Origin of the sequence: Lentisalinibacter orientalis (genome assembly GCF_040706535.1) — a bacterium.
GTDB lineage: Bacteria > Pseudomonadota > Gammaproteobacteria > Steroidobacterales > Woeseiaceae > Lentisalinibacter > Lentisalinibacter orientalis.
This window is the reverse complement of the sequence record NZ_JAPDRJ010000001.1, coordinates 850,547-906,815: the sequence shown is the minus strand read 5'-3', so window position 1 is coordinate 906,815 and position 56,269 is coordinate 850,547. Positions and strand designations below refer to the sequence as shown.

Genomic DNA, 56,269 nt, shown 5'->3' with positions numbered 1-56,269 from the left:
CGCGGGCTGTTCACGCGGCGGCTGACCGGCCAGGCGCGCAGCGCCACGCCCGGGTCGGCCAGAGAGCGGCCGTCGCCGGCCGGGTCTTCGCCCGCGAGCCACGCGGCCGAACGCTCGGGGCCCAGCACCAGCGGCATGCGGTCGTGCAGCCGGGCCATGAGGTCGGTGGGCGCGGTCGTCAGGATGGTGAAGGTCTCCAGCGGGCCCTCGGCTTTCGCGTCTGCACCTGCCTTCGGTTCCCAGTGCTCCCACAGCCCCGCCATGGCGAAAGGCTCGCCGGCGGCCGCCGACACGAACCAGGGCGTCTTGCCATCGGAGCCTGCGCGCCACTCGTAGAAGCCGTCGGCGGGCACGAGACAGCGGCGCCGGCTCCAGGCCGCGCGGAAGGCGGGCTTGTCGGCGGCGGTCTCTGCACGGGCGTTGATGAGCCGGTTGCCGATCTTCGTGTCCTTCGCCCAGAACGGCACCAGTCCCCAGCGCAGCATGGCGACGTAGCGCGCGCCGTCCTCGCCGGCGCGGATGACGGGCACGTGCTGGGTGGGCGCGATGTTGTAACGGGGCTCGATGGGCGGCGGATCGTCCACGCCGAACACCGCGGCCATGGCCTCGCGGGCGGAATAGAACGCGAATCGTCCGCACACGGCCCTACTCCCGGATGCCCACGCCCCGGTTCATCAGCACGAGGCTCACGGTGAACAGCAGCACGACGAAACCGCAGACGATGAGATACGCGATGCCGATGGGGATGTCCGAGGCGCCGAGCACCCCGTAGCGGAAGGCATTCACCATGTACAGGATGGGGTTGGCCAGCGAGACCTTCTGCCAGAACTCGGGCAGCAACGAGATGGAGTAGAACACGCCGCCGAGATAGGTGAGCGGCGTCAGCACGAAGGTGGGGATGATCGAGATGTCGTCGAACTTCTTCGCGAAGACGGCGTTGATGAAACCCGCCAGGGAGAACACCACCGAGGTGAGTATCACCATGGAGAAGGTGACGAACGGGTGCTGCACCGTCAGCCGCGTGAAGGCCAGCGCGATGACGGACACCAGCGCGCCCACCATGAGCCCGCGCACGACGCCGCCGGCCACGTGGCCCAGGATGATGGTGGCGTTCGACATGGGCGAGACCAGCATCTCCTCGATGTGGCGGCCGAACTTGGCGCCGAAGAACGAGGAGACCACGTTGCCGTAGGAGTTGGTGATCACCGACATCATGATCAGCCCCGGCGCGATGTACTGCATGTAGTTGTAGCCGTCCATCGCGCCGATGCGCTTGCCGATGAGCGTGCCGAAGATAATGAAGTACAGCGTCATCGTGATGGCCGGCGGCACGATGGTCTGCACCCAGATGCGGATCACCCGGGTGAATTCCTTGTACACGATGGTCTGCAGGCCGACCCAGTTGGCACGCAGGTCCATGCTCAGGCCTCCGCCGCCGCGGCCCGCGCCGCCGCTTTCATCTCGGCCGCCGCGCCCTTGTTCTCCACCAGCCCCATGAACAGCTCCTCCAGCCGGTTGGCCTTGTTGCGCATGCTGACCACGCGCACGCCCGCCTCCGACAGGGCGGCGAACACCTCGTTCAGGCTCTCGCGCTTCTCCAGCACCACCTCCAGGTCGCCGTCGGGGCGCAGCGTGAGCTCGAACGGCTCCAGCCCGGGCGCGGCATCCAGCGGCTCGGCGGGCGTCAGCACGAACACCTCCCGGTTCAGCTTGCGCAGCACGTCCGCCATGCTGGCATCCTCGATGATGCGGCCCTCGTCGATGATGGCCACGTGTCGGCACAGGCTCTCGGCCTCTTCCAGGTAATGGGTGGTGAGGATGATGGTCGTGCCCTCGGCGTTGATCTTCTGCAGGAAGTTCCACATCGAGCGGCGGATCTCGATGTCGACGCCGGCGGTGGGCTCGTCGAGGATCAGCAGCTTCGGCTCGTGGACCAGCGCACGGGCGATCATCAGCCGCCGTTTCATGCCGCCGGAGAGGTTGCGGGCGATGTCGTTGCGCCGGTCCCAGAGCTTCAGCTCGGTGAGATAGCGCTCCGCGCGCTCGTAGGCGAGCTTGCGCGGCAGCCCGTAGTAGCCGCCCTGGTTCGCCACCGTATTCAGGACCTTCTCGAACAGGTTCAGGTTGATCTCCTGGGGCACGAGCCCGAGGCAGGCCTTTGCCTGTTCCAGCTCGTCGTCGATACTGTGGCCGTAGATACGGACCTCGCCGCTGGTCTTGTTCACCAGCGAGGTGATGATGCCGATGGCCGTCGTTTTGCCGGCGCCGTTCGGCCCGAGGAGCGCATAGAAGTCGCCCTCCTCCACCTCGAAATTGATGCCCTTCAGCGCCTCCACGCCGTTGGGATAGACCTTCCTGAGGTCCCGGATACTGAGTGCACGCATAACGTGCCATTGTAGAACCTATGAGGGAGCGCCGCATGGACCAGCGCATCGACACGGCCGAATTCCCCCGGGAGGTGCGGGCGCTGGCCCGGGCCGCGCCGGAGTTCCGGCCCGTGGTACGGCGCCACGGCATCCCCGCCTTCTGGCGCCGGCCGGAGGGCATCGAGACGCTCGTGCGGATCATCCTGGAACAGCAGGTGTCGCTGGCCGCGGCGGCGACGCTGTACCGCCGTATCCGCAGCGAACTGGGCGGAATCTCCGCGCGGCGCCTGGTGGCGGCAGGGCCGGAGCGGCTGCATCGCCTGGGCATGACCCGGCAGAAGGCCCGCTACTGCCATGCGCTGGGCGACGCGGTGCAGAGCCGGCGGCTGTCCTTCGCCGCGCTGGCCCGGGCCGGGGACGAAGATGCCATCGCGACGCTGACCGCGCTGCCCGGCATCGGTCCCTGGACGGCCGGCGCCTACGTCATGGCGGCGATGCGCCGGCGCGACGTCTGGCCGCCCGGGGACCTCGCGCTGGAACGGGCCATCGAGCGGCTGCTGCCGGACGCGGATACGGCGGAACTCGCGGCCGGCGGCGAGCGCTGGCGGCCGCGCCGGGCGGTGGCCGCCCGGATGCTCTGGCACTATTACCGGGCCGAGATAGTCGGGCCGGGATAGTCGCCGGCCCGTCAGCCGGAGCGCCGGCGCGCTGCCTGCAGGCGCGAGGCCGCGGCCCTGAGCGGCAGCGTGGCAGGCAGGCGCTGCTGCAGCTGCAGCCCGGCCGCCCGCACTGCGCGGCGACGCAGCGGCACCAGCTCCGCGCAGCGCAGCAGCTCGGGCCAGAATCCGGCCACGGACGCATGCACCGGGCGCAGCCGGGCTGCCTGGGCATGGGCGACGGCCGCAAGCGCCGGTTCGTCCAGGCCGGCGAGCTCGTCGCACCAGGCCGCGTCCACCCCGCCGAGCAGACGCGCCGCGAAGGGCCGCCGCCAGGCGAGCCGCCGCAGCAGCGACAGGCTCATGTAGAGCACCAGCTCCACACTGGGCGCCGTGCCGCGGAACAGCTCGAAGGTGCCGGGATCCGCGCCGCCGCCGACGTCCACCGCGCGGACGCTGCACAGCAGGAACGGGCTGCTGGCGGCCTCGGCCCGGTGTTCCGGCGTGAGCCGCCGCACCATCTCCCGGGCCGCCGGCTCCAGGCGTTCCAGCTGTCGCGCGGCGTACCGGTCGTTGCTGCCGAGGAACTCGAGATAGCTGCGGTTAATGGCGGCGAGATGCCGCAGATCGTTGTCGTCCAGTGCCCTGTAAGCCATGCCCCACCCCCTGGTTGCCCTATCTATGACTTATTGACCATATTGGTCTATTTTTCTCATTTGTGATCCTAGCGGAAAAATGATGTCATATATGTTCTAAAAATTACATAAATGGAGGGCAAATGGATGGAGGCAACCCGGGACCGCTATGAAACCGAGCGGCTGCGCTTCGAGCTGGCGCTACGAATGATAGGCCACGAGGCCCGCACCCAGACCATCAGCCTGTGCACCGGGCTGTCCCACGACCGGATCCGCAAGATCTACAGCCGCTATTTCCCCGCCGGCCGGGGCGGCGTGCGGCGCAGGCGGGGCAAGTCGCCCCGCCAGACGGTGCCGTTCGTGCGCAACGCCGTCCACCAGCTGGAGGCGACCACGCTCACCTACCTGTTCGTGCAGGGCGGCCTGCTCCAGCTCGCCGGCGACGGCGTGTACGCCCGCTGGCAACGCCCCGACGTCGAGTACGGCCACCGGGCGTGCCGCTCCTACGAGACCTACCAGCTGCTGCATCCCCGCTGCCTGTTCAGCTTCGAGTGGGCCTGGAACCTGCTTCAGGCCCTGAGCGGTGACGGCGACCTGGGCCTCACGCGCTGCAACGACTGCGGCCTGGATTATCTGCACGACCGCTACGGCCTGAATTTCCACCAGTGCCCGGCCTGCGAGATCCGCACGGGGCGCAGCCGGCGGCCGGGGCACGGCACCTTCGTCCGCAGCTGACGCCGCTCTTCCTTCCGGGCGGGAGTAGAATGCCTCTGTGCCGGCATACACGGCACGACAGCAACGACACCGGCTGCCTCGTGCAGCATTAAGAGGGACACAATCGTGCTCGATGAATTCAAGAAATTCGCCATGCGTGGCAACGTGGTCGATATGGCCGTCGGCATCGTCATCGGTGCCGCCTTCGGCAAGATCGTCAGCTCTCTCGTCAACGACGTCATCATGCCTCCCATCGGTCTGCTGATGGGCGGTGTGGATTTCTCCAATCTCTACGTGAATCTCGGTCCGGGTAAGTTCGAGTCGCTGCTGGCGGCAGAAGCGGCCGGTGCGCCACTCATCAAGTACGGCGTATTCATCAACACGCTGCTCGATTTCGTCATCGTGGCGTTCGCCATCTTCATGGTGGTTCGTGCCATGAACCGTATGAAAAAGAAGGAAGAGGAAGCGCCGGCAGCTCCGCCGGAACCGCCCGCCCAGGAGAGGCTCCTCGCCGAGATCCGCGACCTCCTGCAGAAGCAGACCTGATAAAGTGAGCGGCCCGCCGGTTCCGGGGGACCGGCGGGCTCGTTGGACGAACGGCAGCCCGAGATGACGATCAAGACAGCAGACATTTGTGACGAGCACGCGGATCGCGTGCATATCGCCGACCCGATCTTCCGCGCCTACGGCGGCCGCCCCGCCTTCGGCGGCCCGATCACCACCCTGCGCGTCTTCGAGGACAACGTGCTGGTGCGCTCGGCCCTGGAGGAACCCGGCGACGGCCGGGTGCTGGTGGTGGACGGCGCCGCCTCGATGCGCTGCGCGCTGCTGGGCGACCAGCTGGCCGCGCTGGCGGCCGACAACGGCTGGGCCGGCGTGGTGGTGAACGGCTGCATCCGGGATTCCGCGGATATCGCCGGCATCGACATCGGCGTGCGCGCGCTCGCGACGATGCCGCTGAAGAGCCGCAAGCTCGGGCGGGGCGAGCGTGACGTGACCGTGGCCTTCGCCGGCGTCGCCTTCGAGCCCGGCCACCATCTCTATGCCGACGAGGACGGGCTCCTGGTCAGCGCCGACGCCCTCGTCTGAGGGCGCGCCGTGACGGCGACCCTGTCCCACAACACTTTCGCCGGCGCCTATGTCGACCGGGCCGGCGAGCGGCGGGTGGACAAGGACTGGCAGCGCGACGCGCTGACCCGGCCGGGCACCGTCTTCGTGCCGGTGTGGCAGGGCCGCTGCCCCGCGGCCGAGGCCGACGGCCGCGCCTGGCTGCTTCGCTATACGGACCTTCCCCTGGAGCCCCGGCTCGAGGACCTGGTGTTCCTGGGCGTGTTCCGCGACGCCCCGGCGTTCGCGCTGGAAGTGGACGAGCCGGTGCTGCCGACCGGCGGCGGCGTGGAGTACCGGGACCTGCGCACCCTCGGCGGCATCCTGCCTCCGGACGAGGCCAGCCTGATGGCCCACGCCCGCGCCATGATCCTCTGGCACCAGGCCCAGCGGCACTGCGGCCACTGCGGGGCGGCCACCGAGCCCGATGCCGGCGGCTACGCGCGGATCTGCACGGGTCCGGAATGCGGCCGGCGCATCTTCCCGCGGGTGGACCCCGCCATCATCGTGCTGGTGGAAGCCGGCGAGCGCTGCCTGCTGGGCCGCCAGCCCACCTGGCCGGAAGGCCGTTACTCGACCATCGCCGGCTTCGTCGAGCCCGGCGAGAGCCTGGAGGAGGCCGTGCGCCGGGAGGTCTTCGAGGAGACCAACGTGCGGCTGGCCAAGGTGCGCTACGAGTCTTCCCAGCCGTGGCCCTTCCCCTCCGCGCTGATGCTGGGTTTCCGCGCCGTCGCGGAATCCGGCGACATCGTGCTGAACGACGGGGAACTGGAGGACGCCCGCTGGTTTTCCCGTCACGAGATCCGGGCGGGCTGGCCGAAGCTGCCACCGCGACTCTCCATCGCCCGCCGGCTGGTCGACGACTGGCTCGAGGAGGACGGCGGCAGCAACGTCGCCTGACATGTGTCTCATCGTCGCCGCCTGGCGCATGCACCCGGAGCTGCCACTGATCCTGGCGGGCAACCGGGACGAGTTCCACGCCCGTCCCGCCGAACCCGCCGACTGGTGGCCGGAGCAACCCGGGCTGCTGGCCGGCCGCGATCTCGAGGCCGGGGGCACCTGGCTCGGCGTGACCCGCAGCGGCCGTTTCGGCGTCGTCACCAACTACCGTGAAGGCTCTCCCCGGGGCGGCGAGGTCTCCCGCGGCCTGCTGCTCACCGACTGGCTGTGCGGTGACGAGCCGGCCGACGGGTTCGCGTCCCGACTGGAGCGCGAGGAGCAGCGCTACGCCGGCTTCAATCTCCTGTTCGGCGATGCGGCGACGCTGCGCTACCACACCAACCGCGAGGCGGTCAGCCGCGACCTGGAGCCGGGCATCCACGGCGTGAGCAATGCGCTGCTCGACACCCCCTGGCCGAAGCTGGTGGTCACCCGCGACCGCCTGACCACCCGGCTCGAGGCGGGGCGCACCGAACCCGACGACATCCTGGAGATACTGGCCGACACCCGACCCGCCGGCGAGGACGGCGAGGCGGACCCCGGGCTGGATCCGGCCGTCCGCCGGGTACTGTCCGCGCCGTTCATCCTCACGCCGACCTACGGCACCCGCTGCTCCACGGTGCTCGTGTTCCGTGCGGACGGCAGCGCCGAGTTCGTCGAGCGGCGTTTCGACCCCGACGGCGAGGCCACCGGCGAAACCCGGGTCAGCTTCCGGCTTGCGTGAAGCGCTCCTGCAGCCACGCCGAGATATCCGCGATCTCGGCGGGACAGACGGCGTGGGGCATGTCGTAAGTGTGCCACGCCAGCGGGTAGCCGGCCGCGGCAAGCGCCTCCCGGGTCTGTTCGCCCAGGGCAACCGGCACCATCGGGTCCTGGCGCCCGTGCGCGAGGAATATCGGCAGATCGCGGTTCGCCGGGCTGGCTTCCTGCGCCAGCGTTCCGCCGAGCGACATCCAGGTGGACAGGGCGATGAGGCCGGCGAGGCGCTCCGGGTAGCGCAGCGCGGCGTGGATGGCGACGGCGCCGCCCTGGGAGAAACCCGCCAGCACGATGCGCCCGGCCGGTACGCCGCGCTCCTTCTCCCGCTCGATCAGCTCCACGGTGGCCACGGCGCTCGCGCGGATGCCCTCCTCGTCCTGCCGCGCCCGGCGGTCGATGGCGACGATGTCGTACCAGGCGCGCATGCGCATGCCGGCATTGATGGTCACGGGCCGGATCGGCGCATGGGGGAAGACGAAGCGCAGGGCGAGGTCGTCGGGCAACCGGAGTTCCGGCACCACCGGCTCGAAGTCGTGGCCGTCGGCGCCGAGACCGTGCAGCCAGATCACGGAGCCCGTCGGCTGATCGCCGGTGCTGATCTCTGCCGTCTCCAGCATGTTTCCTCCCGTGCTGCGTGTGTCCGGTATCGGAAGATCGCAATGATGGTAATTGCCGCGATACCCGAGCGCGCAGGTTACCCGGAAAATAGTCCGTCGGCAGCCTTGACCCTGTATGCGCATTACGGTTTTAATATGCGCAATTTTATTCAGTTGCCGCCCGCCATGCCTGCCAGTGCCGAACAACAGATCGAGCGTCGCCGCGCCATCGCGGCCATCCTCCGCGAGCGCCCCGTCGCCACCCAGGGCGAACTGGTGCGCGTGCTGCACGAGCTCGGCTTCGACGCCACCCAGTCCAGCGTCTCCCGCGACCTGCGCATCCTCGGCGCGGCCAAGGAGGCCGAGGGTTACCGGCTGCGCGCGGCCGACCCCGCCGCGGCCGGCTCCGCCACCACCGGCGACGCCTTCGCCGAGGTGGCCGGTTTCGTCCGCGCCGTGAAGCGGGCCGGCGCCAACCTGGTGGTGGTGCAGACCGGCATCGGCGCCGCCCAGCGGGTGGCGGTGGCGCTGGACCGCAGCCGCTGGCCGGAGATCGTCGGCACGCTGTCCGGCGACGACACCATCTTCGTGGCCACGCCCGGCGCGGCGGCGAGCGCGCGACTGGAATCCCGACTCAACGACATCTTCGCGGAGCGAACCCCATGAATGCCCAGCCCACCTCTTCCGGCCAGGACTCTCCCATCCTGCTCGCCTACTCCGGCGGGCTGGACACCTCCTTCTGCGTGCCCTGGCTGAAGGAGAACTACGGCCGCCCGGTGATCACCGTCACGGTGGATACCGGCGGCATCGACGAGGACGCGCGGCGGGAACTGGCGGCGCGCTCCGAGGCCCTCGGTGCCGCGGAGCACCTCCTGATCGACGCCCGCCAGGCCTTCTTCGACCAGGTGCTGCGCTGGCTCATCGCCGGCAACGTGCGCCGGGGCGGGCTCTATCCGCTGTGCGTGGGCGCCGAGCGCGGCATCCAGGCGGCCCGCATGGCCGCGGCCGCCGCCGAGCACGGCGCCGATACGGTGGCCCACGGCTGCACCGCGGCCGGCAACGACCAGGTGCGCTTCGAGGTGGCGCTGCGCACGCTGAATCCGTCGCTGGAGGTGCTCGCGCCGGTGCGCGACAACAGCTGGGCGCGGCAGGATCAGCTCGCCTACCTGGAAGACCACGGCATGCCGGTGCCGAAGTCCGGTTCGGCCTACTCCATCAACCGGGGCCTGTGGGGCGTGACCATCGGCGGCCGCGAAACGCTGGATTCCCGCGGCTCCATCCCGGAGGAGGCCTGGGTGCTGTCGGCGGGCGCACTGGCGTCGGCCCGGGAGCCGGAGAGCCACCGCATCGGCTTCGAGCAGGGCCGCCCCGTCGCCATCGACGGCGAGACGCTGGAGCCGGTGGCGCTGATCGAGCAGCTGGAGACCCTGGGCGGCAGCTTCGCCATCGGCCGCGGCATCCACCTGGGCGACACCATCCTGGGCACCAAGGGGCGGGTGGCCTTCGAGGCGCCGGCCGCGGAGATCCTGCTGACCGCCCACCGGGAGCTCGAGAAGCTGGTGCTGAGCGGGCCCCAGCAGCGCATCAAGGATACGGTGGCCGCCGCCTACGGCGACTTCGTGCACGAGGGCCGCCAGCTCGATCCGGTCTGCCGGGACATCGAGGCGCTGCTCGCCTCGTCCCAGGCGCGGGTGACCGGCGAGGTGACGGTCCAGCTGCGGCCCGGCAGCGTCTTCGTGGAGGGCGTCACCTCGCCATATTCACTGATGGCCGCCAGCAAGGGCGTCTACGGCGAGGCGGCCGGCGAGTGGACGCCGGCGGACGCGCTCGGCCACGCCCGCATCCTGTCGCTCACCGGCATGCTGCAGACCCGCGCCGCCCGCCAGGCGGAGGACGGATGATGCGCAGCGTCGTCGTCGACAAGATCGCCTCGGTGGCCCAGCACCACGAGCTGGGCCGCGAGCTGCGCCTGTCGGAGGAGATCCCCTGCGAGGAGGGCGTGCTCGTCGCCGTGGAGGTGCTGAACAACAAGACCCGCTACAACACCATGGAGCTCACCAGCGGGCGCATGGCCACGGTGAAGCGCGGCGACGTCATCGTCGGCGCGCTCGGCCACCGCAAGGCGCTCCGGGGCTATTCGGGCCACCTGCCGAAGACCCTGGCCGCCGGCGACACCGTGCAGCTGCTGAACATCGGCGGCGTGCTCGGCATCTGCGACTCCGCGAACCCGGACGTCGGCCCGCCGTTCGACTGCCGGGTGCTCGGCACCGTGCTCACGTTCCCCTATCTCGGCGAGCGCATCGGCGTGCCCGCCCGGGTGGGCGAGTTCCCGCTGGACTACGAGGCGGGGCTCGACGTCCGCGGCGTGCCCGTCATCGCCCTGGCCGGCACCTGCATGGACTCCGGCAAGACGGCGGCGGCCTGCGCCATCGTCAGCCGGCTGCGCCACAACCGCCACCGGGTGGCGGCGGGCAAGGCCACCGGCGTGTCGCTGCGCCGGGACGTGCTGGCCATGGAGGACGCCGGCGCGGATAACGGCCTGCTGTTCATGGACTTCGGCGTCGTCACCACCAGCGCATCGAACGGGCCGGCGCTCACCCGCTCGCTGCTGAACAAGCTCGCGGAGGAGCGGCCGGACGCCATCGTGATGGAACTCGGCGACGGCATCCTCGGGCCCTACGGCGTGTCGGCCATCCTGAACGACCCGGCCCTGAAAGACGCCTTCACGGCGGTGGTGCTTTGCGCCAACGACCCGGTGGCGGCCTGGGGCGGCGTGAAACTGCTGCGCGAGACCCACGGCATCGAGCCGGTGGTGGTCACGGGCCCGGCCACGGATAACGCGGTGGGCATCGACATGATCGTCGAGGATCTCGGCGTGCAGGCGATCAACGCCCTGACCGACGGCGTGCGCCTCGGCGACCTGGTGGCAGGCCACGTCGGCCTCGGCGGAGAACGCCGGTGAGCGCCCGGGCGGACATGACCATCCCGGCCGCGACCATCCCGACGCTGGTACTCGGCGGCACCGGCTACGTGGCGGGCGAGTTCCTGCGCCTGCTCACCGGCCACCCGAACCTGACGCTGGCCGCGGCCGTCTCCGGCAGCCGCGCGGGCGAGCCGGTGGCGGCCACGTTCCCCCAGCTCGGCGCCGCCTACGGGGATGCCGCATTCGTCGGCCCGGACGCAGTGCCGGCGCTGCTGGGGCGGCACGAAGAGCTGGCGGTGTTCTCCGCGGCGCCCCACGGCGCCTCGGCGCCCATGCTGGCGCGACTGCTCGCCGATGCCGGCAGCGCGGGCAGCCGCCTGCGCATCGTGGACGCGTCGGCGGATTTCCGGTTCCCCGCCCGGGAGGCCTTCGAGGCAGTGTACGGCCAGGACCACGGCGCGCCGGAACTCTTCGATTCATTCCGCTGCGCGGTGCCCGAGCACCTGGCCGCGACCGACACCGAGCATGCGGCGCATCCCGGCTGCTTCGCCACCTCGGTACTGCTGGGTGCGGTGCCGCTGCTCGCCGCGGGCCTGATCCACCCCACCGTGTTCGTGGCCGGCATCACCGGCAGCACCGGTTCGGGCCGCAGCCCCACGGCGACCACCCACCACCCGGAACGCCACAGCAACCTGTTCGCCTACAAGCCGCTGGCGCACCGGCACGCGCCGGAGATCGCCGCGCTGTCCGAGGCGGCCAGCGGGGTCGCCGCGAATTTCAGCTTCATCCCCCACTCCGGACCGTTCGCCCGCGGCATCCACTCCACGCTGCAGGCGCCGCTGGCCGCGGGCGCCGACCGGGACGCACTCGCCGCCGCGCTGACCGATTACTACCGGGACGCGCCCTTCGTGCGCATCGTGGACGGCACACCCCGGGTGAAGGATGTGGCCGGCAGCAACTACGCCCACATCGGCGTGGCCGCAGACGGCTCTACGGCCGCCGTGTTCGTCGTCATCGACAACCTGCTGAAAGGCGCCGCCGGCGGTGCCATGCAATGGATGAACCGGCTGTGGTCGCTGCCGGAGACCGCGGGTCTCACGCAGCCGGCCCCCGGCTGGATATGAGGGCGCCCATGCATACGAATACGGATACGAATACGGACACGAACCCGGGCGCGAACCGCAGCGCCGCAGCCGTCGAGGCCGCCTGCACGCTGCCGGTATATCCCCATCTGCCCATCGAGCCGGTCAGCGCCCATGGCGTCTACCTGCGGACCGCGGACGGCCGCGAGATCCTGGATTTCTACGGCGGCCATGCCGTGACCGCGCTCGGCTACGACCACCCGGCGCTGATCTCCGCCATCGAGCGGCAGATGAAGACACTGCTGTTCCAGAGCAATATGTCGCCGCTCGCCGTGCGCGCGCGTGCCGCCGAGAAGCTGACCGCCTTCGCGCCGGATCACCTCACCCGCGCGCTGTTCGTGAACAGCGGGGCCGAGGCCAACGAGAACGCGCTCAGGATCGCCTGTCTCGCCACCGGGCGGCGCAAGGTGGTGGCCGTGGAACACGCCTTCCACGGCCGCAGCACCGCGGCGGCCGCCGTGACCTGGGGCAGCCGCAAACGCTGGTATGCGTTCCCCAACCTGCCGTTCGAGGTGGTCTTCGTGCCCCGCGACGACGCGGAGGCGGCGCGTCACGCCGTGGACGACGGCACCGCCGCCGTCATCGTCGAGCCCGTGCAGGGCGTGGCCGGCGCCTTCGACCTGGCGCCGGAGTTCCTGCGCGCGCTGGGCGACGCGGCCAAAGCCCACGGCGCGGTCTTCATCGCCGACGAGGTGCAATGCGGCACGGGCCGCTCCGGCCTGCCATTCGCCATCCAGCACGCGGGCGTCGCGGCGGACATCGTCACGGCCGCCAAGTCGCTCGGCGGCGGCTTCCCCTGCGGCGCGCTGCTCACCACCGAGGCGCTGGCGGCGGAACTGCGTGCCGGCGACCTGGGCACCACCTTCGGCGGCGGGCCGGTCGCCTCAGCCGCCATCGAGGCAGTGGTGGACACCATCACCGGCGAGGGGCTGATGGACAACGTGCGCGAACGCGAGGCGCAGATCCGCTCGACCTGCGTGACGGGTCCGGTGGCCGGCATCCAGGGCAAGGGGCTGCTGCTCGGGTTGCGTTGCACGGTGCCCGCAGCCCGGGTGCGCGACGCGCTGCTCGAGCGTGACATACTCACGGGGACCAGCGGCGATCCCGCCGTGCTGCGGCTGCTGCCGCCCTACGTGATCGACACCGGTCATGTCGAGCGCCTGGCGCAGGCGCTCGCCGACATCCGGCTCTCCCACGAATGAACGACCACTCCGGAACGACAACATGAAGACATTCAACGACCTCGCAGACCTCGAGCGCGAAGAGATCGCCGAGCTGATCACGCTGGCCGGACGGCTGGACGAGAAACCCGAGCCCCGGGCGCTGGAGGGCAAGGTGCTGTCGCTGCTGTTCCTCTCCCCCAGCCTGCGCACGCTGGCCTCCTTCCAGGCCGCCATGGTGCGTCTCGGCGGCGGCTCGTTCGTGATCTCGCCGGACATGTCCATCCACGGCCTGGAGACCCGCCACGGCATCGTGATGGACGGCTCGGCCGCGGAGCACATCAGCGAGGCCGTCCCGGTGATCGCCTCCTACGGTGACGCCATCGGCATCCGCGTCTTCGCCGAGCGGCGCAACCTCGAGGAGGACCTGGCCGAGAAGCAGTACCGGGAGCTCGAAGCCCTGATCGACACGCCGCTGATCAACATGGAATCGGCGGTGAATCACCCCTGCCAGAGCCTCGCCGACTGGAAGACGATGGACGATCTCGCCATCCCCGCCCGGGGCGGCAGATTCGTGCTGTCCTGGGCCTACCATCCGAAGGCGCTGCCGCTGGCGGTGCCGGCGGCCACCGTGCACATGGCGGCCGCCCGGGGCATGGACGTGACCGTGCTGCGGCCGGAAGGCTTCGAACTGCCCGAGCCGATCATGACGAAAGCGAAGTCCGCGGCCGAGGCCAGCGGCGGCTCCCTGCGCGAGACCGACGACCGCGCCGAGGCCATGGAGGGCGCCCACGTCATCTACGCGAAGTCCTGGTCGTCCACCCGCCACTACGGCGACCGCGTGGAAGACGAGAAGCTGCGGCGTGAGCACGTGGACTGGTGCGTGGACGAGCCCTGGTTCGCGAACGCCGCTGCCGACTGCCGCTTCATGCACTGCCTGCCCGTACGCCGCGGCGTCGTGGTGGCCGACCGCATCCTGGACGGCCCCCGCAGCGTGGTGATACAGGAAGCGCGCAACCGCATGCTGGCCCAGATGGCCGTGCTGCACCGGATGCTGGGAGGCGGAGCATGATCGGCAAGCGCGAACGGGCCATCGTCGTCTCGGCGCTGAAACACGCAGCGCCCTACATCCGGCTGTTCAAGAAGAAGGTCTTCGTGCTGAAGGCCGGCGGCGACGTCTTCGTCGACCCGGCCTCCACCCGGGCGCTGATGGAGCAGGTGGGCATCCTCTACCAGGTGGGCATCCGGGTGGTGCTCGTCCACGGCGGCGGCCCGCAGTCCACCGAGCTCGCCAAGGCGCTCGGCTTCGATCCGAAGTTCGTCGCCGGGCGCCGTGTCACCGACGCCGACTCGCTGAACGTCGCGGCCATGGTGCTGAACGGCCAGATCAACACCCGCATCCTGGCCGCCTGCCGGGACCTGCAGATCCCGGCCGTGGGCATCAGTGGCGTGGACGCAGGATTGATCCGCGCCCACCGTCGCCCGCCGGTCCAGGAAGGCGAGGAGTCCATCGATTACGGCTTCGTCGGCGACATCGACAGCGTCGACGCCGAGGTGCTGTCCAAACAACTGGATAACGGCCTCATGCCGGTGGTGAGCCCGCTGTCCGCCGACGCCGACGGCACGCTGCTGAACATTAACGCCGACACGGTGGCCGCCGCGATCGCGGCGGCGCTGGATGCGGAGAAGCTGATCCTCGCCACCGGCGCCCCCGGCATCCTGGCGGATGCGTCCGATCCGGGCTCGCTCATCTCCTACCTGGACCGCAAGGGACTCGAGAAGCTGCGGGCCGACGGCGCCCTGGCCGACGGCATGCTGCCGAAGGCGGCCGCCATCACCCAGGCCCTGGAGCACGGCGTGCAGCGCGTGCACGTGATCTCTCACAAGGTGGAGGACAGCCTGCTGCTGGAGGTCTTCACCAACGAGGGCACCGGCACGCTGGTGGTGAACGACATCGGGGCACTGACGCCGGAGGAGCAGCACCCTTCCCATCATGCCGGGGGCGAGGCTTGAGACGGCTCTGGGACAAGGGCGCGCCGCTGGATGAGCGGGTGCTGCGCTACACCGCCGGCGAGGACCACCGGCTCGACGAGCGGCTGGTCGCCTACGACGTCCGCGCCTCCGTCGCCCACGCGGAGATGCTGAACGCCTGCGGTCTGCTCGGCGACGACGACCTCGCCGCCATCCGCGACGGCCTCACCCGCCTGGGCGAGTCCCACGCCGCCGGCGAATGGCACATCGGGCTGGCGGACGAGGACGCCCACACCGCGCTCGAGCGCCGGCTCACCGATGCCATCGGCGAGGCCGGCGGCCGTGTGCATCTCGGCCGCTCGCGCAACGACCAGGTGCTGGCGGCGCTCAGGCTGTACCTGAAGGACGCGGCCGCCACGCTGGCGGCCGGCGCCGGGTCGCTGGCGGCGGCACTCGATCGCCTCGCCGAACGCCAGGGCGACGTCGAGCTGCCCGGCTACACCCACCTGCAGCAGGCCATGCCCAGCTCCGTCGCCCTGTGGGCCGGCGGGTTCGCGGCGGCGCTCAGGGACGACGCGGAGGGGCTCCGCGCCGCCGGCCGGCGCATCGACAGGAACCCCCTCGGCAGCGCGGCCGGCTACGGCACGCCCGGACTGCCGCTGGACCGGCAGAAGACGGCGGACGCGCTCGGCTTCGCCGCGGTGGAAGAACCGGTGACAGCGGTGCAGCTGTCCCGGGGCAAGGCGGAGAGCGGGCTTCTGTTCGAGATCACCCTGACCCTGCAGGACACGGCGCGGCTCGCCGCCGACCTGCTGCTGTTCTACACCCAGGAATTCTCCTACGTGAGCCTGCCGGAGGCGTTCACGACGGGTTCCTCCATCATGCCGCAGAAGCGCAACCCGGACGTGCTGGAGCTCGCCCGCGCCGCGCCCGCCACCGCCCAGGCCTGCCTGGACGAGTGCCTGATGGTCACGGCCAAGCTCACTTCGGGTTACCATCGCGACCTGCAGCGCCTGAAGCCGCCGCTGTTCCGCGGCATCGATCTCGCCGACGACACGCTGGTGATCATGGCCGCGCTGCTCGACGGCGTGGGCTTCCGGCCGGAGAACGTCCGGCTGGACCCCGGCGTGCATGCGGCGGGCGAGGCGAACCGGCTGGTCACGGAGGAAGGCATCCCGTTCCGCGAGGCCTACCGGCGCGTCGCCCGGAAACTTTCAGAACACTGAGGACCTTCCGGTCAGTAACTCCGGGCCCGGCCCGGCAAGGGTAGCGACATGATCTGGTTCGGCGGACGCCGCCCTCCGCTGGAGGAAGTACAGAAACTCCAGCAAGGCACCATTAACGAACACATCGGCGTGCAGGTCTCCGAGATCGGCGACGATTACCTCTGCGGCACCATGCCCGTGGACGAGCGCACCCGCCAGCCCTACGGCGTACTGCACGGCGGCGCCACCGTGGTGCTCGCGGAGACCCTCGGCAGCATCTCGGCCGCGCTCAGCGTGGACCCGGCCCGCTACCGCTGCATGGGCCTGGAGGTGAACGCGAACCACCTGCGCGCCGTGCGCGAAGGCATCGTCACCGGCACGGCGCGCCCGTTCCACCAGGGCCGCACCACTCAGGTCTGGGGCATCGAGGTAACCGACGAGCAAGGCCGGCGCACGGCCGTGTGCCGCATCACCATGGCGGTGCTCGACCTGCAGGCACGGGCGGAGGCCCGGGGATGACGGGCGCGCGGCTGCGCCGGCCCGTCCGGCTCGCGGTGACCCTGGCCACGCTGGCCGCGGCGGGCGGCGGCTTCGTCGGCTGCGGACAGAAGGGTCCTCTCTACCTGCCGGGGGAGAGCCCGCAGCAGGTCGAACCGGGCATCCCCACGGGCGGGGCCGGCCCGGGCGCGACGGAAGAAGAACCGGAAGAAGACGCTGCCGCGGAACGATGAGAGGGCGACGATGACCGAACGCGAGAAGCTGGTGCTGGTCGACGGGTCCTCGTATCTCTATCGCGCCTTCCACGCCCTGCCACCGCTGACCACCGCCGCCGGCGAACCCACCGGCGCCGTGCTCGGCGTACTGAACATGCTGAACAAGCTGGTGCGCGAGGAAGAGCCCCAGCACATCGCCGTGGTATTCGACGCGCCGGGCAAGACCTTCCGCGACGAAATGTTCGAGGAGTACAAGGCCAACCGCCCGCCCATGCCCGACGAGCTGCGCTCCCAGGTGCTGCCCCTGCTGGAGGCCGTGGAGGCCATGGGCCTGCCGCTGCTGCGCATCGACGGCGTGGAGGCCGACGACGTCATCGGCACGCTCTCCCGGCGGGCGCTCGACCGCGGCATGGAGGTGCTGATCTCCACCGGCGACAAGGACATGGCCCAGCTCGTCAGCGAGGGCATCAGGCTGGTGAACACCATGACCGACACCCGGCTGGACCGGGACGGGGTCAAGGAAAAATACGATGTCTGGCCCGAGCAGATCGTCGACTGGATCGCGCTGGTGGGCGACACCTCGGACAACATTCCGGGGGTGCCCCGGGTGGGCGCCAAGACGGCCGCGAAGTGGCTGAACCAGTACGGCAGCGTCGACGAGATCGTCGCCGATGCGGACAGCATCAAGGGCAAGGTGGGCGAGAGCCTCCGCGAACACCTGGAGGAACTGGAACTCTCCCGCCGGCTGGCCACCATCCGCGACGATGTGGAACTGGACGTCGAGCCCGACGGACTGGCGCCGGGCGAGCCGGACGTGGAGCACCTGCGCGGTCTCTACCAGCGGCTCGAGCTGCGCACGCTGCTGCGCCAGCTGGACGAGGCCTTCGGCGCGCCGGCGCCGGCCGCCGACAAGCCGGGCACGGACTACGAGCTGGTCACCGACGAAGAGGCCCTCGAGCGCTGGCTGCAGCGCATCGACGCGGCGGAACTGACGGCACTCGACACCGAGACCGACAGCCTGAACTACATGGCCGCCCGGCTGGTCGGCATCTCGCTCTCCGTGGAGCCGGGCGCGGCCGCCTACATCCCGGTAGGTCACGACTACGCCGGCGCGCCGGAACAGCTGGACCGCGAACGGGTGCTGGAGCGCCTGCGTCCCTGGCTGGAGGACGACTCGAAGCCCAAGGTGGGCCACCACCTCAAGTACGACGCCCACGTCTTCCGCCGCTACGGCATCCGCCTGGCCGGCATGCGCTACGACTCCATGCTGGAGTCCTACGTGCTGAACAGCACTGCCACCCGCCACGACATGGGTTCCACCGCGCGCCACTACCTCGGCCTGGAGACCATCCCCTACGAGCAGGTGGCCGGCAAGGGCGCGAAGCAGATCACCTTCGACCAGGTCGCCCTGGAGGAGGCGCTGCCCTACGCGGCCGAGGACGCCGACGTCACCCTGCAGCTGCATCTGCGACTGTGGGGTGAGCTCGCCGAGACCGGCCGCCTGCGGGAGGTCTACGAGGAGATCGAGCAGCCGCTGGTGCCGGTGCTGACCGAGATGGAGGAGACCGGCGTGCTGCTCGACTGCGAGCTGCTCAGGACCCAGAGCCGGGAACTCGCGGCGAAGATGCGCGCCGCCGAGGAAAAGGCCCACGAGATTGCCGGCGGCCCGTTCAACCTGGGCTCGCCCAAGCAGCTGCAGGAGATCCTGTTCGAACGCCAGCAGCTGCCGGTGATCCGGAAGACGCCGAAGGGCCAGCCCTCCACCGCCGAGGACGTGCTGCAGGAGCTGGCCGCCGACTACGAGCTGCCGGAGGTGATCCTCGAATACCGCGGCCTGTCCAAGCTGAAGAGCACCTACACCGACAAGCTGCCGGAGCTGGTCGGCCGGGACGGGCGGATCCACACCTCCTATCACCAGGCGGTGGCGGCCACCGGCCGGCTGTCCTCCTCCGACCCGAACCTGCAGAACATCCCCATCCGCACGCCGGAGGGCCGGCGCATCCGCCAGGCCTTCGTGGCGCCGGACGGCTATCGCATCCTCGCCGCGGACTACTCCCAGATCGAGCTCAGAATCATGGCCCACCTCTCCGGCGACGAGGGCCTGCTCGCGGCCTTCGCCGACGACGAGGACATCCACCGGGCGACGGCGGCCGAGGTCTTCGATACGGCGCTCGACGCCGTCACCGGCGAGCAGCGCCGCTCCGCCAAGGCCATCAATTTCGGCCTCATCTACGGCATGTCGGCCTTCGGCCTCGCCCGCCAGCTCGGCATCCCCCGGGCCGACGCCCAGGCCTACGTGGACCGCTATTTCGAACGCTACCCCGGCGTGCGGGCCTACATGGACACGACCCGGGAACAGGCCCACGAGAAGGGCTACGTGGAGACGGTCATGGGCCGGCGCCTCTACCTTCCGGAGATCAACTCCCGCAACGTGCAGCGCCGCCAGTACGCGGAGAGGAGCGCCATCAACGCGCCGATGCAGGGCACGGCCGCCGACATCATCAAGCGCGCCATGATCGACGTGCACCACTGGCTCGCCGAGGAGGCCGTTGATGCCCGCGTCATCATGCAGGTGCACGACGAGCTGGTGCTGGAGGTGGCGGCAGCCGAGACCGACGCGGTGGCCGCCGGGCTGGTCGAGCGCATGAGCCGGGCGGCGGAACTCGCCGTGCCGCTGAAGGTGGACACCGGTGTCGGCGCCAACTGGGACGAGGCGCACTGACCGGACCGGCTGTCCGGCCGATTCCCGCATCCGGCCGGGAACTCACCCCGTCGATCCCCGTCAAACGATACCGAGTGGCCCCCAATCCACTCACCCGCTGACCTCCCTCGGCGGGACTGCAACACGGTCACCCCAAGCCTGTTGCACACGTGGCCCCGGCGCGTATCCCCTGTTTCAGACGCGCCGGGGCTTTTTTTATGGCGCTTCCGGCTCCGGCTGCGCCCCTTCCACCGCCTCCGGGCTCCGCGCCAGCATGGCTTCCAGACGCTGCCGCGCCTCCGCCACGCCTTCCCGCTTCAGCGCCGAGAAGAGCTGCGCCGTGGCGGCTCCGTCCAGTTCCTTGCGCACCTTCGCCAGCTCCGAGGCGGCCTGGCCGCGCTTTAGCTTGTCCGCCTTGGTCAGCAGCACGTGCACGGGCACCTCGATCCCCTCGGCGAGATCCAGCATCTGCCAGTCGAAGTCGGTGAGCCGCCGGCGGATGTCCACGATCAGGAACAGCCCGGTCAGGCTCCGGCGTCCGGCGAAATACGCACTCATCAGCCCGCGCCAGTGGCGCTGCATGGAGGCCGACACCCGGGCGAAACCGTAGCCGGGCAGGTCGACGAGGCGGGCCTCCTCCCACAGTTCGAAGAAGTTCACGAGCTGGGTGCGGCCGGGGGTCTTGCTGGTGTGCGCGAACTGCCGGCGGTTCACTATCGTGTTGATCGCGCTGGATTTCCCGGCGTTGGACCGGCCGGCAAAGGCCACCTCGCGGCCGCTGTCCGGCAGGAACTGGGAGGGGTTGTGGGCGCTGGCGAGAAAGCGGGCGGCAGGGTATTGCGACATGGGCGTACAGACCCTTCGGCAGGCGCCTTTTCATGTATAATTCGGGGTTTGCGCGAGTCTATCACGCTCCCTGTGCGGGCTGGGCCGGACCGGCCGCCGCCCCAAAGCTGAATTCGAGATCCGGATGCAGCCCGGCGTCCGGCCGAGACTGGATCACTGCAACGGTTGGAATGGTTGGAACTGAATGATGCCTGAGACTTTGCTGCCGACTTTTCTGCGGAATTTCCTGCGACCGGCCTGCCTCGCTACCCTCCTGCTGCTCGGCACCGGTGCCGCCGCCGAGAGCCTCATCGACGGGTCGGCCGAGGCCGGCAAATCCAAGTCCACCACCTGCGCCGCCTGCCACGGGGCCGACGGCGTCAGCGTGAACCCGGAATGGCCCAATCTGGCGGGGCAGAACGCGCGCTACGTCTACGAGCAGCTGCTGGCGTTCCAGAACGGCGACCGCCAGAACGTGCTCATGTCCAGCCAGGCCATGGGCCTGTCCGACCAGGACATGAAGGACCTGGGCGTGTACTTCGAGGCCCAGGACCTGCCGCCCCGCGCGATCGCGAATCCGGACCTCGTGACCATGGGCGAACGCCTGTACCGGGGCGGCGACCAGGAAGCCGGCATCTCGGCCTGCATCGCCTGTCACGGTCCACGGGGGTTCGGCAATCCGGCAGCCGCCTATCCCAAGCTCCGCGGCCAGCACGCCACCTACACCGCATCCACGCTCAAGGCCTACCGCTCGGGCGAGCGCAAATCGGGCATGAACAAGGTCATGAACAACATCGCCGAGCGTCTGAACGACGAGCAGATCGAGGCACTCGCCTCCTACGTCCAGGGCCTGAAGTAAGGCGCTGAACTCGGCCGGCGCGCGCCGGTCGAACAGCGGACGGACACCCCTAACAGACACGACCATTGCCCACGACCATGGCCAGAGACAGAAGGGACATCATGAAGCCGAGACTCCTCCTACTGCCCCTGACACTCGCCACGCTCGCCCTCGCCGCCTGCGGCCAGGACGGCGAGGCGCCCGCGCCGGACACGGCGGACACCCGCCCCGCGGCGGAAGAAACGGCTCCCGCCCCCGAGGCGGCCGTGGCCGAGTCCGCGCCCCAGGAAGAAGCGCAGCCGGTGCTGGAATCGGCCGGCGAAACCGCCGAGGAGGCGCCGGCGGACGACCGCGCGCTCCGGCTCGCCGGCAGCGGCGGCAACAAGGAACAGAGCGAGACCCGGTTCACCGAAGGCCGCCACTACACCCGTCTGATGCCCGCCCAGCCGACGGTGACCGGCGGCGACAAGATCGAGGTGGCCGAGGTGTTCTGGTACGGCTGCGGCCACTGCGCCACCTTCGACCCGATCATCGAGGGCTGGGCGGAGGACATCCCCGCCGACGTGGTCTTCGTGCGCATCCCGGCCGTCTGGAACCGCACGCTGCAGACCCACGCGCGCGCCTTCTACACCGCCGAGGTGCTCGCCCGCACCGGAGCGCTGGAAGACTGGACGGCCCTGCACAAGGCGTTCTTCACCGAGTATCACGGCAACGGCAACACGCTGGCCACCGAGGGTCGCCTCAAGGAGTTCTTCGCCCGCTTCGGCGTGGACGAGGAGAGCTTCGACAAGGCCTGGAACTCCTTCGAGGTGGATCAGAAGCTGCGCCGCGCCGCCGACCTGAACCGCCGCTACGGCATCACCGGGGTGCCGGCCATCGTGGTGAACGGCAAATACCGTACCGGCGGCCAGGAAGCCGGCGGCTACGACACGCTGCTGGACGTGATCGACGAGCTGGTGGCCACCGAGCGCACCTGATCGTCCAATTTGATCGCCCAGTCGCCCCGTCGTTGCGAAGCGTCGTCACGCGACATCATCACCGGGAATGCCCCGCCGGCCCTGCGCCGGGCCGGCGGGGATGAAGACCGCTGCCGCTCGGACCGAGTTGCAGCGGTTTTTTTGTTTTGAGAGTGTGCGGGAGGCCGACCGGCACAGAACGGGGCGCGCGACGCCCGCAGAAGGAGAGACTATGGACGCGCTTGCATTCAGCCTGAAGACCGCCGACGGCAAGGAACGGACCATCGAATTCCCGCTGCATCCCGAGACCGGCGACCCGGCAGCCGTCGGCGATATGCTGGAGGCGCTGCTCGAGACGCTCAGCGAATACGTGACCGCCGATACGCCGGTGAGCAACGGCGACGTGGTGCAGGCGCTGGCCATGGTCACCTCCATCCGCCTCGGCATGCTGCCGGTGCCGATGGAGAGCGCCCGGGCCCTGTTCGACAGCCTGCTGGAGCAGGCGTCCGCGGCGGAGCAGCAATGGCACGCCGGCGCCGGCGGCCGGGCCTGAACGCCTCCGGGGACCGCGGCGCGATGCCTGCCGGCCGCACGGCTCGCCGCCCGGCACCGGCCCCCGTCCGTGGCCGGGTGCTCGTCGCCTTCCTCGCTGTCCTGCTCGCCGCCGCGCTGGCCACTCCGACGGCCTCGGCGGAGACGGCGGAGGCCCGTTTCGAGGCCCTGGCCGCCCGCTATCTCGACGAGATGCCGGCGCTCTCGCCGGTCACGGCCACCCGTCTCGGCGATCATCGCTTCGACGGCGAGCTGGACCACATCACACCGGAGGCCCGCGCCGCCGAGGCCGCGTTCTATCGCGGCGTGCTGGAGGAACTGGCGGCCATCGACCGGGACGGACTCTCCCGGGCGGCACGGGTGGATGCCGGCCTGCTGGAGCACGAGGCCCGCTATGCGATCTGGCGGCTGGAGGAGCTCCGCGACTGGGCCTGGGATCCCCTCGTCTACACCGGGCTCGCGGGCAGTGCGATCTACGCCCTCATGGCGCGCGAGTTCGCGCCGCTCGAGGAGCGGCTGGCGGATGCCACCCGCCGGCTCGAGGCCATGCCCCGGTTCCTGGCCGAGGTGCGCGTCACGCTGGAGCCCTCCCGCGTGCCGCCCGTGCACGCCGAGACCGCCGTCGCCCAGAACCGGGGCGTGCTGACGGTCATCAACGCCATGGTGCTGCCGGCCGCCGACGCGCTGGACGCCGATGCGCGCCGGCGGCTGGAGGCGGCGGTGGACACCGCCCGGGCCGCCATCGGCGAACACCAGGTCTGGCTCGAGGAAACGCTGCTGCCGGCGGCCGCCGGCGACTTCCGGCTGGGCCGGGAGCTGTTCGAGCGCAAGCTCGCCTTCGCCCTGGATTCGCCTCTCGGCCGTGCCGAGGTCCGCGAACGGGCGGAGCGCGAATACCAGCGCGTGCGGGGCGAGATGTACGAGGTGGCCAGGACGGTCTACGCCGAGCGCTACCCCTACACCCAGTTCCCCGACGCGCCGACGGAGCACTTCAAGCAGGCCGTGATCCGCTCCGCCCTGGAGGTGGCCTACGACGCGCTGCCCGAACGGGGCGAGATCGTCGAGGTGGTGAAGCGCCAGCTCGCGCAGACCACCGCTTTCGTGCGCGAGAAGAACCTCGTGCGGGTGCCCGAGGAGCCCATCGAGATCATCGTCATGCCCGAGTTCCAGCGCGGCGTCGCCGTGGCCTACCTGGATCCGCCCGGGCCCCTCGACAAGGGCCAGAAGACCTTCTATGCCGTGGCGCCCCTGCCGGACGACTGGACGGAGGAACAGGTGGAGTCCTTCCTGCGGGAATACAACCTGTATTCGCTGCAGGACCTCACCATCCACGAGGCCATGCCCGGGCATTACCTGCAGCTGGCCCACGCCAACGAATACCCCTCCGTGCTGCGCTCCGTGCTCTCGTCGGGCCCGTTCATCGAGGGCTGGGCGGTGTATGCCGAGCGGCTGATGATCGAGGAGGGCTACCTCGACGGCGATCCGCTGATGCGGCTCATCAACCTGAAGTGGTATCTGCGGGCCGTGGTCAACGCCATCCTGGACCAGGCCATCCACGTGGACGGCATGACCCGGGACGAGGCCATGCGCCTGATGGTCGAGGGCGCCTTCCAGGAAGAGAGCGAGGCCGCCGGCAAGTGGACCCGGGCGCGGCTCACCTCCGCCCAGCTGTCCACTTATTTCGTGGGCTACCAGGAGCATGCCGACCTGCGCCGGGAGGTGGAGGCGCGCCAGGGCGAGGACTTCAGCCTGCGCCGCTACCACGACAGGCTGCTGTCGTTCGGCTCGCCGCCCGGACGCTACGTGCGGGCGCTGATGCTGGACGAGCCGATTCCCGCGCCGGTTGCGGGGCCCGTTGCCGGACCCATGCCGGGACCGCCGCCGGCCGGCACGCCCTGACGGCCCGGCCACCGCGCCGGCCGGACACGTTCACGCGAGCACGATCAGGAAGAAAGCGGCCAGGCAGAGCGTCTCGGCGACCACCAGGCCGATGGCCTTCGGGCCGACGGCGGCGAGGTCCTTCAGCGAGGTCTTCATGCCCAGCGCCGCGATGGCGGTGACCAGACAGCCCCGCGAAAGGCCGATGAGCCAGTCCCGCGCGCCCTCCGGCACCAGCCCGTAACTGCCGACGACCACCAGCACCACGAATACGATCAGGAACACCGGCAGGGTGGAGCGCAGCGTGCCGCCGGCGCTCCCGGTACGGCGGTGGGTCGCGGCCAGGATCAGGAATACCACCGGCACCAGCATGGAGACCCGCAGCAGCTTGGTGAAGGTGGCCACGTCGCCCGCCTCCTGGGACACCATGTAGCCCGCGCCCACCACCTGGGCCACGTCGTGGATGGTGCCACCCAGGAAGATGCCGGCGGCCGTATCGTCCATGGCGAAGGAGGAGACGATGATCGGATACACGATCATCGCGATGGTGCTGAGACCCGTGACGGCGACGACGGTGAACACGGTGTCCCGTTCCAGCCGGGCATGCTTCGGCAGCACGGCGGAGATGGCGAGCGCCGCCGAAGCCCCGCAGATGGCCGTCGCGCCCGCGGTCAGCATGCCGAAGGACCTGGGCATGCGCAGCAGCATCGCCAGCGCGAGTCCGATGCCGATCGTGCCGGCCACGCCGGCGACTACCAGCACCAGCGGCAGCGTGCCGAGCGCCGCGATGTCGTCGAAGGTGATGCGCAGCCCCAGCAGTGCCACGCCGATCCTGAGCACGCGTTTCGACGAGAACTCGATGCCCGCGGCCGTCCGCGTCCCCGGTTCGGAGAGGAAATTGAACGCGATCCCGAGCAGCAGCGCGAGCAGCATGACCGGTCCGCCGTAGTGCTCGGCGACGAACTGGGCCGCCATGGCGACGGTGACGGCGAGGGCCAGCCCGGGCAGGATGCCGCGGGCGGTGTCGACGAATCGCGAGGCGGTGGGCTCGGCCGGCATGGTGCCGGGGAGCCTACGGCCACCCGCGCGCGGAAGCAACCGATTGCGGTCGACCCCCTGCGCCATATTGAGTTTTCGCAATACCCGTCCCCCGCAGAGGGGCATAGAATGAAGTCGGGTGTGAGTACGGGCTGGCGCAGCTGCGGGGACGACGAACGCACCCGGCAGCCTCGACGCCGGCCGCGGAAAGCAGAATGCGGAAGGAACCGAAGAGGCAGAGAACAATGGCAAACACGAACACCGAGTTCGAGAAAGAACTGGACCAGCTACGTTCGGACATGGCCGACCTGCGCAAGGACATGGCAGCGCTGGTCAAGACCATGAAGGAGGCCGGCGTCAGCGAGGGCCAGCACCTCTACGAAGAGGCGGCCGAACGGGCAAAGCACGCCCGCGACGAGGCCCGCAAACGGGCCACGGACGCCTACGGCGCCATCGAGAAGGAGGTGGAGGAGCGCCCTTTGACGAGCGTCCTCACCGCTTTCGGCACCGGCTTCGTCATGGGGCTGATTCTGGACCGCAGACACTGAGCGGCGCCCTCGTGGAAGGACTCCACAGGCTGGCCGACCGCATCGCGGTGCGCTTCCAGACCTGGTGGCAGCACCAGGCCGTGGCCGCCGTGCTGCTGGTGGCCTGCGCCGTGATCGCGCTGGCCGCGATCGGCTTCGCCGTCATGTCCGGCTACCTGGCTCTGAGCGTCGCCATGCCCGCGTGGGCGGCGGCGCTGGTCACTGCCGGCAGCCTGCTGGTGCTGGCCCTGATCGCGGGACTGGTCGCGAACAGCTACGCGCGGCAGCCGCTGCGCCAGCGCGACGGTCCCCGGTCGCGGCAGTCCCATGGTCGACAGCCCGAGACCCCGCCGGTGGAACTCGCGACCCGCATGGGCCGCAGCCTCGGCGAGAATCTCAGCCGGCGCGGCGTGCGCTCCACCGATGTGGTGATCGCCGCCCTGGTGGCGGGCATCGCGCTGGGCGTGGCGCCTGCGCTGCGTGAGCGCTTCGGCAGCCCGGACGACGACGACGAGAGGCGGCCGGAACGGCGGCGGCGCTGACGGCCGCATGACCGGCGGCGCAACACAACCCGCGCGGTGGACGACCGTGTTCGGGGCCGTGTTGGTCGCGGCCCTGGCGGTGCTGCTCGTGTGGCCGGGCTCGCCGGTCTTCCTGGTCGCGTTCTCGGCCATCCTGGCGGCATTGCTGCTGGACGGGCTGGCCTACCTGCTGATGCGGCTCGTGCCGGTGCCCGCCACGCTCGCCCGGCTGATGGTGGTCGCACTGCTGGGGCTCGCCGTCCTGACCTTCTTCCTCCTCGCCGGTCCGCGCTTCAGCGAGCAGGCCTCCGAACTGGCCGACCGGCTGCCCGGCGCCATCGATCAGGTTCGCGATGCGGTCTCCCATCCGCCGCTGCAGACGCCGATCGAGAACCTCGATCCCGGCGCCCTCGCGCCCAGCGGCAAGGACATCGTGGCGGGCATCACCGGCGTCTTCTCCACCGTCTTCACCCTGGCCGCGAACATCGCCGCCATCCTGATCATCGGCCTGTACCTGGCCCTGCAGCCCCGCATCTACGTCCGCGGCGTGCTGCATCTCGTGCCGGAGGACAGCCGGGAGCGGGCGCGGGAGATCCTGTTCTCGCTGGGCCATGCCCTGCGCTGGTGGCTGGTGGGGCGGTTCGCCTCGATGGCAGGGGTGGGGCTGCTGACCACGCTGGGGCTGTGGCTCATCGACATGCCGCTGGCGCTGGTGCTCGGCGTCATCGCCGGGCTGTTCTCGTTCGTCCCCTACATCGGGCCCATCGCCTCCATCGTTCCCGCCCTCCTGATCGCACTCACCATCTCCCTGCCCATGGCGCTGTGGGTCACGCTGGTCTACATCGCCGTCCAGGTCATCGAGGGCAACTTCCTGACGCCGCTGATCCAGCGGCGCGCCGTCTCGCTGCCACCTGCGGTACTCTTGCTGGCACAGTTCGCGCTGGGGCTGTTCTACGGCCTGTTCGGGGTGCTGCTGGCCACGCCGCTCGCCATCGTGGTGATCGTGCTGGTGCAGATGCTCTGGGTGCAGGGCGTCGTCGGCGAGCCGATCCGGGTGCTCGGCGACCACAGCCCGCCCGCGCGCTGACGATATCGCAGCAAGAGGAAGACGTTCATGGGGAGACGCGCCGGGCTCCGCGCCGCACTCGCGCTCTGGCTGGCGGCGAGTGCCGCGCCCGCGGCCGAGGTCATGGGCATGGGCAACGGCAATGAGGACGGCGTGCCGCCGGTCACCACCTCGGACTGGCAGGAGGCCGTGGTCAGCGTCACCGACCTCGACCGCACCGCCCGCTTCTTCCTGGAGATCGGCGGCTACGAGGTGAAATGGCGCGGGGTCCTCGGCGCGGACGCCATCGCCGCCTGGGGCCTGCCGGAGACGGCGGCCGGGGAGGCGATGCTCATCGGGCCGCCGGGCTACGACAGCGGCCTCGTCCGGCTGGTGCGCTTCGACAACGCCGGGCCCGGGGTGCCGATGCGGCCCGGGTCCCGCGCCTGGGACACCGGCTGCTACTTCAGCCTCATGGTCCGCATGAAGGACATGGAGGCCGTCTACGCGGACGCCATCCGCCTCGGCTGGTGGACGGAAACCCCGATCACCTATCTCGAGTGGGGCGCGTCGAAACTGAACGTGGTCATCTATCGGGGTCCGGACGGGGTCCAGGTGCAGGGCTACGAGCGCCTGGCGCCGCCGCTGCCGGAGGCCATCCCGGAGTTCCGGCGCATGACCGGTCCGTTCAATATGATGCAGATGGTGCGCGACCGGGACGCCGCATACCGCTTCTTCACGGAGGTTCTCGGCTTCGCCACCTTCTTCAACGGGCCGCCCTACGTCGCCGAGGAGCCCACGCCGATGCCGCTGGGCATCCCGGTGAACCTGACGACGGAGATCTCCTACAGGGCCGCGATAGTCTTTCCCACGCCGGGCGAATTCGGCCGCATGGAGATGATCGAGATCATGGGGCTGGACGGCCGGGATTACGCCGACCGCTGCCATGCGCCCAACCTCGGCATCCTGGCCGTGCGCTTCCCGGTGGAGGACGTCGACTCGGCGCTGGCGACGATCGAGGCCCGGGGATGGACGATCGCCGCGCCGATCCGGAAACTAGCGCTGGAACCCCGGGGCGCCGTGCGTCTGTTCGACGTGAAGACGCCGGACGGCGCTATCGTCCAGTTCTTCGACAGGGCGCCGGAATAGCGGTCACGACGCCTCGGCGCGCACACCCGGGCAGTAGGAGGGAGACCGGACCATGACCCTGATACGAACCATCATCGCCACGCTGTTTCTGCTGCTGCTCGCCGACGCAGCCCTGGCCCACGAAGCGGAAGGCTTCGCGGGCGGCTTCGTCAGCGGCCTTCTGCATCCGCTGTTCGGCTGGGATCACGTCGTCGCCATGGTTGCCGTCGGCCTGTGGGGCGCGTTCCTGGGCGTGCCGGCCATCTGGCTGCTGCCGGTGGTATTCCCGCTGGTGATGGCCGTCGGCGGCGCGGGGGGCGTGGCGGGCATGCCCTTGCCCGCCGTGGAAGCGGGCATCGCGGCGTCGGCCCTCGTGCTGGGCGCCATGGTGGCCCTGGCCGCCCGGCCGCCGCTCTGGGCCGCCGCCGTCATCGTCGGCGTCTTCGCCGTATTCCACGGCCACGCCCACGGCACCGAGCTGCCGCACGCGGCCAGCCCGCTGGCCTACAGTGCCGGCTTCGTCATCTCGACCGGCCTGCTGCATCTCTCCGGCATCGCCCTCGGCCTCGCCGCGCGCTGGCGCGCCGGCCGCATCGCCATCCGGGCCGGCGGCGGAGCGATCGCGCTCGCGGGTGTGGGCTTCCTGACCGGCGTGCTGTGATACCGAAGGCCGCCCTCCTCCTCGCAGCGGCTCTGGGCGTGCTGCCGGCCACGGCCCATGCCCACAGCCCCGTCGAGGGGATGAACGAGTTCTATAACGGCGTGCTGCATCCGCTGCTGGTGCCGGCCCACGTACTGCTCATACTCGCCACCGGCCTGTTCCTGGGGCAGCGGGGGCCGCGGGAGAACCGGCTCGCCCTGCCCGCGTTCTTCCTGGCCGCCGCGGCGGGACTGGCCCTGGCCGGATCCGGCATGGCTCCCGATACCGTCCGGGGGTTATTGCTGGCCGGCACGATGGCCATCGGGCTGCTGATTGCCGTCGGCCGCAGGGCGCCGCTGCCGCTCTATCCGGCCGCGGGCGCCTTCGCGGGCTTCTTCCTCGGCCTCGACTCCGCGCCCGAGGCGCTGGAGAGCCGGGAGCGGCTACTGGCGCTGGTCGGCACGGGGGTCGGCCTCAACCTGTGGCTGATCTATGCCTGCGGAATCGCCGATTTCTTCAGCAAGAAGCCCTGGCAGCGCATCGGGCTGAGGATCCTGGGCTCGTGGGTGGCGGCCAGCTCCCTGCTGGTGCTGGCACTGACCGCCTCGTCCCGCTGACCGGACCCCGGCCGGCGGCGTACGAGGCCGCGGTCACCAGGAACGTTCGAAGATCAGGCCGATGATCGGGAACGCCTCCTCTTCCTCTGCCACATTGATGCCCCGCCGCGGATCGAACTCCTGCGAACCGGCACCCGGACCTCCGTACACGTTGATGACATCCAGGAAGGCGACCAGATCCACCGGGCCGAGCGTGCGGCGGTAATCGATACGGATGTTCAGCGAGTGATAATCGTCCAGCCGGAGCGCATTCTGGCGAGTGAGTTCCTTCGAATAGCGCAGCGGTTCGCCCGGCCCGAGGACGTCCGCATGGATGATGAAATCGTCGGTCGGCCGCCCGGTTGCCCATTTCCAGCGTGCACCCACCTTCCAGCGCTCGTTGATCTCCCAGCTGCCGCCGATCGAGAAGAAGTGCTCCCGGTTGAAGTCGGTGTCGTACTCGCCCAGTCCGTCGTTATCGTCGATGCGGGCATTGTTCCAGGCGTAGACCACGTTGCCGAACCAGCCGTCCGCAAAGCGGCGGGAGAGTACCACGTCGAGCCCGAGGTTGGTGCCCTCGCCGTCGTTCGTGACCCGGCCGCTGGCACGGCCCTCCTCGACCACGAGATTGTCGAGCCACTGGTAGTAGGGTTCGACGAGCAGCGACCAGTTGCGGCCGAAGTCCTGCTCGAAGCCGATGCTCACGTGCGTGATGCGCTCGTTCTCGATGTCGAAGTTGTCCGGGCTCGCGGAGCGGACCAGGAACCGGGGCGACTGGTAGAACAGGCCGGCGGTGGCCGATAGGCGCAGACCGGACTCGAGCCGCAAGTTCGCTGCAAGACGGGGAGAGACGAGCGACTCGTCGGCGAAGCCGTCGCGGTCATAGCGAAGACCGGCTCTCAGGTCCCAGCGCCCGAATTCGAAGATCTGCTCGCCGTACGCCGCATAGCTGACCTCCCGCGCCTCGTACACCGAGTTGATGTTCTCCGGCGTCCAGGTGATGTACTGCTGGCCCGGCGGACGCGGGTCGGTCGAGCGGTAGACGAAACGGTCCCAGTCCTCGCGGAGGAACGTCGCGTAATCGACGTCGGTCTGCCAGACGCGCAGACCGGCCGAACCCTGACCGAAGCGGTTCTGCGTCACGTAATCGCTGCGCCAGCCCGTCTCCGTCTCTTTCTCCGTGACGGTGACCAGGCGCTCGCGCACCGGGACCGCCCCGGCCGGCGTCCCGTCCGGCACGAGGTCCGGGTAAGCCTCGCCCTCCGACGAGGTCTTGTCGTTCGCCCGGACATACACGCGGTTGGTCCATTCGCCGCTCTCCCCGACCAGGCGCCGCCAGGTGAGCCCCACGAGGTACAGGTCCTGCTCGGCGTCGATCAGGGACACGTCCTCGAAATCCGGCGACTCGAGCACGTTGTCGATGTCACGCGTGTATTCCTCGGGGGCGTAGATGCCGAGGAACTCGACCGTGTTCCTGCCGTCCAGCTCGGTCACCGTCTTCAGCACCACATCGGTCAGCTCGGGTTGCCCGATGTCCTTCTCGTCGATCATGTCGAAGACGCGGCCGAAATCGAAGTTCCGGGCCGTCAGGAACAGGGTGGTCTCGTCGTGGACGCCGCTGGGTCCTTCGTAACCGACCTCGAAACCGGCGATGTCGACCCGCAGGCTCGCGCTGGGCGTCGGAGTGCCCCCGGCCACGTCGAGCATCAGCAGGGAACCGGCGCGCCCGCCGTAGGCGGCGCTCCAGCCGCCCGGCGAGAACTCCGCGCCCGTGATGGAGTTGGGAGCGAAGATGGAGAATCGGCCGCCGCCACCGATATCCTCCTCCTCGCCCAGGGTCTGGTCGAAGTGCACGACCCGGTCGAACGGCAGACCGTCGATGAAGATGAGATTGTCCCGCGGTCCACGGCCACGGACGGAGAAATTCGCGAACTCGCCGGTGGAGACCAGTCCCGGCAGGCCGTCCAGCGCGCGCATGACGTCGCTGCCGGCACCCACGGCGCTGCGCAACTCCTCACGGTTGAAGTAGGAATTGCTGACCGCGCCATACGGGTCGGCGACGCGCCCGCGGGCGCGCACCACGATTTCGTCGATCGCCTCTTCCATGGCGAGCAGCTCGAGGCCGAGCGGCGTCGTCTTGCGGCGGACGATCCGCACGCTGGGTTCGCGGGCGGTCACCAGGCCCGTGCCCTCTGCCGTCACCGCGTAGAGACCCGGTTCGAGCGCGTCGAACTCCACGATACCCTCCGCCGTGGTCACGCCCTCGACGGCGCTGCCGTCCCGGTCGGTCGCGGTAACGCGCACGCCGGCCAGCGGTCGTCGGGTCTCGGCGCTGATCGTCTCGATCAGCAGACCGCCCGGCTCTTCCTGGGCTGTGGCCGTGGCGGAGAAGCCGATCAGCAGGGCCGCCGCGAAGACCCGAAAGGTTTGTGTCATTCCCTTGCACTCCATGAGTGGTCTAACGGCTGGATATCTCCGAACCGTGAAGTGACTCCCGGTGGACGACGCCGACCGAGGCTAACCTGAGTCTGTTCGATGGAAGAGGATGCGCCGATGCAGAGTCCATGGCTCCCCGCGTGGCTTTACCGGCTTCTGCCGGTGCTCTACCTGGCCGGCGGCGCGCTGATGTTTCATTGGTTCGGCGACGAGACCATCGGGCGATTCAGCGGCCTCCTGCTGTGTGCAGCCGGCCTTCTGATCTGGGGCCTGAGGCTGTACGTGCGGAGAGCGGCTGCCCGGCGAGATCCCTGAGCGTGTTCCGCGGGCTCCGCGGACGATCAGCCGAACAGCGCATCGACGAACGCAGCCCAACCGGCCGAGCCGGCGATGACGAGCTTCGCGAACATCGCCGCCGCAAATAGCGCGACACCGGCGAGACTCGCCCAATGCGGCCGACCTCGCGTGCGGATGTCGTAGGCGATCAGCGCTGCCAGCAGCGCCAGTTCGATCACCAGAATCATCGGGACGGGGAGCCCCGCGGTGGCGACCAGACGCGCGACGGCGGGGTCCATGATCAGTATTCCCGCAAGCAACATGAAGCGCTTGTGCGCAGCCGGGTTGTGCCGATTGACGAAGGCGAGTGCGAATGCGGCCGTGAAATTCACGATATCGGTGAACGGGAACATCACCGATGCCGCCGGCGGCAGGCCGGCGATGCTCCAGTCCGGGCGGGCGTAGGCGCCGCCGATGACGGCGAACCCGAGCACGACGATGGCCAGCGCGATGATGAGACTCGCCGCGCCGATGCGCCGGTGCAGCCGCGCGTTGCCGGCGCCGATCAGCCGCGCCTGGGCGATGAACAGCACGAACCAGCCGGCGAATATCGCACCGTGAACGTGCAGCAGCAGCGGCATCGCCGCCGGCCCGCCGGGTCGCGAAAACGCCGGCGGCACGAAGCCGGCGATCACGAGTGCGAGGAGCACGAAACCCATCAGCGGGAAAAAGATTTCGCCCCGTCGGGCGTTCGCAGTCATCACAACGTCCCGGTACCGTCAGCGGCCGGCACATCGTAGACCGGATTCGCGGCAGCGAGATCACGATCGAACATAAAAACTATCCTTGACGCCACCGCAGGCCCGGAATGACGGTAGTGTAGCCGACCGACTCCCCCGGTTGCCGCGGCAGGCAAGTGGTCGCAAACTGCCCCAATGAAGACGACTCTCCACGCTGGGCGGTTGCCTGCGGGCGGCCACGGCCTGACCCGACTCGTACTGCGTGCGCGCGTTCGTCGCCGGTGATCGGGCGTGCCCTCTTGTTCGGTCTCGTGCTGATGACGTCTGCGGGAACACCGTCCGACGCCGAAGACGCCGCCCTGGCGGGCCGTCTGGTGACGGATTTCACGCCTGCCAGCGCCGATCTGGGCTGGTACGTCGTGAACGACAACGTCATGGGCGGGCGCAGCGAGGGCGGGTTCCACCTGCAGCCGGGGGAGCTGCGCTTCGCGGGCCGCACCAATACGAGAGGCGGCGGTTTCAGCTCGATCCGCACAGAGCCGCTGCAGCTCGACCTGTCGCAGTATGACGCGATCCGCCTGCGCGTACGGGGCGACGGGCGCCGCTACACCTGGCGGCTGACCACGGATGCCCGCTATTTCGGCCGGCCGGTCGCCTACTGGGCCGACTTCGATACGGTCGCAGGCGCCTGGCAGACGGTCGACGTGCCGTTCTCGCGTTTCGGGCCTAGATTCCGTGGCTCCGAACTCGACGGACCGCCGCTCGACAGCAGCGCCATCACCGGCATGGGCCTGATGATCTACGACACGCGCGACGGGCCGTTCGAGCTGCACCTGGCGTCCATCCGCGCCGTGCCAGGGCCCTGAACAGCGACGAGGACGCCGCTACCCCCCCCGTTAGCCGCGCTTCCGGCTACCCGCTACCCGCGTTCGGCTGCAGCGATTGCGACCCTCCGGGATCGGCTCCGCACCGCTGCGGTGCATCGTTTTGCTGCATTGCACCACCTGCAGGCGCACCCCTCCCTGCCGGCCCGGCGAACAAGGGCTTCGTTGGCGCACGGGGCTGGCATATTTCTTGCTGAAGTCGTTCGTTGCTCTGCCCGCTGACGACGCGGTTCGTCTCCAAGGCCGTCCCGACGCATCACCGTCCGCAGCGGGGCGAGAGGGCGTCCCCGTTCCCATGCGCGACACATCATGCGATTGCCGTCCCTGAATCATTTGCGAACCTTTCAGCTCGCAGCCCGCCACCTCAGCTTCAAGAATGCTGCGGAAGAGCTGTTCGTGACCCCCTCGGCCGTCAGCCATCAGGTCCGCGCCCTGGAGGGCCGGCTAGGTGTCACGCTGTTCGACCGCAAAACCCGTTCGCTGGAACTCACGGAAGCCGGGCAGGCCTATTTCTCCATCCTCGACACACTGTTCGCTCGCCTGGAGTCGGAGACGGATCAGCTCCGCGACCGCTACGGGCGCGATATCCTGCGGCTCTCGCTGCCGCCGTTCTTCGCCAGCGAGGCACTGCTGCCGGCGATCGCTTCCTACCAGGAACAGCATCCGGACACCGATATCCGCATCGTGACCCAGCCGAGCAGCATGGACGTGCACCCTGCAGAAGCGGACATCTCGATCCTCGTGGGGAATGGCCAGTGGCAGGGTCTGGAGGCGCACCGCCTGTTCGCCCATCGCTTCGTCGTGGCCTGTGCGCCATCGCTGCTCGCCATGCTCGACCTGCGGTCCGCCCACCAGCTGGACGGCCAGACACTGATCGTGCACGAAGGCAGGCGTAACGCGTGGGACCGCTGGAGCGACACCGTCGGCATCCCCAGGGTGCGTCCGGGCAAGCTCATCCGCCTGGATTCCATGTCGGCCATCGCCCGCGCCGCCGAGAAGGGGCTCGGCATCGCGCTGGTGTCCTGGCCGCTCGGCAAGGCCTGGTTCGATTCGGGCGGCCTGGCCCGCGTGTTCGAGGAGGAATTCGACACCGGCGACAGCTTCTTCCTCGTCCTCAGACCGGAGGAGAGCGCCCGCCAGGAGGTACAGAACCTGAAGACCTGGCTGCTCGACAACTTCCATACGGACGAGTGAGCAGGATTCGTGCGCCGACGAGAATTGCACGTTTGTCGGCGCAGCGCCCGCACCATAGCCTGACCGGTGTCCCTGGATCAGCCGTCGCAAAGGAGATGCCCGATGAGCCGCAGGTTGCCGAGAGCATTGCCGGGGGTCGCGTTCGCGGCCGGGCCCGATAGCCGGCACCGCACGGCCCGCTGAACGGCGATGATCCACTGCTCAGCGAAAATCCCGGGTCCGGCGTGCTGCGGATTCTCTCCCCCGAAATCCGCAGCCGCCGACCCTGGGTACCTGAGGGCTTGCACACCGGGCAGCCCGCCGCTGCATCGGGCAGAACCGCGGTAGCGCCCGGCAATGGTCTATACGGAGGTCTACTTTCTGGCCGCCGCAGGAGCCATGGGAACACTCCTGCTTGCGGCGTCGGTCCTCTGGATTCAGCAGCGCTGGCTGCTCAGGCGGGCCTGCCGGCAAGACGGCACTGCCGCGTAGCAGGGCCGGCGGCGGCCCGCAGGCCGGTTACGACAGCAGATCCCGCAGCCTGACACTCGCCGGCGTGCCCCGGGCCGCCACCATGGCCAGCAGCAGCTCGGCCGTCGCGATCGCATCGGCCAGCGCATCGTGCTGGGTGTAGTGAGGCAGGTGATAGGCGCTGCGCAGCGCGCTCAGCTTCAGCGACTGCTGCTCGTCGAGATGGTGCCGGCGGCTGCGTGCCCGGCGCTCCAGGGCCAGGGTGTCCACTACCGGCACCAGCAGCGGCGCGCCGAAGTGCCGGCGGCACAGCCGGTCGAGCAAGGCCTTGTCGAGACCGGCGTAGTGCACCGCGAGCACGCGGCCGCGCAGGACCTCGAGCAGGTGCTCGAGGACATCCGCCACGTTCTCGCCGGCTTCGCAGAGCGTGTCCGTGAGACCGTGCACCGTAGCGCTCTCGCCCACCTCGCCGGGGGGGCGCACGATGCAGGCCTCCGCCGTGCTCATCTCCACCCGCGCTTGCCGGATGAGCACCCAGCCGATGCTGAGCATCTCCGCGCTGGCGGCATCGACGCCGGTGGTCTCGATGTCCAGGCAGACGAACTCGGTGTCGACGAAGGGCGCCGATGCGGACGGCAGCCGCGACGAGAGCAGATGGCCGAATGCGTCGTTGCCGGCGCGGCGCGCGGCCAGCCAGCGCCGCAGCTTCAGCGCCGTCCGTCTCATGCCAGGTGGAATCGGTTCAGCAGCGCCGCCTGGCTGGTGCGGATCTGGGAGAAGGCGGCCTTCAGGTTCTGCCGCGCCAGCGGCGAGAGTTCCGAGGGCGAGAGATGGTTGTCCGGCTTCTCGCCCGCGTTCATCTGCCGGCTCTGGTGCTCCAGCCGGAGCTTCTCGATGAAATCCAGCGCGTCGATGAGGCTCTCGGCGTCCGCGCCCGCGAGCTCGCCCTGGCGCGCCGCGGCGCGCAGCCGGTTGCGCGTGCTCACGCGCATCTCGCCGGCGGCGAGGCTGCGGATGCGGGCGGTCTCCACGATGGGGATGATGCCGTGCAGCTTCAGGTTCAGCGTATTCCTGTGCTCGCCGGATTTCTCCAGCACGAACTGGCGGAAGAAGCCGAGCGGCGGCTGGAAGTTCATGGCGTTCTTCGCCATCAGCGCCAGGAACAGCTCGTTCTTCCTCGCGGTCTCGCGGATGCTGTCCTTGATCTCCTCCACCAGCTCGGCCTCGCCGTCCACCGCGCGCAGGTCGAAGAAGATGTTGGCGTGCATCAGCGCCTTCTCCTCCGGCACGGTGATCCAGTGGGTGAAGTGCTCCTTCCACCGGCTTACCGTGACCCGCCAGCGCGGATTCATCGCCATGACCCCGCCGGGGCAATGCACCCAGCCGCAGGCGTCGAGCCCGTCGTTGACGATGCGCGCGAGGCGCTCGAAATAGGCCTCCGCCTCGCCACCCGCGCCGTCCTCCAGTACCAGCGCGTTGTCCTGGTCGCTCACGGCGGACTGCTCGTGCCGCGCCTGTGAGCCCAGCGCGATCCAGGCGTAGCGGCAGGGCGGCGGCCCCAGCTGGTCCCGGGCGATGCGGATCAGCTGGCGGGTCACGCTGTCCGTGATGGCGGTGATGAACTTGCCGAGCTGTTCGGCGACGATGTCGGCGTCGATCTGCCCCGCGATCAGCCCGGGCAGGCGGGAGCAGGCCTCGACCAGTCCCTGCACCGAGTCCTGCTTGCCGATATCGCTGACGAGATAGAGCGGGTGCTCCGTCTCTAGCCGCATGAAATCGCTGCGCGCGACCATGCCCAGCAACTCGCCGTCCTCGGTGACGGGAAGGTGGTGGATGACATTCTGCATCATCACCAGTGCCGCTTCGTAGGCGTGGGACCCGGCGTCCAGGGAGATGGGGTCCGGGGTCATGATCTCGGCCACGGGGCGGTCCAGCGGACGGTCCTCCGCCACCACACGGCTGCGCAGATCGCGGTCGGTGACGATGCCGGTCATGCGCCCGCCGTCGGTGATCAGCATGGCGGAGACCCGCTCGGCCACCATTTTCTTCGCGGTCTCGCGGATGCTGGCCGAGCCGTCGATGGTGACCGGCCCGCGGCTGACCAGGTCTCGCACGCTGCCGGCAGCTCCGCCGCGGATCTCGCCGGCGACCGGCCGCATCGTGAGTCGATCGGACAGCGCGCGGATGAACCAGGTGTCGAACTCCCGGTTGTCGCGGCGCAGCGCCTCGAAGGCCTCGCCCTTCAGGTGATAGATCAGCGTATCTTCCAGCGCCACGGAATGGTTGCGGGTGGGCGCGCTGTTCATGAGCGAGGGGAATCCGAAGCACTCGCCTTCGGCCAGCCGCGTCACCAGATCGCCATTGCCGTCGGTGAGCTCCACGGCGCCGCTGCGAACGATATTCAGGTGAGTGTTGGTGACACCGATCGAGAGGATGTCCTGCCCCTGCCGGTAGTAGGCCACCGAGACCGCGCGGGCGGCCCGGTGCAGTTCGCTCTCGTCGAGATGATCGAAGCCGGGCAGCCGGCCCAGGAAGGCTTCGATCTCCGGGATCTCGTTCATGGGGCGATTGTTACACGACCGGGCGCAGGGAAAGGAGGACCGGCGACATCACGGGGAGGTCGCCGGCCGCGGGGGAGATGCATCTTGCCGCCTCAGAACCCGTACTTGGTGGAGAACAGGAAGCGGGTCAGATCGCCATCCAGCCCCGACTCGATCTCGCGCTCGGCATACATGATCTCGCCGCCGATCACGAGCTTCGGTACCGGCTCGTACAGCAGGTTGGCATGGATGCTGTAGACGTCCCTGGTAACCCCGGTGCCGGTGAGCGCGGTGTCGTTGTCGATGGCCAGATACGACAGCGTGAAGCTCGAGCGCCACTTCGGCCGCCAGAAGTGGCGGTAGGCCACGAAACCGCCGAACTGGTCGATGGCCTCCAGGTTGCCGTCGGCGTCCAGCACGGCGTCGTTGGCCGTGTTCAGGCCGAGGTAGCGGCCGGTGCCACTGCCCCAGGTGGCCATCCAGCGAATGTCGTTCTGGCCGACCTGATGCTTGCCGGAGAGCGACAGGCCGTAGGCCGTCTCGGTGTCGCTCTGGCCGGCGATGTCGTAGTCCAGCTGGCGGACGAGTGCGGCGGCCTTCAGGTAGCCGTCCTTCAGGTTGTGGGTGTAGCGGGCCACCAGGTCCGGCATGAATCCATCGTCACTGACGATGCGCGCACCGCCGCCGAAGGGCGTGATGGTGGTCTCCGGATTCTCGGCCGCGAATTCCCAGGCACCGTTGGTGTAGCGGATCAGGTCCTGGCGGCCGAAGGTGGTGCCCTCGGAGGGGCCGATGAAGTCCAGCTGGTCCGGCAGCGCGCTCACGTCCTGGAACGTGGTCCAGGTCTGGCCGAAGGTCCAGTTGTTGTACTTCACGAAGGCGTGGCGCAGCCGCGGGTTGTAGGAGTTGCTGATGCGCTCGTCGCCGCCCGGGCTCAGGAAGAAGTCCATCTCGATGTAGGCGGAGAGCTGATCGCCGTCCGCCGTCTCGTGGTCGGCACGGAAGTTGATGCGGGACTCGCGGGCCTGGAAGTCGGCGTCGTAGCCCTCGCCCTCGCCGCCCACCGGGATGGTGGCCGGGATGTAGAACTGGGTGCCGGCGCTGCCGGGCGCGAGATCCCCGGCGCCGTAGTCGCTGAACATGGCGTCCGCTTTCACGTAGCCGCCGAAGCCGTAGCGCGTCTTCGCCGGCGTCTCCACGGTGGGCTCGCGCTCGGACACGGAGGTGGGGCCGGCATCGGTCTCGCGCACGCCGACCAGCTGGCGCACGAGCGCCTCCAGCTCGGCCACGCGTGCCTCCAGCCGCTCGATATCGCTGGCGTCCGATTCCTGCGCCAGCGCGGCAGGTCCGCCGGCGGCGAGCACGAGGCCCGCGGCCAGAGCCGCCGCCGTCAGTCTTCTGGTTCCTGTGGTCATCGTCGCAGTCCCCCTGGATTCGTCTGCAGGCATGGCGATAGTCCCCGAGCGGGGCGGGGGTGACCATTAGCCAAAGGTCGAATCGTCGGCGCAGACGGGGGCGGGCTAGACCAATGTCTAATGCCGGCGGCGAGCGGGCGCCCCAGAATAGCGACAGGAATTGTCACAGGCGCGGCGTCATGCGGATGCCGCCGGCGCATCAGCGAGCGGAGGTTGCCAATGAACGAGGTCTATCCGGTCAACCGGTACTACCGGGAGCACGGCTATGTCGACGAGGAGAAATACCGCGAGATGTACCGCCGCTCCGTCGAGGACAACGAGGGTTTCTGGGCCGAGCAGGCCGGGATCCTGGACTGGTCGAGACCGTTCACCCGGGTCAAGGACGTCTCCTACGCGGCCGACGACCTGCACATCCGCTGGTACGAGGACGGCGAGCTGAACGTCTGCCACAACTGCGTCGACCGGCACCTGGATGACAAGGGCGATCAGCCGGCCATCCTCTGGGAAGGCGACGACCCGGCACGGGACGAGACCATCACCTACCGCCAGCTGTACGAACGGGTGTCCCGCTTCGCCAACGTACTGAAGTCACTGGGCGTCTCGAAGGGCGACCGGGTCACCGTCTACATGCCCATGATCCCCGATGCCGCCGTGGCCATGCTGGCCTGCGCCCGCATCGGCGCGGTGCACTCGGTGGTGTTCGGCGGCTTCTCGCCGGACGCGCTGGCCGGGCGCATCGTCGACTGCGACTCCAACGTGGTGATCACCGCCGACGAGGGGCTGCGGGGCGGGCGCAAGGTGCCGCTCAAGGCCAACGTGGACGCCGCCGCAGCGAAGCCCGGCGTGACCACGCTGGAGAAGGTGCTGGTGGTCCGCAACACCGGCGGCGACGTGGCCTGGACCGAAGGCCGCGACGTGTGGCTGCACGAGGCGCAGGAGTCGGTCGACGCCGACTGCCCGCCGGAACCGATGAACGCCGAAGACCCGCTGTTCATACTCTACACCTCGGGCTCCACCGGCCAGCCGAAGGGCGTCCTGCACACCACCGGCGGTTACCTGGTCTATGCCGCCTTCACATTCAGATACGTCTTCAACTACGAGCCCGGCGACGTCTACTGGTGCACGGCCGACGTGGGCTGGGTGACCGGCCACAGCTACATCGTCTACGGCCCGCTCGCGAACGGCGCCATCACGCTCATGTTCGAGGGCGTGCCGAACTACCCGGACGCGAGCCGTCTCTGGCAGGTCTGCGACAAGCATGGTGTGAACATCTGCTATACCGCCCCCACGGCCATCCGCGCGCTGATGCGCGAGGGCGAGGAGCCGGTGAAGAAGACGTCGCGCGAGTCGCTGCGGCTGCTCGGCTCGGTGGGCGAGCCCATCAACCCGGAGGCCTGGGAGTGGTACTACCACGTGGTGGGCGAGGACCGCTGCCCGATAGTCGATACCTGGTGGCAGACCGAGACCGGCGGCATCCTGATCAGCCCGCTGCCGGGCGCCACAGTCCTGAAGCCGGGCTCGGCCACGCAGCCGTTGTTCGGCGTTCAGCCGGCGCTGGTCGACGGCGCGGGCGAGGTGCTGGAAGGAGCGACGGAAGGCAACCTCGTCATCCTCGACAGCTGGCCGGGGCAGATGCGCACCGTCTACGGCGACCACCAGCGCTTCATCGATACCTATTTCTCCACCTTCCCCGGCCGCTACTTCACCGGCGATGGTGCGAGGCGTGACGAGGATGGCTACTATTGGATCACCGGGCGGGTGGACGACGTACTGAACGTCTCCGGCCACCGCATGGGCACGGCCGAGATCGAGAGCGCGCTGGTGGCGCACTCGGCGGTGGCGGAAGCGGCGGTGGTGGGCTATCCGCACGACATCAAGGGTCAGGGCATCTACGCCTACGTGACCCTGATGGAAGGCGCGGAGCCCAGCGACGAGTTGCTGGCCGAACTCAGGCAGTGGGTGCGCAAGGAAATCGGCCCCATCGCCACGCCGGACCTGGTGCAATGGGCGCCGGGGCTGCCGAAGACCCGCTCCGGCAAGATCATGCGGAGGATACTTCGCAAGGTGGCGGAGAACGATTACGGCAGCCTGGGCGACACGTCGACGCTGGCAGACCCGGGCGTGGTCGACGATCTCATCGCCAACCGCAGGAACCGACCATAGCTGCCGCCACAGCTGCAACGGAACGCAAGGAGCCGCCGGCCGCGGAGATGTCAGCACCGAACCAAAGCACTTTCATCATCGCCGACGACCATCCGCTGTTCCGGGAGGCGATGATCCAGGCCGTGCGCAACTGCGTGGACGATGCCGGCATCGTCGAGGCGGAGAGCCTGGAGACCCTGCAGCAGGCCGTGGAGGCGAACCCGGAGGCCGATCTCCTGCTGCTCGACCTGAACATGCCCGGCGTGAACGGGTTCTCTGCACTGGCCTGGATCCGCAGCGCCTTCGCGACGCTGCCCACGGTGATCGTGTCCGCCACGGACGAGCCGGCCATCATCCGTCGGGCCATCCGCCACGGCGCCAGCGGCTTCATCCCCAAGTCGTCGCCCATCGCCCGCATCGAGTCGGCCATCACGGCGGTGCTGGAAGGCGAGGTATGGCTGCCCGAGGGCGTCGGGCTCGACGGCGGCGAACTCGGCGGCGAGGAGGCCGACATCGCCGCCGCGCTGGCGGCCCTGACACCCCACCAGTTCCGCGTGCTGCTGATGCTGGCCGAAGGATTGATGAACAAGCAGATCGCATACGAGCTGAGCGTCTCCGAGGCCACCATCAAGGCTCACGTGACCGCCATCCTGCGCAAACTGAAGGTCACGAACCGCACCCAGGCGGTGCTGGCGATGCAGAAACTCACCATCGACGACCAGCCTTTGTAGGAGGGGCTTTAGCCCCGATCTTCGCCTGAGGTGGCCAAGCTCTGATCGGGGCTGAAGCCCCTCCTACAGTGAGCGTCCCCGCGATCCTTATCCACCCGATGGCGGGCCAACGCCAGAAGAAGGCCGGATCGGGCCTGAAGGCCCTCCTACGTTCTGCCGATGATGCGGGTTACCAGGGCGCGCAGCGCCGCCGGTTTGACCGGCTTGTGGAGCAGCGCGTGGCCGGCGTCCCGTACCGCGGCGGCGACCTCCTGGCTGTAATCGGCCGTGAGAACCACCGCGGGTACCGGGCTCGCGGTCATGGCGCGCAGGGCCTCGATGACCTCCAGGCCGGTCACCCCGTCGTTCAGGTGGTAGTCGACCAGCAGCACCGCCGGCCGCGCGCCGGTTTCCTCCTGCAGGGCGGCGATGTGCCGGCTCGCCGCTTCCAGGTCGCCCGCCGGCAGGGGCCGGGCGCCCCAGCGGGCGAGCAGGCCCTGCATGCCGTCCAGGATGTCCGGCTCGTTGTCGATGCAGAGGACGTGCTGCCCGTCCATGGAAGAGAGCGGCCGGGGCTCGGCCACGGAGGGCGCCGCGCGCCGGCCCGGCTCGGCGCGGGGCACCACGATCTCGAAGCAACTGCCCCGGCCGAGTTCGGAGCGCATGTTCAGGGGATGTTCCAGCAGGCGCGCGATGCGCTGGACGATGGCGAGCCCCAGGCCCAGCCCCCGTTTGGAGCCCTCGTCGCTGCCGGCGAGGCGCCGGAATTCCTCGAAGACGGCCTCCCGGTGTTCCGGCGCGATACCCACGCCGGTGTCGCAGACCTGGACGGCGACGGCATCGCCGCGGCGGCGGCAGCCCACCAGCACGCCGCCGCTGCGGGTGTAGCGCCGGGCGTTGCTGATGAAGTTCTGCAGGATCCGGCGCAGCAAGGCCGGATCGGTGTGCAGCCAGAGGCGGGTCGGCGCGAACCGCAGCGCGAGCCCCCGCTCGGCGAAAGCCTCGCCGAACTGCGCCTCCAGCGTGGTGAACAGCTCGGCCGCGGGGAAGCTCTCCCGTTTCGGCCGCGGCGCGCGGGTATCCAGCCGCGCGATATCGAGCAGGGCGCTCAGCAGATCCTCCACCGCGATCAGCCCGCTCTCCACCCGTGACACCAGACGGCGCTGCTCCTCGCTCATGCCCGCGCTCTTCTCCTCCAGGAGGGCGGTGAAGAGCTTCGCCGCATTCAGCGGCTGCAGCAGGTCGTGAGCGGCGGCGGCGAGGAAGCGGGTCTTCGACGCGTTGGCGGCCTCCGCCTGGGCTTTCGCCTCGGCCAGCGCGGTCATGGCCCGCTCCAGTTCGGCGGTGCGGTCGGCCACGCGCTGCTCCAGCATCGCCTTGGCCTCCTCCAGCCCGAGTTCGGCGCGGCGGCGCTCGGTGATGTCCTGGAATACCGCGTAGACGCCCGTGACGGCACCGTCCCCGTCGATGTCCGGGATGTAGGTGCCCAGCATGTAGCGGGACTCGCCGTCGGCGCCGGTCATCTCCAGCTCGAACGCCTGTCGCTCGCCGCCGTAAGCAGCCTCGAGCCACTGCGAGCGGGCCATGAGCTGGCGCTCGTCCAGCACGGCGCTGAGCGGCGAGCCGATGATCTGGTCCCGGCTCATGCCCGCGTAGGCCAGGTAGGCCTTGTTGGCGAAACGATAACGCCGGTCCGCATCCACGTAGGCGATCAGCGCCGGCGCGTTGTCCGTGTAGGTGCGCACCTGCCGCTCGCTCGTGCGCAGGGCGCGCTCGGTCTGCTTGGATTCGGTGATGTCGCTGTAGGTGGTCACGTAGCCGCCCTCGGGCATGGGCTCGCCGCGGATCTCGATGACCCGGCCGTCGGAGAATTCGCTCTCGTAGCGGAACGGCGAACCGTCACGCAGGAGGCGTGCCCGCTCGGCGACGCGGGTCTCCACATCGGTGCGCCCGTAGCGGCCACGGGCGGCGTTGTAGCGCATGAGATCGGTCACCGGCTTGCCCACGCTGAGCAGGCCGGGCGGATAACCCATGATCTCCTCGTAGCGGGAGTTCCAGCCGATCAGTCGCTGGGACGCATCCACGACGGTCACGCCCTGGCTCAGATTCTCCAGCGTAGCTTCCAGCAGCCGGCGGTTGAAACGGATGGCCTGGGAGGTCTCGTCCAGCAGCAGCAGTACGTCGCCGATCTCCATGCCGGTCTTGCGCAACGCCGTGGTCATGACGATGCGGGCCGAGGCCGAACCGATGGTGCCCGCCACCAGCCGCTCGGTGAACTGCAGCACGCCCCGATCGGCGGTGGCCGACGGCGCGAGGTCCCGACCCCGGCCACGGGCGAAATCCTCGAAAGCGCGACGGGCGTTCTCCTCGCCGACGAAGCGGCCGGCCAGCGCCCGCAGATCCGACACCACGATCTCGCCCTCGCCGAAGGGGGTGGCCGGCGCCCGCCCTTCCCGGCCCGCGTCCGTGAATGCCCGGGCCTGGATGCGCTCGACCATCGACTGCCGGGATGCCAGCGAGACCAGCAGGAAGACGCCGAGGTTGGCGCCGAGCGACCAGAACACCCCGTGGGTGAGCGGATCCACGCCGAGGTCGAGCAGCAGCGCCTCGGGCCGTGCCCAGCCGAGGCCGAACGGGCCCTCGGCCAACAGTTCGCTGCCGAGCGTGCCCGCGCGGGCAACGGACGGGATCATCAGCGTATAGGCCCACAGCGCGAAACCGGCCGCCAGCCCGGCGATGGCGCCCGAGCGGGTGGCGCGGGGCCAGTACATGCCCAGCAGGATCAGCGGTGCGAACTGCGCGGCGGCGGCGAAGGACAACAGGCCGATGGATGCGAGTTCCGTGCTCTGGTCCATCACCCGGTAATAGCCGTAGGCGATCAGTGCGATGGCCACGATGGCGATGCGCCGCACGTGCAGCAGCAGCCGCGGGTAGGTGCGGATCTCGCCGCCGCCGAGCGCATTCGCGCGCAGCAACAGCGGCATCACGATCTCGTTGCTCACCATGGTGGACAACGTGACGCTGGCGACGATGACCATGCCGGTGGCTGCCGAGAAACCGCCCAGGAAGGCGAGCGCGGTCAGCCAGTCCTGCCCGCCCTGCATCGGCAGCGCGAGCACGTAGGTGTCGCCGGCGAACAGCCCCGGCGGCAGGAAGCGCAGGCCCGCCAGCGTGATGGGCACGACGAACAGACAGAAAATGGCGAGATAGAGGGGAAACATCCACCGGGCCGAGCTGTTGTCCGCGCCCTCGTGGGCCTCCACCACGGCCACGTGGAACTGACGGGGCAGGCAGAATATGGCCGCACTCGCCAGCAGCGTCTGCGTGACGAACGCCTGCGGCAGACCTCCGCCGGAGAACGGGCCGGGCGCCTGCGCAGCGCCGGCCACCGGCGTCAGCATCGCCGTCCCGTCAGTGCCCAGCAGCCACAGGGCGAACAGCCCCACGGCCGCGAAGGCAGCGAGCTTCACCAAAGACTCAAAGGCAATGGCGAGGATCATGCCGTGGTGGTGCTCCGTGGCGTCCACCCGGCGGGTGCCGAACAGGATGGCGAACAGGGCCAGCGCGCCGGCCACCACCAGTGCCGTGTCCAGCGCGGGCGCGGCATTGGTGTAGTCGCTGATGGTGTCGAAGCCTCCGACCACCGCCTTGAACTGCAGTGCGATGTAGGGGACGGAGCCGACGATGGCGATCACCGTCACCAGCACGGCGAGGCTCCTCGCCTTGCCGTAGCGGGCCGCGATGAAGTCGGCGATGGAGGTCAGGTTCTGGCGCTTGCTGATGGCGGTGATGCGCCGGATGACGCCCCAGCCGAACAGGAACACGAGCGCGGGGCCGAGGTAGATGGGCAGGAAGCTCCAGCCCTGCTGGGAAGCGCTGCCGACGGCGCCGTAGAAGGTCCACGACGTGCAGTAGACCGCCAGCGAGAGACTGTAGATCAGCGGCCCCGCCCAGGGCCCGTAGCGGCGCACGTCCACCCGGTCGCCCCAGGACGCGATGGCGAACAGCAGCGCCACGTAGGCCACCGACAGCGCAACGAGCAACCACCAGCTGATCAAATGCCCATTCCCCCCGCCTGCCGCGGCCGTCGGGGCCGCCGCGAGAGCCGAGTCTAATACTAACGTCTTATCCCCGCGAACAGCCGCCTTTGCTAAGTTCGGTGCTCGGCAGGAACAGGCGGCAACACGCCACAGGGGGAAACATGTCCGACCGCAAGGCCTACTGGCGCCGGAATCTCAGACTCGTCGCAGTCTGCATGGTGATCTGGTTCGTCGTCTCCTACTTGTTCGGGATCATCCTGGTGGAGCCCCTGAACAACATCCGCATCGGCGGCTACAAGCTCGGCTTCTGGTTCGCGCAGCAGGGCTCCATCTACGTCTTCGTGGCGCTGATCTTCTTCTACGCCAGGCGGATGAACAAGCTGGACCGCGAGTTCGGCTTGCAGGAAGACGAATAGGAGCCCGCCATGACACTGCAGACACTCACCTACCTCGTGGTCGGCGCCACCTTCGCGCTCTACATCGGCATCGCCATCTGGGCGCGGGCCGGCACCACCAAGGATTTCTACGTGGCCGGCGGCGGCGTGCACCCCATCTCGAACGGCATGGCGACCGCCGCGGACTGGATGTCCGCCGCCTCGTTCATCTCCATGGCCGGCCTCATCGCCTTCATGGGCTACGGCGGTTCCGTCTTCCTGATGGGCTGGACCGGCGGCTACGTGCTGCTCGCCATGCTGCTGGCGCCCTATCTGCGCAAGTTCGGCAAGTTCACCGTGCCCGAGTTCATCGGTGACCGCTATTACTCGCGCACGGCGCGAATCGTGGCGGTGATCTGCCTCATCGTCGCCTCCATCACCTACGTGATCGGGCAGATGAAGGGCATCGGCGTTGCCTTCTCCCGCTTCCTCGAGGTGGACTACGACCTGGGCCTCGGCATCGGCATGGCCATCGTCTTCTTCTACGCGGTGATGGGCGGCATGAAGGGCATCACCTACACCCAGATCGCCCAGTACTGCGTGCTGATCCTGGCCTACACCATTCCGGCCATCTTCATCTCGCTGAATCTCACCGGCAACCCCATCCCCCAGCTCGGGCTGGGCGCCACGATGGCCGGCTCGGAGACCTTCCTGCTGGACAGGCTGGATCGCATGGTGACGGATCTGGGATTCGCCGAGTACACGACCAACGCCCGGCTCAGCCTGCTGAACATGTTCATGTACACGATGTCGCTGATGATCGGCACGGCCGGGCTGCCCCACGTGATCATCCGCTTCTTCACCGTGCCGAAGGTGAAGGACGCGCGCTCCTCCGCCGGCTGGGCGCTGGTGTTCATCGCCATCCTCTACACCACGGCACCCGCCGTCGCCGCCATGGCGCGCCTGAATCTCATGGAGACCATGGAGCCGAAGGAGGGCCAATACCTGGTCTACGAGGAGCGACCCAGCTGGTTCAAGAAATGGGAGGCCACCGGCCTGCTGGACGTCACCGACAAGAACGACGACGGACGCATCCGCTACTCAGCGGACCCGCAGCTGAACGAGCTCACCAAGGTGGACAACGACATCATGGTGCTGGCCAACCCGGAGATCGCGAAACTGCCGAACTGGGTCATCGCCCTGGTCGCCGCGGGCGGCCTGGCGGCGGCGTTGTCGACGGCAGCCGGACTGCTGCTCGCCATCTCCTCGGCCATCTCCCACGATCTGCTGAAGGGCGTATTCATGCCGCAAATCACGGAGCGCCAGGAACTCAGGGCCAGCCGCATCGCCATGGCCGGGGCCATCGTGGTGGCCGGGTACCTGGGCTTCAACCCGCCCGACTTCGCCGCGGGGACCGTGGCGCTGGCCTTCGGGCTCGCGGCCTCCTCCATCTTCCCCGCACTGATGATGGGCATCTTCAGCCAGCGCATGAACAAGGAAGGCGCCATCGCGGGCATGGTGAGCGGCCTCGGCGTCACGCTGCTGTACGTGTTCCAGCACAAGGGCATCATGTTCATCCCGGGCACCGAATACCTGGGCGGCATGCCCGAGAACTGGTTCTTCGGCATCGAGCCGAACGCCTTCGGCGCCGTCGGTGCCGTCGTCAACTTCGCCGTCGCCTTCGCGGTGTCGCGGGTCACGGCCGCGCCGCCGGAGCACATCCAGCACCTGGTGGAGGACATCCGGGTGCCGAGCGGCGCAGGAGCGGCGACCGGGCACTGACGCACGAGTGCCCGCACGGGAAGGGGCTCCGCGCGGAGCCCCTTTTCTTTTAAGCTGTCGAGAACCGCACCCGCGGCAGCCACCGGAGCGAGACGATCATGTGGAAGAACTGGCACGTCGTGGCCGCGCTGCTGGTGGCACCCGTCCTCGCCATCCTCGCCTGGTTCGCGGTGGACCGGTTCGTGGCCGAGCGCCCCGAGGCCGCGAAGCCGGGACAGGACTATCCGCTGGTGGCGAAGTCGAACTGCCGCTGGCCCAGCGGCGCCTGCGACCTGGTCAACGAGTCCTTCGCCCTGACGCTGACGCCGGCGGCGCTGGACGCCACGGCGCTCCGGCTTCGGATCGAGTCGCGCTTCCCCCTGTCCGCGGCCACCGTGGGGCTCGCCCCGGCCGCCGGCGTCTCCTCGGACCCCGTGGCGTTCTCTCAGGGAGGCGACGACGCCAGAGTGTGGTCGGGCAGGCTGCCGGCACCGCGGGGCGAGGGCGCGGTGCTGCAGGTCGTCGTGAGCGCCGAGGGCAGCCGCTATTTCGCCGAGGTTCCGGTCGTCTTCCTGACCGGCGAGTAGGATCCCCGCCGCGGCGCCCGCCCGGCGGTCGGCCCACAACCCGGCTGTCAGAAGGTAGGATAGGCCCCCTCCGCCGTTCGTCGGCGTCGATTCCGTTCTCGCAAAGGGGAGCACCCGGATGAGTCAACCCGAACCCGCCGCCGGCACGCCCGGCAAGACCTTCTTCGGCCACCCCGCCGGCCTGGGCACGCTGTTCTTCACCGAGTTGTGGGAGCGCTTCAGTTATTACGGCATGCGTGCGCTGCTCGTGCTGTTCATGGTCGCGAGCATCGCCGAGGGCGGGCTGGGTTTCGACGACGCCACCGCCACCGCCATCTACGGCCTGTACACGGCCGGCGTGTATCTCGCCGCGCTGCCCGGCGGCTGGCTCGCCGACCGGGTGTTCGGCCAGCAGGATTCCATCTGGTACGGCGGCATCATCATCGCGGCGGGCCATATCGTGCTGTCGCTGCCCGGCTTCGGGCTCGTGGGCGAGGCCTACGGCTTCTTCTTCGGGCTGATCCTGATCGTGGTCGGCACGGGACTCCTGAAGCCGAATATCTCCAGCTGTGTCGGCGAACTCTATCCGGAGGGCGGCGCCCGCCGGGACGCAGGCTACGTGCTCTACTACATGGGCATCAACCTGGGCGCCTTCCTGGGCCCGCTCATCTGCGGCTTGCTGCGCGTCAACATGGGCTGGCACTGGGGATTCGCAGCCGCCGCGGTGGGCATGATCGCGGGCCTGGTGGTCTACCGGGCCACCCAGAAGCACCTGGGCGACTTCGGCAGGCAGCCGTTCCCGACTCCGCCCGGCGACGAGCGCAAGGTGCGCAATCTGAAGCTGGCCATCTACGTGGCGACGGCGGCGCTGTTCCTGCTCGCGGTACTCGGCCTCGAGGGCCTGATCGCCTTCGATGCCGTCAGTCTCGCCGCCACCACCGTCTACGTGATCGTGGCCGTCGCCGTGCTGTTCTTCGGCCGCGTGCTGCTCGACCCGAAGCTCACCCGGCTGGAGCGCAACCGCACCATCGTGCTGGTGGCGTTGTTCATCGGCGCCGCGCTGTTCTGGTCCGGCTTCGAGCAGGCGGGCTCCTCGCTGAACCTGTTCGCCGAGCGCTACACCGCGCGGGAGATGCTCGGCCTCGTGATCCCGCCGGAGGTGTTCCAGTCGCTGAACCCGCTCTACATCCTGATCCTGGCGCCGTTCTTCTCCGCGCTGTGGATCAACCTCGGCCGGCGCAACCTGGATCCTTCCATCCCGCTGAAGTTCGCGCTGGGCTTCCTGCAGCTCGGCATCGGCTTCGGCTTCATGTGGTTCGCCGCCTCGCTGATCCAGGACGGCGGCAAGGTGCTGCCCGTCTGGCTGCTGATGACCTATCTCTTCCATACCACCGGCGAGCTGTGCCTCAGCCCCATCGGGCTGTCGGCCACCTCCAAGCTCGCGCCGCGCAGCTACTACAGCCAGATGATGGGTATGTGGTTCTTCGGCGCCGCGCTGGGCAACCTGCTGGCCGGCCTGCTCGCCGGTGAGTTCCGTGGCGACAACGTGGCCGAGTTCCCGGAGCGCTACCGCCAGATCGTGATCTTCTGCACGGTCGTCTTCATCGGCTTCCTGATCGCCACGCCGTGGCTGAAGAAGATCGCCGCGCTCGACCAGGTGGAAGACGAAGACGCCCGCTACACCCGGGAGGACGAGCCCGGCGCCTTCGACGCCGACGTACCCACCCACACCGACGACCGTCCCCGCTGAAGGAGGCCTCATGCTTCGCCGTCTGACACTATCGTTCGCCCTCGTACTGCTCGCCGCCGGCTGCGGCGGCCCGGCCACGGAGGAGGACAGCGCCCCGGCGTCTGCGGCCGCGGCTCCGGAGGAGACCGCCGCGCCGGCGGCAGAAGCCGGCGCCGGGACGCCGTCCGAGCGGCTGGACCGCCTGTTCGCCGAGCACTGGGATGCCTGGCTGGAACTCAACCCGGTGCAGGCGACCTTCCTTGGCGATCACCGCTGGGACGACCGCTGGCCGGTCAGCATCTCGCCGGCGCATATCCGGGCGGAGCGGGAACTGCTCGAGCGCAGCCTGGCGGCCGCCGAGGCCATCCCGGCGGATGCACTCGATGCCGACCGGCACCTGAGCCGGGAGCTGTTCCTCTACGAGCTTCGCGACGAGCTGGCCGGCTACGCCTTCCCCCGCGAGCTGACGCCGGTCAACCAGTTCTACAACCCGGCCAACCGCCTGGCGATGCTCGGCTCCGGCAAGGGGCCGCAGCCGTTCGAGACGGCCGCCGACTACGAGGAATTCCTGGGCCGCATCGACGGCTTCGGCGACTGGGTGGACCAGGCCATCGTCAACATGCGCAAGGGCATGGACGCCGGCATCGTGCAGCCGGCCATCCTGATGGAGCGCACACTGCCCCAGCTCGAGGCCCACATGGTCGACGAGCCTGCGGAGAGCCTGTTCTACGGCCCCGTGGCCGAGTTTCCGGACACGGTGGCGGAGGAGGAACGGGACCGGCTGCGCGAGGCCTACGCCACCGCGATCACGGAGCGGCTCGTACCCGCCTACGCACGCCTGCACGCCTTCATCCTCGACGAGTACCTGCCGGCCGCGCGGGACTCCGCCGGGCTGGGCGCACTGCCCGGCGGCGAGGACTGGTACGCCTGGCTGGTGCGCCACCACACCACCACCGACCTGACGCCGGACGAGATCCACCGCATCGGGCTGGGCGAGGTGGAGCGGATCCACGGCGAGATGAGGGCCATCCAGGAAGAGGTGGGCTTCGAGGGCGACCTGCAGGACTTCTTCGAGCACCTGAACACGGACCCCCGTTTCTACTTCGAGTCCCGGGAGGAGATGGTGGCCGCCTACGAGGCGCTGCGGGACAAGGCCGACGCGGCGGCGCCGCGGCTGTTCAGCCGCATCCCCGAGGCGGACTACGAGATCCGGCCCGTGGAACGCTACCGGGAGCAGTCGGCGGCCAAGGGCTCCTATCAGCGCCCGTCCGCCGACGGCAGCCGCCCGGGTATCTTCTACCTCAATACCTGGCGGCCCGAGGCACGGCCCCGCTGGGCCGCCGAGTCGCTGTTCCTGCACGAGGCGGTGCCGGGACATCACTTCCAGCGCTCCTCCAACCTGGAGCTGGAGGACGTGCCGGACTTCCGCCGCCACGGCGGCGTGACGGCCTTCGCCGAGGGCTGGGGCCTGTACGCGGAGTCCGCGCCGGTGGGCGAGGCGATGGGTTTCTATGAGGACCCGTACCAGCGCTTCGGCCAGCTGAACGCCGAGCTGTGGCGGGCCATCCGCCTGGTGGTGGATACGGGACTGCACGCCAAGGGCTGGAGCCGGGAGGAGGTGCTGGAGTACATGTACGCCAACTCGGCGGTCCTGGAAACCCGGGCGGTCTCCGAGGCCGAACGCTTCATGGCCATCCCCGGCCAGGCGCTGGCCTACAAGATCGGCCAGCTGAAGATCCTGGAGCTGCGCCGCCGCGCCGAGGCCGCACTCGGTGACGACTTCGACATCCGTGCGTTCCACGCGAAGGTGCTGGAGGAAGGCGACCTGCCGCTGGACATCCTCGAGGCCCGCATCGACGCCTGGCTGGCGGAGGAGACGGCGACCTGATGCCGAGCCGCCGGCAGTTCCTCGTCCGGGCGGGCGGCGCACTCCTCGCCGCCGCATGGCCCCTGGCGGGCAGTGCCGGCGGCCGCAGCGTCATCGTGCTGGGCGCCGGCCTCGCGGGCCTGCATGCCGCGCGGCTGCTGGAGCGGCGCGGTTGCACGGTCACCGTGCTGGAGGCGCGGGACCGGGTCGGCGGCCGGGTCCGCACGCTGGACGAGCTGCCCGGCGCGCCCGAGGCCGGCGCCAACATCTTCGGCCCGAACTACGGCCGGGCGATCGGAGCCGCCCGGGAGCTCGGGGTGCCGCTGACCGCGTCGCCCCGCGACGCGGAGACCGGCCTCATCCTGGACGGCCGCATCGTCGACCGCGCGAACTGGCCGGACTCGCCGCTGAACACCCTGCCGCCGCCGCTGCGCGAGGTCACGCCGGACCGGCTCGCCGGCGCCCTGCTGCGCGGCAATCCGCTGCAGACCTCCACCCACTGGCGCGCGCCGGCGGCGCGGCAGTGGGACGTATCCGCGGCGGCGTTCTTCCGCGAACGCGGGCTCGACGACACGGCGCTGGCCTGGATCGAGGCCAACAACAGCTACGGCAACCGGCTCGAGGACACCTCGCTGCTCGCCCTGTACCGGGTGGGCGAGAGCATCGGCCGGGCCATTACCATGGCGCGGGGCGCCGGCCTGCCGTCGCTGCACGTGGCGGCCGGCAACCTGCGGCTGCCGGAGGCGATGGCGGACTCCCTCACCGCGCCGGTGCGGCTCGGCGAGCGGGCGCTCGCGGTCCGGCAGAGCGCGGCCGAGGTGGTCGTGGAATGCGAGAGCGGCGCGACGTACCGGGCGGACGCGCTGATCTGCGCCCTGCCCGCCACCGCCGTGCGCCGGCTCCGGTTCGAGCCCGCGCTGCCACAGGCCGCGGCCGACGCGTTCCGGCAGGTGCACTACCACAAGATCACCCAGGCCCATCTGCTGGCCGCCGAGCCGTTCTGGGAGGAAGCCGGCGGGCCCGCCAGCTGGTGGACGGACAGCCCCCTGGGCCGGGTCTTCGCCTGGCCCGCGCCGAACGAGGCGGGCAGCCACAACCTCACGGTCTGGATCAACGGCGACGACTGCGACCGCTACGCGGGCATGGACGAGGAACAAGCGGGCGCGGCGATCCTCGCGGAGTTCGAGCGGCTGATCCCCGGCGCCCGTGGCGCGGTGTCGGTGGGCAGGGTGGTGCGCTGGGCGGAGGAGCCGTTCAGCGAGGGCGCCTGGGCCATCTGGCGGCCGGGGGAGATCACGGCAGGGATGCCGGCACGACTCGCCGGGACGCACGGCCGGGTGTCTTTCGCCGGCGAACACACGGGAGTGTCCTACTCGGGCATGGAGGGCGCAATGGAATCCGCCGACCGCGCCGTGCTCGAGACGCTGAGGCGACTGGCATGAACGGCCGCCCCGCTCTCCGTGGATCGCGCCGGCGGCTGTTGCGCGGATCGTTGTGCTCATTGTTACGCCGATCGTTACGCCGATCGTTACGCCGAACGGCAGCCATGCTCGGCCTCGCCGCCTGCACGCTGCTGGCGGGCTGCGGCGAGCGCGCGCCGGTGGCGGCCGACGGCGATGCTGCCGACCCGACCGCGCGGGACGCGTCCCCGCGCGTGCTGACCGGCGCGGACCTCTGGCTGGCGTGCCAGGGCTGCCACAGCATCGATGCCGGCGAGCCCCACCGGGTGGGACCGAACCTGTACGGCATCGTCGGCGCGCCGGCGGCGAGCCGGCCGGGCTATACCTATTCGGAAGCGTTGACCGGTTCCGGCATCACCTGGAGCCCGGGGCTGCTGCGCGGCTATGTCATGAACGCGGAATCCATGGTGCCCGGCACGTGGATGGCCTACCGGGACGTCATGACGCCGGGGGAGTTGGACCGCCTGGTGGACTACGTCGTGGAACGCGCCGCCGGCGCGGAGGATGAAGAGGGCCGCGGCGACTAGCGGCTGTCGCCGACGTCCACACCTCCCGGCGTGCCGGCCTCTTCGCCGGCGCCGGCCGTAAAGCGGATATCGGCATACCACGCGGTCATCGACCCGCCGGCATCGTCGGCGTCGGTCATGATGGCGATGCCGTCCAGGGTGTCGATTTCCTCGCCGAAGGCCTCGCGCCAGTCGGCGCGGACGTCGCGCACGTGGCCGACCCACTCACCGGCTTTCGCCTCGCCCGCATTCACGGCCAGCATCTGCACGTTGTCGCCGGCGTAGGCATTCGGCCAGCGCGACCCCGGCGGCTGCGCGCTGGACCAGACGTAGTTCAGCGCCCGGGTGCGCCAGAACGCGAGCCCGCCGCGGCGCACCACGTAGATGCGGGCCGGGTAATCGTCGCCGGACTTTGCCGTCTCGTCGATGCCCTCGCCGTAGGTGCCCTCCACCCGCCAGCGCCAGCGCAGATACGGCGTCTCGGCCAGATCGATCTCCGTGCGCCGGTACAGCGCACTGGCCGTACCGTCGGCCTCGGCCCGCACCGCGGCCTGCCTGTCGGTCGCCACCACCCGGTAGTCCGTGTTGCCGACGAAGCTGCGCTCCTCCCAGCCGTCGAGGCCGCGGCCGAAATCGCCTAGGACGTTCTGCTGGGCGGCGACGGCCGCGCAGCCGGCCAGCGCCAGGGCAAGTACCGCGGCGCGTCCGTGCCGCGGGGTCGGTTGCCCGGGGCGTGCCGGCACCGGTCAGGCCGCGCGCTCGTCGGCCCCGGGGTGTGCGGCCGCGTAATCGGCCAGCACCCGGGCCACGCAGGCCGTGACTCGCTTGCCGGTGGCGATATGCAGGAACTCGTTCGGCCCGTGGGCATTGGACTGGGGACCGAGTACCCCGGTCACCAGGAACTGGGTCTCGGGGTACTTCTCGCCCAGCATGTTCATGAACGGGATGGAGCCGCCCTCGCCCCGGTAACAGACGGGCCGGCCGAAGAAGGCCTCGGAGGCGGCCTCCAGGCTCTGCGCGAGCCAGGGCGCCGGCACCGGCGCGGCCC

54 protein-coding genes (2 of these 54 cut by a window edge) are annotated in these 56,269 nt (G+C 69.6%); 39 read left to right on the top strand and 15 right to left on the bottom strand.

The genetic code is table 11. The annotated features are described in order from the left end of the window. The 3 genes in view from ACJMK0_RS04035 to ACJMK0_RS04025 are tightly spaced (at most 4 nt apart) and all read right to left on the bottom strand, a layout consistent with a single transcriptional unit that may run on beyond the window. Nucleotides 1-641, bottom strand: partial view of an SOS response-associated peptidase gene (locus ACJMK0_RS04035; RefSeq protein WP_405235744.1) — the 5' portion only. The gene continues 67 nt to the left of window position 1, outside the view; only the first 641 of its 708 coding nucleotides appear in the window; the start codon lies at nt 639-641; its stop codon lies beyond the left edge, outside the window. A gap of 4 nt (nt 642-645) precedes the next feature. Next, the gene (locus ACJMK0_RS04030; protein WP_405235742.1) at nt 646-1,419 is read right to left on the bottom strand and encodes an ABC transporter permease; all 774 of its coding nucleotides are present in this window, start codon (nt 1,417-1,419) and stop codon (nt 646-648) included. Between the two features lie 2 nt (nt 1,420-1,421). Beyond that, nucleotides 1,422-2,384, bottom strand: a complete 963-nt coding sequence (locus tag ACJMK0_RS04025) for an ABC transporter ATP-binding protein (protein WP_405235740.1) — start codon at nt 2,382-2,384, stop codon at nt 1,422-1,424. A 35-nt stretch (nt 2,385-2,419) separates the two neighbouring features. Here ACJMK0_RS04025 and ACJMK0_RS04020 point away from each other — a divergent pair, with 35 nt between their 5' ends. After that, on the top strand, nt 2,420-3,043 hold the full coding sequence (locus ACJMK0_RS04020; RefSeq protein ID WP_405235739.1) for a DNA-3-methyladenine glycosylase family protein: 624 nt from the start codon (nt 2,420-2,422) through the stop codon (nt 3,041-3,043). 11 nt (nt 3,044-3,054) lie between these two features. On the opposite strand, the gene ACJMK0_RS04015 is transcribed toward ACJMK0_RS04020, so the two are convergent. Continuing rightward, entirely contained in the window at nt 3,055-3,678 is a 624-nt protein-coding gene (locus ACJMK0_RS04015; RefSeq protein ID WP_405235737.1) for a hypothetical protein, read from the bottom strand. Between the two features lie 126 nt (nt 3,679-3,804). Here ACJMK0_RS04015 and ACJMK0_RS04010 point away from each other — a divergent pair, with 126 nt between their 5' ends. The 5 genes from ACJMK0_RS04010 (at nt 3,805) to ACJMK0_RS03990 (ending at nt 7,141) form a co-directional block, all read left to right on the top strand. Beyond that, on the top strand, nt 3,805-4,392 hold the full coding sequence (locus ACJMK0_RS04010; RefSeq protein ID WP_405235735.1) for a hypothetical protein: 588 nt from the start codon (nt 3,805-3,807) through the stop codon (nt 4,390-4,392). A gap of 105 nt (nt 4,393-4,497) precedes the next feature. Next, on the top strand, nt 4,498-4,917 hold the full coding sequence (gene mscL, locus ACJMK0_RS04005; protein ID WP_405235733.1) for a large-conductance mechanosensitive channel protein MscL: 420 nt from the start codon (nt 4,498-4,500) through the stop codon (nt 4,915-4,917). A gap of 63 nt (nt 4,918-4,980) precedes the next feature. Beyond that, nucleotides 4,981-5,460 (top strand): ribonuclease E activity regulator RraA, encoded by a 480-nt coding sequence (rraA, locus tag ACJMK0_RS04000; RefSeq protein ID WP_405235731.1) that lies wholly within the window; start codon nt 4,981-4,983, stop codon nt 5,458-5,460. Nucleotides 5,461-5,469: 9 nt separating this feature from the next. Further along, nucleotides 5,470-6,378: an NAD(+) diphosphatase gene (gene nudC / locus ACJMK0_RS03995; protein ID WP_405235729.1), complete on the top strand. Its 909-nt coding sequence runs from the start codon at nt 5,470-5,472 to the stop codon at nt 6,376-6,378. 1 nt (nt 6,379) lies between these two features. After that, nucleotides 6,380-7,141 (top strand): NRDE family protein, encoded by a 762-nt coding sequence (locus ACJMK0_RS03990; protein WP_405235727.1) that lies wholly within the window; start codon nt 6,380-6,382, stop codon nt 7,139-7,141. Here ACJMK0_RS03990 and ACJMK0_RS03985 read toward each other — a convergent pair. After that, nucleotides 7,122-7,793, bottom strand: coding sequence for an alpha/beta hydrolase (locus ACJMK0_RS03985; protein WP_405235725.1), 672 nt, complete (start codon nt 7,791-7,793; stop codon nt 7,122-7,124). The two genes, ACJMK0_RS03990 and ACJMK0_RS03985, sit on opposite strands and share 20 nt — an antisense overlap. A 165-nt stretch (nt 7,794-7,958) precedes the next feature. Between ACJMK0_RS03985 and ACJMK0_RS03980 the strand changes: the two genes are divergently transcribed. From ACJMK0_RS03980 to polA, 11 genes are read left to right on the top strand one after another with little or no spacing between them, the layout of a single operon-like run. Further along, entirely contained in the window at nt 7,959-8,438 is a 480-nt protein-coding gene (locus tag ACJMK0_RS03980) for an arginine repressor (protein ID WP_405235723.1), read from the top strand. Beyond that, the gene (gene argG, locus ACJMK0_RS03975; protein WP_405235721.1) at nt 8,435-9,673 is read left to right on the top strand and encodes an argininosuccinate synthase; all 1,239 of its coding nucleotides are present in this window, start codon (nt 8,435-8,437) and stop codon (nt 9,671-9,673) included. Before ACJMK0_RS03980 ends, argG begins: the two co-directional genes overlap by 4 nt. Then, nucleotides 9,670-10,734: a hypothetical protein gene (locus ACJMK0_RS03970; protein ID WP_405235719.1), complete on the top strand. Its 1,065-nt coding sequence runs from the start codon at nt 9,670-9,672 to the stop codon at nt 10,732-10,734. Before argG ends, ACJMK0_RS03970 begins: the two co-directional genes overlap by 4 nt. Further along, a complete protein-coding gene (gene argC / locus ACJMK0_RS03965; RefSeq protein ID WP_405235717.1) occupies nt 10,731-11,819 on the top strand; it encodes an N-acetyl-gamma-glutamyl-phosphate reductase in 1,089 nt (362 codons plus the stop codon). Before ACJMK0_RS03970 ends, argC begins: the two co-directional genes overlap by 4 nt. Before the next feature lie 8 nt (nt 11,820-11,827). Continuing rightward, the gene (locus tag ACJMK0_RS03960) at nt 11,828-13,039 is read left to right on the top strand and encodes an aspartate aminotransferase family protein (protein WP_405235715.1); all 1,212 of its coding nucleotides are present in this window, start codon (nt 11,828-11,830) and stop codon (nt 13,037-13,039) included. 22 nt (nt 13,040-13,061) lie between these two features. Further along, a complete protein-coding gene (locus ACJMK0_RS03955; protein ID WP_405235713.1) occupies nt 13,062-14,069 on the top strand; it encodes an N-acetylornithine carbamoyltransferase in 1,008 nt (335 codons plus the stop codon). Next, the gene (argB, locus tag ACJMK0_RS03950; protein WP_405224777.1) at nt 14,066-15,010 is read left to right on the top strand and encodes an acetylglutamate kinase; all 945 of its coding nucleotides are present in this window, start codon (nt 14,066-14,068) and stop codon (nt 15,008-15,010) included. Before ACJMK0_RS03955 ends, argB begins: the two co-directional genes overlap by 4 nt. After that, the gene (gene argH / locus ACJMK0_RS03945) at nt 15,007-16,194 is read left to right on the top strand and encodes an argininosuccinate lyase (RefSeq protein ID WP_405235711.1); all 1,188 of its coding nucleotides are present in this window, start codon (nt 15,007-15,009) and stop codon (nt 16,192-16,194) included. The genes argB and argH overlap by 4 nt, the downstream gene beginning before the upstream one ends. Before the next feature lie 48 nt (nt 16,195-16,242). Next, nucleotides 16,243-16,692: a hotdog fold thioesterase gene (locus ACJMK0_RS03940; RefSeq protein ID WP_405235709.1), complete on the top strand. Its 450-nt coding sequence runs from the start codon at nt 16,243-16,245 to the stop codon at nt 16,690-16,692. After that, complete coding sequence (gene lptM / locus ACJMK0_RS03935) at nt 16,689-16,904, top strand: LPS translocon maturation chaperone LptM (protein ID WP_405235707.1); 216 nt, start codon at nt 16,689-16,691, stop codon at nt 16,902-16,904. Before ACJMK0_RS03940 ends, lptM begins: the two co-directional genes overlap by 4 nt. Before the next feature lie 10 nt (nt 16,905-16,914). Next, a complete protein-coding gene (polA, locus tag ACJMK0_RS03930) occupies nt 16,915-19,608 on the top strand; it encodes a DNA polymerase I (protein WP_405235705.1) in 2,694 nt (897 codons plus the stop codon). Nucleotides 19,609-19,803: 195 nt separating this feature from the next. Here the strand turns inward: polA and yihA are convergent, their stop codons facing one another. Further along, nucleotides 19,804-20,433, bottom strand: coding sequence for a ribosome biogenesis GTP-binding protein YihA/YsxC (gene yihA / locus ACJMK0_RS03925; protein WP_405235702.1), 630 nt, complete (start codon nt 20,431-20,433; stop codon nt 19,804-19,806). A gap of 184 nt (nt 20,434-20,617) precedes the next feature. On the opposite strand from yihA, the gene ACJMK0_RS03920 reads away from it, so the two are divergent. From ACJMK0_RS03920 to ACJMK0_RS03905, 4 genes are all read left to right on the top strand, one after another. Then, a complete protein-coding gene (locus tag ACJMK0_RS03920; protein ID WP_405235700.1) occupies nt 20,618-21,271 on the top strand; it encodes a c-type cytochrome in 654 nt (217 codons plus the stop codon). A gap of 101 nt (nt 21,272-21,372) precedes the next feature. Then, a complete protein-coding gene (locus ACJMK0_RS03915; protein ID WP_405235698.1) occupies nt 21,373-22,227 on the top strand; it encodes a thiol:disulfide interchange protein DsbA/DsbL in 855 nt (284 codons plus the stop codon). Nucleotides 22,228-22,438: 211 nt separating this feature from the next. After that, a complete protein-coding gene (locus tag ACJMK0_RS03910; RefSeq protein WP_405224803.1) occupies nt 22,439-22,759 on the top strand; it encodes a hypothetical protein in 321 nt (106 codons plus the stop codon). Nucleotides 22,760-22,782: 23 nt separating this feature from the next. Beyond that, entirely contained in the window at nt 22,783-24,657 is a 1,875-nt protein-coding gene (locus tag ACJMK0_RS03905; RefSeq protein ID WP_405237888.1) for a DUF885 domain-containing protein, read from the top strand. A 30-nt stretch (nt 24,658-24,687) separates the two neighbouring features. On the opposite strand, the gene ACJMK0_RS03900 is transcribed toward ACJMK0_RS03905, so the two are convergent. After that, a complete protein-coding gene (locus ACJMK0_RS03900; protein WP_405235697.1) occupies nt 24,688-25,695 on the bottom strand; it encodes a YeiH family protein in 1,008 nt (335 codons plus the stop codon). A 224-nt stretch (nt 25,696-25,919) separates the two neighbouring features. Between ACJMK0_RS03900 and ACJMK0_RS03895 the strand changes: the two genes are divergently transcribed. Genes ACJMK0_RS03895 through ACJMK0_RS03870 form a run of 6 tightly spaced genes read left to right on the top strand, consistent with a single transcriptional unit; the run spans nt 25,920 to nt 30,152 of the window. Next, entirely contained in the window at nt 25,920-26,222 is a 303-nt protein-coding gene (locus tag ACJMK0_RS03895; protein ID WP_405235695.1) for a DUF883 family protein, read from the top strand. Between the two features lie 11 nt (nt 26,223-26,233). Beyond that, a complete protein-coding gene (locus tag ACJMK0_RS03890) occupies nt 26,234-26,743 on the top strand; it encodes a phage holin family protein (protein ID WP_405235693.1) in 510 nt (169 codons plus the stop codon). A gap of 7 nt (nt 26,744-26,750) precedes the next feature. After that, nucleotides 26,751-27,809: an AI-2E family transporter gene (locus ACJMK0_RS03885; RefSeq protein ID WP_405235691.1), complete on the top strand. Its 1,059-nt coding sequence runs from the start codon at nt 26,751-26,753 to the stop codon at nt 27,807-27,809. Nucleotides 27,810-27,836: 27 nt separating this feature from the next. Continuing rightward, entirely contained in the window at nt 27,837-28,916 is a 1,080-nt protein-coding gene (locus ACJMK0_RS03880) for a VOC family protein (protein WP_405235689.1), read from the top strand. A 52-nt stretch (nt 28,917-28,968) separates the two neighbouring features. After that, the gene (locus ACJMK0_RS03875) at nt 28,969-29,556 is read left to right on the top strand and encodes a HupE/UreJ family protein (protein ID WP_405235687.1); all 588 of its coding nucleotides are present in this window, start codon (nt 28,969-28,971) and stop codon (nt 29,554-29,556) included. 38 nt (nt 29,557-29,594) lie between these two features. Beyond that, the gene (locus ACJMK0_RS03870; protein ID WP_405235685.1) at nt 29,595-30,152 is read left to right on the top strand and encodes a HupE/UreJ family protein; all 558 of its coding nucleotides are present in this window, start codon (nt 29,595-29,597) and stop codon (nt 30,150-30,152) included. 33 nt (nt 30,153-30,185) lie between these two features. On the opposite strand, the gene ACJMK0_RS03865 is transcribed toward ACJMK0_RS03870, so the two are convergent. Continuing rightward, nucleotides 30,186-32,567, bottom strand: a complete 2,382-nt coding sequence (locus ACJMK0_RS03865; protein WP_405235683.1) for a TonB-dependent receptor — start codon at nt 32,565-32,567, stop codon at nt 30,186-30,188. A gap of 99 nt (nt 32,568-32,666) precedes the next feature. Between ACJMK0_RS03865 and ACJMK0_RS03860 the strand changes: the two genes are divergently transcribed. After that, the gene (locus ACJMK0_RS03860) at nt 32,667-32,882 is read left to right on the top strand and encodes a hypothetical protein (RefSeq protein WP_405235681.1); all 216 of its coding nucleotides are present in this window, start codon (nt 32,667-32,669) and stop codon (nt 32,880-32,882) included. 26 nt (nt 32,883-32,908) lie between these two features. On the opposite strand, the gene ACJMK0_RS03855 is transcribed toward ACJMK0_RS03860, so the two are convergent. Further along, nucleotides 32,909-33,604, bottom strand: a complete 696-nt coding sequence (locus ACJMK0_RS03855; RefSeq protein WP_405235679.1) for a hypothetical protein — start codon at nt 33,602-33,604, stop codon at nt 32,909-32,911. Nucleotides 33,605-33,900: 296 nt separating this feature from the next. On the opposite strand from ACJMK0_RS03855, the gene ACJMK0_RS03850 reads away from it, so the two are divergent. Continuing rightward, nucleotides 33,901-34,449, top strand: coding sequence for a CIA30 family protein (locus ACJMK0_RS03850; RefSeq protein ID WP_405235678.1), 549 nt, complete (start codon nt 33,901-33,903; stop codon nt 34,447-34,449). 327 nt (nt 34,450-34,776) lie between these two features. Next, the gene (locus ACJMK0_RS03845; protein WP_405235676.1) at nt 34,777-35,661 is read left to right on the top strand and encodes a LysR substrate-binding domain-containing protein; all 885 of its coding nucleotides are present in this window, start codon (nt 34,777-34,779) and stop codon (nt 35,659-35,661) included. Between the two features lie 498 nt (nt 35,662-36,159). Here the strand turns inward: ACJMK0_RS03845 and ACJMK0_RS03840 are convergent, their stop codons facing one another. The 3 genes from ACJMK0_RS03840 to ACJMK0_RS03830 all read right to left on the bottom strand — a co-directional run bounded on the left by ACJMK0_RS03840 (nt 36,160) and on the right by ACJMK0_RS03830 (nt 40,066). Then, nucleotides 36,160-36,837, bottom strand: coding sequence for an exonuclease domain-containing protein (locus tag ACJMK0_RS03840; RefSeq protein WP_405235674.1), 678 nt, complete (start codon nt 36,835-36,837; stop codon nt 36,160-36,162). Beyond that, on the bottom strand, nt 36,834-38,672 hold the full coding sequence (locus tag ACJMK0_RS03835) for a putative nucleotidyltransferase substrate binding domain-containing protein (protein ID WP_405235672.1): 1,839 nt from the start codon (nt 38,670-38,672) through the stop codon (nt 36,834-36,836). Before ACJMK0_RS03835 ends, ACJMK0_RS03840 begins: the two co-directional genes overlap by 4 nt. A 92-nt stretch (nt 38,673-38,764) precedes the next feature. Beyond that, complete coding sequence (locus ACJMK0_RS03830; protein WP_405235670.1) at nt 38,765-40,066, bottom strand: DcaP family trimeric outer membrane transporter; 1,302 nt, start codon at nt 40,064-40,066, stop codon at nt 38,765-38,767. A gap of 219 nt (nt 40,067-40,285) precedes the next feature. On the opposite strand from ACJMK0_RS03830, the gene acs reads away from it, so the two are divergent. After that, a complete protein-coding gene (acs, locus tag ACJMK0_RS03825) occupies nt 40,286-42,229 on the top strand; it encodes an acetate--CoA ligase (protein WP_405235668.1) in 1,944 nt (647 codons plus the stop codon). A 47-nt stretch (nt 42,230-42,276) separates the two neighbouring features. Then, nucleotides 42,277-42,939 carry a response regulator transcription factor gene (locus tag ACJMK0_RS03820; RefSeq protein WP_405235666.1) on the top strand — a complete coding sequence of 221 codons (663 nt, stop codon included), beginning with the start codon at nt 42,277-42,279 and terminating at the stop codon, nt 42,937-42,939. Nucleotides 42,940-43,085: 146 nt separating this feature from the next. Here the strand turns inward: ACJMK0_RS03820 and ACJMK0_RS03815 are convergent, their stop codons facing one another. Beyond that, nucleotides 43,086-46,976 (bottom strand): NahK/ErcS family hybrid sensor histidine kinase/response regulator, encoded by a 3,891-nt coding sequence (locus ACJMK0_RS03815; protein WP_405235664.1) that lies wholly within the window; start codon nt 46,974-46,976, stop codon nt 43,086-43,088. A gap of 143 nt (nt 46,977-47,119) precedes the next feature. Here ACJMK0_RS03815 and ACJMK0_RS03810 point away from each other — a divergent pair, with 143 nt between their 5' ends. The 7 genes from ACJMK0_RS03810 (at nt 47,120) to ACJMK0_RS03780 (ending at nt 55,242) form a co-directional block, all read left to right on the top strand. Beyond that, nucleotides 47,120-47,374, top strand: coding sequence for a DUF4212 domain-containing protein (locus ACJMK0_RS03810; RefSeq protein ID WP_405235662.1), 255 nt, complete (start codon nt 47,120-47,122; stop codon nt 47,372-47,374). A 9-nt stretch (nt 47,375-47,383) separates the two neighbouring features. Beyond that, on the top strand, nt 47,384-49,114 hold the full coding sequence (locus tag ACJMK0_RS03805) for a sodium:solute symporter family protein (protein ID WP_405235660.1): 1,731 nt from the start codon (nt 47,384-47,386) through the stop codon (nt 49,112-49,114). Nucleotides 49,115-49,212: 98 nt separating this feature from the next. Next, entirely contained in the window at nt 49,213-49,680 is a 468-nt protein-coding gene (locus tag ACJMK0_RS03800) for a hypothetical protein (protein WP_405235658.1), read from the top strand. Between the two features lie 118 nt (nt 49,681-49,798). Beyond that, the gene (locus ACJMK0_RS03795) at nt 49,799-51,409 is read left to right on the top strand and encodes a peptide MFS transporter (protein WP_405235656.1); all 1,611 of its coding nucleotides are present in this window, start codon (nt 49,799-49,801) and stop codon (nt 51,407-51,409) included. A 10-nt stretch (nt 51,410-51,419) separates the two neighbouring features. Continuing rightward, entirely contained in the window at nt 51,420-53,276 is a 1,857-nt protein-coding gene (locus tag ACJMK0_RS03790; RefSeq protein ID WP_405235654.1) for a DUF885 domain-containing protein, read from the top strand. After that, entirely contained in the window at nt 53,276-54,697 is a 1,422-nt protein-coding gene (locus ACJMK0_RS03785) for a flavin monoamine oxidase family protein (RefSeq protein ID WP_405235652.1), read from the top strand. Before ACJMK0_RS03790 ends, ACJMK0_RS03785 begins: the two co-directional genes overlap by 1 nt. Nucleotides 54,698-54,801: 104 nt before the next feature. After that, a complete protein-coding gene (locus tag ACJMK0_RS03780; protein ID WP_405235651.1) occupies nt 54,802-55,242 on the top strand; it encodes a c-type cytochrome in 441 nt (146 codons plus the stop codon). On the opposite strand, the gene ACJMK0_RS03775 is transcribed toward ACJMK0_RS03780, so the two are convergent. Then, a complete protein-coding gene (locus ACJMK0_RS03775; protein WP_405235649.1) occupies nt 55,239-55,964 on the bottom strand; it encodes a DUF3047 domain-containing protein in 726 nt (241 codons plus the stop codon). The genes ACJMK0_RS03780 and ACJMK0_RS03775 overlap by 4 nt on opposite strands. A 3-nt stretch (nt 55,965-55,967) precedes the next feature. Next, nucleotides 55,968-56,269: the 3' end of a M20 family metallopeptidase gene (locus ACJMK0_RS03770; RefSeq protein WP_405235647.1), read on the bottom strand. The gene runs 1,132 nt beyond the window's last position; 302 of the gene's 1,434 nt are visible here — the last part of the coding sequence; the start codon falls outside the window, past its right edge — the gene reads right to left on this strand; the stop codon is at nt 55,968-55,970.

Bases quoted from the DNA above. Each gene is read 5' to 3' on its own strand.
- ACJMK0_RS03845 (WP_405235676.1), top strand. From the start codon at position 34,777: ATGCGATTGCCGTCCCTGAATCATTTGCGAACCTTTCAGCTCGCAGCC.
- ACJMK0_RS03810 (WP_405235662.1), top strand. From the start codon at position 47,120: ATGTCCGACCGCAAGGCCTACTGGCGCCGGAATCTCAGACTCGTCGCA.
- argB (WP_405224777.1), top strand. From the start codon at position 14,066: ATGATCGGCAAGCGCGAACGGGCCATCGTCGTCTCGGCGCTGAAACAC.
- ACJMK0_RS03820 (WP_405235666.1), top strand. From the start codon at position 42,277: ATGTCAGCACCGAACCAAAGCACTTTCATCATCGCCGACGACCATCCG.
- yihA (WP_405235702.1), bottom strand. From the start codon at position 20,433: ATGTCGCAATACCCTGCCGCCCGCTTTCTCGCCAGCGCCCACAACCCC.
- ACJMK0_RS03835 (WP_405235672.1), bottom strand. From the start codon at position 38,672: ATGAACGAGATCCCGGAGATCGAAGCCTTCCTGGGCCGGCTGCCCGGC.
- ACJMK0_RS03985 (WP_405235725.1), bottom strand. From the start codon at position 7,793: ATGCTGGAGACGGCAGAGATCAGCACCGGCGATCAGCCGACGGGCTCC.
- ACJMK0_RS03955 (WP_405235713.1), top strand. From the start codon at position 13,062: ATGAAGACATTCAACGACCTCGCAGACCTCGAGCGCGAAGAGATCGCC.
- ACJMK0_RS03880 (WP_405235689.1), top strand. From the start codon at position 27,837: ATGGGGAGACGCGCCGGGCTCCGCGCCGCACTCGCGCTCTGGCTGGCG.
- ACJMK0_RS04010 (WP_405235735.1), top strand. From the start codon at position 3,805: ATGGAGGCAACCCGGGACCGCTATGAAACCGAGCGGCTGCGCTTCGAG.
- ACJMK0_RS03990 (WP_405235727.1), top strand. From the start codon at position 6,380: ATGTGTCTCATCGTCGCCGCCTGGCGCATGCACCCGGAGCTGCCACTG.
- ACJMK0_RS03840 (WP_405235674.1), bottom strand. From the start codon at position 36,837: ATGAGACGGACGGCGCTGAAGCTGCGGCGCTGGCTGGCCGCGCGCCGC.
- ACJMK0_RS03865 (WP_405235683.1), bottom strand. From the start codon at position 32,567: ATGACACAAACCTTTCGGGTCTTCGCGGCGGCCCTGCTGATCGGCTTC.
- ACJMK0_RS03910 (WP_405224803.1), top strand. From the start codon at position 22,439: ATGGACGCGCTTGCATTCAGCCTGAAGACCGCCGACGGCAAGGAACGG.
- rraA (WP_405235731.1), top strand. From the start codon at position 4,981: ATGACGATCAAGACAGCAGACATTTGTGACGAGCACGCGGATCGCGTG.
- ACJMK0_RS03895 (WP_405235695.1), top strand. From the start codon at position 25,920: ATGGCAAACACGAACACCGAGTTCGAGAAAGAACTGGACCAGCTACGT.
- ACJMK0_RS03940 (WP_405235709.1), top strand. From the start codon at position 16,243: ATGATCTGGTTCGGCGGACGCCGCCCTCCGCTGGAGGAAGTACAGAAA.
- ACJMK0_RS03875 (WP_405235687.1), top strand. From the start codon at position 28,969: ATGACCCTGATACGAACCATCATCGCCACGCTGTTTCTGCTGCTGCTC.
- ACJMK0_RS03850 (WP_405235678.1), top strand. From the start codon at position 33,901: ATGACGTCTGCGGGAACACCGTCCGACGCCGAAGACGCCGCCCTGGCG.
- ACJMK0_RS03970 (WP_405235719.1), top strand. From the start codon at position 9,670: ATGATGCGCAGCGTCGTCGTCGACAAGATCGCCTCGGTGGCCCAGCAC.
- ACJMK0_RS03780 (WP_405235651.1), top strand. From the start codon at position 54,802: ATGCTCGGCCTCGCCGCCTGCACGCTGCTGGCGGGCTGCGGCGAGCGC.
- ACJMK0_RS03905 (WP_405237888.1), top strand. From the start codon at position 22,783: ATGCCTGCCGGCCGCACGGCTCGCCGCCCGGCACCGGCCCCCGTCCGT.
- acs (WP_405235668.1), top strand. From the start codon at position 40,286: ATGAACGAGGTCTATCCGGTCAACCGGTACTACCGGGAGCACGGCTAT.
- ACJMK0_RS03980 (WP_405235723.1), top strand. From the start codon at position 7,959: ATGCCTGCCAGTGCCGAACAACAGATCGAGCGTCGCCGCGCCATCGCG.
- ACJMK0_RS03790 (WP_405235654.1), top strand. From the start codon at position 51,420: ATGCTTCGCCGTCTGACACTATCGTTCGCCCTCGTACTGCTCGCCGCC.
- argG (WP_405235721.1), top strand. From the start codon at position 8,435: ATGAATGCCCAGCCCACCTCTTCCGGCCAGGACTCTCCCATCCTGCTC.
- ACJMK0_RS04030 (WP_405235742.1), bottom strand. From the start codon at position 1,419: ATGGACCTGCGTGCCAACTGGGTCGGCCTGCAGACCATCGTGTACAAG.
- ACJMK0_RS03805 (WP_405235660.1), top strand. From the start codon at position 47,384: ATGACACTGCAGACACTCACCTACCTCGTGGTCGGCGCCACCTTCGCG.
- ACJMK0_RS04015 (WP_405235737.1), bottom strand. From the start codon at position 3,678: ATGGCTTACAGGGCACTGGACGACAACGATCTGCGGCATCTCGCCGCC.
- ACJMK0_RS03855 (WP_405235679.1), bottom strand. From the start codon at position 33,604: ATGACTGCGAACGCCCGACGGGGCGAAATCTTTTTCCCGCTGATGGGT.
- ACJMK0_RS04020 (WP_405235739.1), top strand. From the start codon at position 2,420: ATGGACCAGCGCATCGACACGGCCGAATTCCCCCGGGAGGTGCGGGCG.
- ACJMK0_RS03960 (WP_405235715.1), top strand. From the start codon at position 11,828: ATGCATACGAATACGGATACGAATACGGACACGAACCCGGGCGCGAAC.
- ACJMK0_RS03860 (WP_405235681.1), top strand. From the start codon at position 32,667: ATGGAAGAGGATGCGCCGATGCAGAGTCCATGGCTCCCCGCGTGGCTT.
- polA (WP_405235705.1), top strand. From the start codon at position 16,915: ATGACCGAACGCGAGAAGCTGGTGCTGGTCGACGGGTCCTCGTATCTC.
- ACJMK0_RS03795 (WP_405235656.1), top strand. From the start codon at position 49,799: ATGAGTCAACCCGAACCCGCCGCCGGCACGCCCGGCAAGACCTTCTTC.
- ACJMK0_RS03915 (WP_405235698.1), top strand. From the start codon at position 21,373: ATGAAGCCGAGACTCCTCCTACTGCCCCTGACACTCGCCACGCTCGCC.
- ACJMK0_RS03920 (WP_405235700.1), top strand. From the start codon at position 20,618: ATGATGCCTGAGACTTTGCTGCCGACTTTTCTGCGGAATTTCCTGCGA.
- ACJMK0_RS03785 (WP_405235652.1), top strand. From the start codon at position 53,276: ATGCCGAGCCGCCGGCAGTTCCTCGTCCGGGCGGGCGGCGCACTCCTC.
- ACJMK0_RS03885 (WP_405235691.1), top strand. From the start codon at position 26,751: ATGACCGGCGGCGCAACACAACCCGCGCGGTGGACGACCGTGTTCGGG.
- ACJMK0_RS04025 (WP_405235740.1), bottom strand. From the start codon at position 2,384: ATGCGTGCACTCAGTATCCGGGACCTCAGGAAGGTCTATCCCAACGGC.
- ACJMK0_RS03900 (WP_405235697.1), bottom strand. From the start codon at position 25,695: ATGCCGGCCGAGCCCACCGCCTCGCGATTCGTCGACACCGCCCGCGGC.
- lptM (WP_405235707.1), top strand. From the start codon at position 16,689: ATGACGGGCGCGCGGCTGCGCCGGCCCGTCCGGCTCGCGGTGACCCTG.
- ACJMK0_RS03800 (WP_405235658.1), top strand. From the start codon at position 49,213: ATGTGGAAGAACTGGCACGTCGTGGCCGCGCTGCTGGTGGCACCCGTC.
- ACJMK0_RS03830 (WP_405235670.1), bottom strand. From the start codon at position 40,066: ATGACCACAGGAACCAGAAGACTGACGGCGGCGGCTCTGGCCGCGGGC.